Genomic DNA, 56,044 nt, shown 5'->3' on the forward strand with positions numbered 1-56,044 from the left:
GATTTGTGGTTTGGTGCAAAGGCTACTCTCCAAAGCGGAGCAGATGCACCGAACAGTAAAAAATCTGCTTTCTCCTAAATCGTTTTAATTTTATGGGTGCGATACTCTGTCCATATAGGCATATATCCCACTTTACTGTTCCATGCGGTTTGGTCTGGAACAGTGAAAACACCTACTGTTCCGTGAACCGGGTGCATGGTTTGGAGAAGCACGATTTGGTGAAATGGTTTCGTTCTGCGGTCAAGAACTTTGCTGTTTTCATTACCATTGATTTTCAATGCCCGAAAACAGCTCAATTCTGACCGCTGATTGTTCCTATAAAAAAGAAAAACGGGCAAAACACTGCGTACATACATACAGAAAATGAAAGACAGGAATCAGTCCTGCCATTCCTCCGGTACGTACGTACATGGCGAAACGTCGTAAAACCCGTTTATATTAGGTCGTGCCACAGCTTCCACGCCCATAAACCCCCATACCCGCCGTCCGGCAGAATTAGTGATGTTGTTGCAATGCTCCAAATTAAATTTCTTCGCATTGGCAACCATGGCATCGCTGAAGCTGCGGGCTTTCAGAGGGGCAAGGGAGTTTTCCTCGCACCACAGGCGATAGATAGCGTAGAAGTCCTTGGAACTGATGGAAGCATCCGCTTTGCGCCGGATATACCCCTCGGAATCCATGAAGTCAAAAATGTTGTTATTGTCACGCTTGACCGCTTCCCGGTTTGCACGGATGCGGTCACTCTCCGTAAACTTAAAGTTGTTGGCAGCGAGCCGCTGTAAGCCTTCAAACGCCCAAAGGAAAATCCCCTCGGCTTCGGCTTTCATTTTCTCTGCAAGGTCGGGATCATCGGCTCTGCCTACGGGTTTTTCCTTGGTAGTCAACACAAGCTGTCTGCGGTAAAACCCATCGCTGCGGTCATACAGGGCTTGCAGATCGCCGTTGCTGAATGCCAGTAATCGGCAGAACATCCAGCCCTGATAACTCTGTTTGTTCTTTCGCTCCAAATCCATTCTGCCTTGCGCTGTCACAATGGATTTTACATAGTTGGTCTGACGCAGAGCTTCCATGCACATATCATCATCCACACACAGCAGGATGTGTTCCAGATCAGCACGGGCGAAGCGGTCTTTAGAAATCTTACCGATACTGCCGTCTTTCATATTCGTACCGAATATAGCAGAAAGCACCGAACCGATTTGAGATTTGCCCTCGCCGCCGTTGCCCTTAATCACCATCATGCGCTGTCCCTTGTTGGAGGGAATCAGGCAATAGCCGATAAATTCCTGCAAGGTGGGGATGTCCTCCGGGTACAGCAGACCGTCCAGAAAGTTCAGCCACAGGGCAGGCGCAGAAGCATCTGGATTGTAGGAAACAGGCAAGCGGCTCTGTACGATTTCCTGTTTCCCCTCGATAAATCTTCCATCCAGCATAAGTGTTCCGTTGGCAACATGGAGGCGGTCAGGCTGGGGAGGAAGATCCTCAACCATTGCTTCCAGTTTCAGCAATTCCATGATGTTTTTGATCTTCTGCGGTACGCTGCTGATGGTGTAGCTTTTCAGCTTTTCGTAGACCTCTCCCCGCAGGACAATATCATCCGTTACCCGTCCATTGGGCGTAAAGAAAGCTCTGTTTGCAAAGATGATTCTGCGCTCTTGCAGAAATTCTTCACAAAACAGAGCTTCGTTGATGTTCTGCCCCTCAAACCAGACAGGCAAGTTCATATCAGGCATTTTCCGTTTCTTCGCCATGGTGCGCCACCTCCTTTTTCTTTCGTGCGGTGTACTCTTGCAGAAAAGCAATTTTGCCATCTTGCATCAGCTTGTCCACCAATGCCACCCGTTCTTCCAGATCACCCACGGTAAGCACATCTGCCATATATTCGATATGGCAGTGCATCTGGCAGGCTTCCACAAAACGGTCATCATAAGGCTCGTCCGGTGTTTTGGGTGCATACAGCACTTTCCAATTCTCCAACAGATGCAGATAATCCGTCAGCACACGGAAGCAAAGCATTTCATCCTCCCGGAACTGTCGGATATGGGGGCGCTTTGGCTTGACCATAGCTGCGGCAGTGGGTGGTTTCGGGTCAAGCCCGAAGTCCGCAGCCAACTTTTGTGCCGCTTGCAAACTCGTCAGATTGAACAGCCTTGCCACAAGGTCAATTACATCCCCCTTGGCTCCGCAGCCGAAGCAGAAGAAATAATCTTCATTCAGCTTCAGGCTCGGATGCCTGTCATTGTGGAACGGGCAGCAAGCCATGCCGTTGCGGTTGACTTTCAGCCCGTAGTGTTCGGCGGCTTGCTTTACGCTGATTGCCGCCTTGATGTTTTCATAGATTGTCATAGAAAAACCTCCGTTCATAATAGTCTGGAAAGCACGAAGCACCCGCCGTGATTGGCAGGTGCTTCGCCCTTTCTACTATGGTTATGACGGATTTGGAAAAAAGCAGGCTAAAAGCAGGACAACCCCGTTTCAAAAAACAGGACAACTTATCTGATGATGTAGATTCCTTCACATTTGCATGGTATAATTAGAAAAGTGAAAAAACAGGACAGGAGGGCAAGCATGAATCAAGAACTTATGACATTGGATTTTTGGCAGGATACGGTCATATATGAGGGAAAAACATTTCCTATCGGTACTCTTGCCTGTGATGCGCTGAATGTTCCTGCGGATACCATTTCTAAAATGAACGAGCAATGCGAGAAAATCAATCTTATGCTTGGGGCGATGAATGCGAAACAGGATGCTTCGGCACTCTTTCCTATGGTAAGGGAAGCTGCTCTGGCAATGCTGGATATTCTCAGTAAAACGCCGCCATTCTCCTATATGGATGTTCCAAAACACAGAGAACGGATAGAAAGGGTCTTTACTACGGATTGTGCGTTGAGCCATTTAGAGTGTGTCCAAAAAGCGAACAGCGGCACAATGCAGCTTGAAGACCTCGTAAAATATGAAGATGCAGTACTACTTGAACGTTATACTGCGGTTTTCGGGCATCTGGCATTCTCTCTCGGAGAATACCAAAAGGCAATGCTTGATTTTGCGGAAAAGTCGGATAGCAATGAAGCAGACCGCACCGCAGAGGGCTTTGCAAAGATGTTCGGCAGCTATTTCCCGCCGGAGTTCTCCATCACGGAGGGCAATGCCTGGATGTCTGTGTCCAATCAGTCTGTTCAGTATGTATCCACCATCCGTCCCGGTGAGGATGTGGCAAAACTGGTCAAGCGGATGCACTATGTTTCCTTTGTGGGGATGTTCCGGTCTGATCTCTTTGAGGGCTTATGTGTCGGTCATGCACCGAAGAAATGCAAAATCTGTGGCAAATGGTTTTTGACCACCAATGCAAGGCACACAAAATACTGCGGCGGTTATGCACCGGAGGACAAGCTGCACCGCACCTGTCGGCAAATCGGCAATCTGAAAGGCAGAGAACAGCGAGAGCTTGCAGACGATCATCCGGTTATCCAGATATACGAAAAGCGGCTGAATACCATAAACCGCTATATCAAGCGTGGCAAACTGGACGATGACGTAGCGGAGGTTATGAAGAAACTGGCGAAAGATAAGATGCTCCGGGCAAAAAGCAATGTCGCTTATGCCAAAGGAGCTTATGAGAAAGAAATGGAACAGGCTGCTTTGAAAAAAGAAGCCCTAAAGAGAATTTGAATTTGGAGGTATATCCATGGAAGGAATAAATGCAAACGATAAAATTTATAAAATGTCCTTTTCAAAGGTTTATCCACTTCTTGTTACAAAGTGTGAGAAAAAGGGACGAACAAGAGAGGAAGTAGATCAAGTTACTTGCTGGTTAACAGGGTATAGTAAAGATCAAGTGAATGATTTTCTGATACATGATGTTGCATATGGAGACTTCTTTTTGAATGCTCCCCAGCTTAATCCTAATCGAAAACTGATTACAGGGAAAATCTGCGGAGTTTGTGTAGAAGAAATCGAAGAACCGCTAATGCAGGAAATACGCTATCTGGACAAGCTGATTGACGAGTTAGCAAAAGGAAAACCGATGGAGAAAATATTGAGAAAGTAATAATTGATATTGAGGAGGTTTTAGTATGTGGACTTGTCCAAAATGCGGAAGGGAGTTTAAAAGGACAAATCAAAGTCACTATTGCGGCAAGGCTCCTGAAAGTGTAGATGAATATATTGAATTACAGATTCCAGAAGCGAGAGCGTATGTTGTGGAATTAAGAAATCTAATTCTTCGTTGTGTTCCAGCAGTTAAGGAACAGATTGCTTGGAGTATGCCAGTATATAAGAAAGACAAGTTCTCAATATCTTTTGCTGCCTGTAATAAACATATTAGCCTTTACGTAGATACAAATGTTTTAGAAATATTCAAGTCACAACTAAGTGCTTTTACAATAAGGAAAAATGCAGTCTATCTGCCCTATGAGAAAGAATTACCGATTAAAATAATTAAAAAAATTATAAAACAAAGCCTTGAAGAAATAACGTGAATTTCAGTTTTCTGGAGATTGATAAACGTTATTAAAGTGAAGGGAGGTGCGCTATGCTGAATGATTTTACATGGAATATGACCGGATACATACCGAAGCACCAAGTCAATCCGCACGGTGATGGTCTCATTCCCTATGTGGCAGAGCGCATCTTCCAACTGGAGCCGGAACCGCCAACGGTTAGCAATCCAAATGAACATATTCTGTCTGCATTGCAGGAAAAGAATTTGCTATATTTTTCGTTCTTCCTGCACCACTACGAACCACAGCTCAACAAGCGCATCAAAGGCTTTCTCGGTGTGGATGGCGGCGATCTGTACGACACAGATCGATTTATAGATATAAAGCTATCCTGTCGGGAGCAAATGCTCCAAAAGCTGATGGATTATGATCCTGCCAAGGGTGCGGAGTATGCTACATACATTTTCCCGTTCATACGGGATGCGATGCTCCGTTTCCGTATGGGCGAAGAAAAATGGTCGGTATCCTCTCTGACCAATTACAAAATGGTGCGGTCAATGGCTTGGCTCTACCATAACACCAAGGATGCGGTCAGTGAGTTTTCAAAGAAATACAACTGCGACCTTGCCCTTGCGGAAGAATATTTGAAAGTTGTCCGTGGCATCCGCAATCAGCAGCCATTCTATGTGACGGACGAGGACGGAGAAGAAACAGGCGAAGATGTTGCCCTTGATGATACTTGGAACTATGCCGATATTCTCTGGAATGGCATACAGGCAGAAAAGGTGCAGCGGGCATTTGAGAAGCTAAACTACCGGGAACAGACCTTGCTTGAAAAGCGGCTGGCGATCTGCATGACCTGCGGGCGTGTCGGCTCATGGAAAGGCCGCCCCACCTTTGAGGAACTGGCTGTGATGTTTGAGGGCAGCACAGCCAGCGGTGCAGAGCGAGCCTACCGTAGAGCAGTGGACAAGCTGACGGAGTTTTTGGTTGCCGAGGGTGCTATCCATGCTGTCCGGCTGAAACAGAAATCCAAAACTAAACGCAAAAAGAAAATCGCCACCGCAATCTATGAATATCAAGCAGACTGCGACGGCGAATGGGGCGAGATTTCATTGGATTTTGAGAATGGTACAGCGGAGATCATCCGGCTTGCCGATTGGGATACGATGAAAACAAACCGCTTTGCGAACAAGGCAATAGTCTATCTTCTGAACTGTGAGAATGAGAAGCTGCCAAAGGAAACGATTGTGGCAGCTGAACTATAGAAAGAAAAACCGCTGTATTTTCCACCCTACACGGGAAGAATAATTACAGCGGTTTTTATTCGAGGGATTTCAGACTATGTAGAATCAATATGTGATTATCTGTTACGCCTTGGCGATCAGTATGGGAAAGATCTTTTTATTTTCCGTATTGTCACCTCTTATTAGCAGAAAAATCTGCCGCTTCCGCTATCCACCGCATCAGTTCTACATCGATTTCATCCACATTTCCCACCATCACATGGTGCGTCCAGCGATTTGGATAGGGCTCCGTCGCTACGTCGATTCTTGGAGAATCTATCCGATAACCCAGTCCGAACGTAATTGTCATCCAGATTTCTGGCCGATTCTTTGCCTTGCGGCAGGGATTAAAGGACACAAAAGCGAATCCTCGTTTGTTAGCAAAGGTAATCTGGGTTTTTGCGACCTTAATTTTTACTTCCGGAATCTGTGTCAGAATCTGATCTTCCAGTCGTTCGTAAAGGGGAAGAGCATCCATATGCTCCCCAAAGAAGAAAAGAATATCACTGTTCATGGTTATTCTACCGTTTCTTTCTTGGGACGGAAGAAATCTACCGCAAATGTCAGGAAGTCTGTCATCAGCGGGATGTAGGTTGCAAGAAAGACACCGAAAGCCCCGGCTGCGACAGTCTTTTTGTGCTTGACCGGAACCAATACTCCCAACAGGATACCAATGGAGCAAAGGCAGAATTTAAGACCCGTAAGCATTTTCCAATCTCTCGATTGAATGTAGTGGTCTGCACATCTAAACAGTTGTTTCATCGTAAAAACCTCCTGTGTTTCTGAGATTATGACAGATATGAGAAGCTACAATACTATCTACAACATATTACATTTCTTTGCCTGCCCACCGATTCTTTGCAAGGAAAATTGATAGGAAAGTAATCACCCCTGAAATCAGCAGGAACATAAGGGAGATACCATCTTTAGCCACTGCATATACATCAAAGTATTTTAGAGGTGTTAAATAAAACAGAGCCGGAATACACAAATATTCTGCCACAAAATAAATACAGTAAAATACTATTAAAGCGCCAAAGCCAAAAAGCATAGCCTGTTTGTAGGATTTGCAGAGACTGGATACCCAAAAACCAATCGAGTATAATATGATTTCCGTCAGAAAAAGCCCAACAGTTGTCAACAGAGCCGCATTCTTTTGATCCAGTCCACCCAGAGGAGCGATTGCAGTATAGTAATTACATACACCGCTGACAGCTGCAAGAATAAATAAATTACATACGTTGGCGGCAGCTTTTCCTATAACAATCTGATTTCTGCCTAAAGGTTTTGTGAATAGGTATTCTGCTGTTCCTTGCGTTTTTTCTTTTGCAATGCTTGAAATGCCCAGATAAATCGCATAGGAATAAGCGAGGATTGCCACCCAAAAATAAATACAGCCATACCAACCCAATGCAGTGTTAAGATCTTCACTAACACCAAACATCACCATCAAAATTCTTGGAAAGTCGTTTAGCATTTCTACCAGAATCGGTAAGCTGTCTTTTAAGGAAAGATACTCTATGTACGCAAAGACACAAAGAAGAATGATTATTCCAAGCCATATCAACAGTATTTTCCTTGTAAGTTTCAGTTCCTTTTTTATCAATGATATCATGTTGTTCCCCCCCTATACTGCTAATTTAATGTCTTTCTTCATCAGAATCTTACGAGACAGGAAGAAAAATACAGTGAGTAGAAGCACATACCACAGAAAATAATCCCATTCATAAAAAGAGTTCTCATGAATGTGAGCTGGATGAAAAAACGAAAATGGAGAGAGGTAACTTATTATTCTGCTTCCAATCGTTCTTGAAAAAGCTGTAATACAGTATCCCATAAACACAGCCAAAGATGCTGTCAGCAAAGGAGAACGATTGTTAGGATGCCAGCATCCTAACAATACTCCCATCCCTCCAAAAATCAAAGTAACAAGTGGGAAGGAGCCAGCCAACAGAATAAATTCTAACATAGAGAAGCCAGATTCATACACAATCATTGCTATAAAAGACGCAAGGATATATGCAGCACTCGTAATGCATGTGCCGACAAGTAGACAAAGCACCTTTCCTTTATAAATTTGAATACGCCCGCAGGGTTTTGTGAACAGGTATTCTGCTGTGTTTTCGGTACATTCTTTTGTAAACAGGGATAAGGCAAAGTGCATCCCGAAAATTCCGCCTGCCAAAGCAAAAAACGCATTAAGAAATCCATACATTCCCAGAGGTTCCAAGAGCAGTGCGAGAGAGATGCCGACAGTTTCAAAGAATCCACCCTCTGCAAAGTTTTTAGGCAGAAGCTCTGGCGTTTCAATCATGCTGTAATAGACAGGTATCATAGAGAAAATACAAACGGCAAGGGAAAGACCCCAAATCAGAATATATTTTCGACTACGTTTCCACTCATAATGAAATACAGTCATAGTGTCACCTCTCATTCGTAATAATGAAGAAAGATCTCTTCTAAAGACGGTTCTTCAATCAGAATATCAACCAAAGGTAGTTTATGTAGTTTTTCCATGATGGTCATAACATTGCCATTAAACATAAAAGAAATGGAATTTTGATTCTGTTCCAGGTTGGCAATTCCTGGGATGTCGAAGAACTGCGCAGGGACAGGCTCCTCGGTGGAAAGCGAAATCTTTTTATACCCGTTTTCACGCAATTCCTTCATGGACTGTATAGCAATGAGACGACCTTCTCTCAGAATACATACACGATCACATAGCTTCTGCACTTCGCTCAACACATGAGAGGAAAACAGAATGGTTGTTCCACGGCTGTTTTCTTCTCGAAGAATTTCATAGAATGTCTGTTGGACGAGTGGATCAAGGCCGCTGGTAGGCTCATCCAGAATCAGAAGTTTTGGAGAAGGTAGTAAAGCGGACACGATGCCAACTTTCTTTTTGTTGCCTAAAGACAAATCTCCGATTTTTCTGGACAAATCCAGATTCAGTCTCTCAGCCAGTTCTTCTATTCTGTCATGGCAGTTAACACCATACAGATCTGCAGTATATTGTAACTGCTCTTTCACTTTCAAATTATTATAATAGCAATTCTCGCTGGGAAGATATCCCACGTTCTTTGCGATTTCTGCAGCATGCTGCGTACAATCAAGGCCGAAAATCGTAGCATTGCCGCTTGTGGGTTTGAGCAAGCCCATCAAAGTGCGAATTGTTGTTGTTTTACCAGCACCATTAGGACCGATAAAACCAAAGATTTCGCCCGGCAGAACGGAATATGTGAGATTTTCAATACCTCTGTGCTTTCCATAACTTTTTGTCAGTCCATCTAACATTATCACCGCTTGTTTCATAATAAATATTCCTCCTTGTAGAAATGATATTTTAACATTTTCAGAATATTCTCCATTTCGCACACGATTCTATCAAAATCTGACACACCTTCAATCTCGTCTACAATACCGTATCCAATATGCATCAATGTGCGGAACAGTAGTGGCGCATCTTCGGGATGCTTGAATTTGACCAGATCGGCATCACGGAGCATCAGATCATGCGAGTGTTTTTCACCTTCTTGCATTAAGTCCTTAATGTGCTCCGAAATTTCAATGGATGGCTCTTTTGCAACACTTATAATAAAAGCGGCGATATAGGGATTCTTTTTCAAATTATCTATCTTCATGATTATGGCTTGCTGTACACGATCAAAGAAATCTGCGTTTGCATATAACGCCTGTTCCTGATAAGCTGCTTTCATTTGTGTGCTGCTGTGTTCAACCAGATATTCATAGAGGTTTTGCTTTGTACCAAAATATTGAAAAAGGGATGCCTTAGAGATGCCCGCCATTTTTGCAATGTCGTTAATCGATGCTTTTTCGTATCCATGCTGAGAGAAGCAAGATAGTGCTGCATTTCTAATTAAGGTTTGCTTTTCGTCAGAAAGTGCTAAAAATTTTTCCATAATAACCTCCAACAAATAACCGATTCGGTTATTTTGCTATACTATATCACGAATAACCGATTCGGTCAATACAAATGTGCGTTTTTGTTCATAAAAATCGCCCGTGAGATATCTCCCACGGGCGGCAAAATAATCAGCTTTCTAAAGGCTTATATTCAGTTACAGTTTTCAAATAGGTTTCAGGATTGCCGTTCAAAATCAAGTCTGCATATCCAATCGGGTCAGTGTAAATCAGATAGTCAAGCTCTGACCGCTGATACATATTGTCAGCAACTTCATTCTCCACGGCGATGGTATCAATGGCAATCATGCTGCCATCAAAGAATTTCAGCTCCACACAAGCGGTATCCATGTTAAACTCACAAGAAATCAATCTATCCATAAGAAACCTCCATTTTACGGGATGTTAGATTATCCCAAAATATTTGAATGCTTCTCGGATTGCTTTCTCTTTTTCTGGCGGACACAGGGGCTGTCTGGAATCTTCGGATTTTGGCAGATTGTAGTTCTTGCCAACCTCAATCCCACATTTCCGCTTAATCTGTGAGATATACAGGTTAGACACCTTTAATCCGCTATGTTCCAGTACATAGTCCTTGATCTGCGTGTAGGTTGCCCCATCCTGAAATTCGGACATATCCATATCTTCCAAAGAGAACTCAACCCGAATCTTTTTCGAGTCGACCTCGCCCTTGGAAAGCAAGACAACCGTCTCCACGGGCGCAGTCTCCGGACTTCTGTATTATCCCGTTGTCCTGGCTCTGGGCGCGTCCTGGATAGACCCCATTTACCCCCTGCTGGTACACCTGCCCCTTTTCCTGTTGCTGGTATTTTATTACAAATACAGGTGGCTGCCTGCGCTGGTCTCGATCCTGACTGCCTATCTCTGCTGTCAGTTCAGCAACTGGGCCGGTATTCTGGCCTTTTCCATCTGCGAACTGGACTGGGTCTATTACCTGACCCGGATTCTCACCACCTGCACGGTCTTTTCCCTTCTGAGCCGCCATCTCTGTCAGACCACTGCCCTTCTGCTTTCCAAATCTGACCGGGATCTGTATATTCTCGGCGCCATGCCTCTGGTTTATTATCTCTTTGACTACGTCACCACGAAATTCTCCACTCTGCTGTATTCAGGCAGCAAGGTAGTCGTGGAATTTCTGGCCTTTTCCATGTGTCTGTCCTATGTAATCTTTCTTCTGGTATATTTCCAGGAATATGAACTGTAAAACCGGGCGGAGCAATACGGTCAGCTTACTGCCATGCAGTTGTCCTCTCTGCGTTCTGAAATTGAACAGGCCCGCATCAGCGAACGCCGCCTGCGGATCCTGCGCCATGACACGCGCCATCACCTCTCCGCCATCGAAAGCCTGATCCGGCAGCAGCATCCGGAAAAAGCCCTGGACTATATCCGGGAAATCAATCAGCATTACGATGACACCGTCCTTCACAGCTTCTGCAGTAACGAACTTCTCAATTCTGTGCTTTCCATTTACAGCGCCCGTTTCGCAGAACAGGATATCACCTTTGACGCGGAGATTGAAGCTCCGGAAAAGCTGCCCTGTTCGGAAATGACCTTCTGCGCCATTCTTTCCAACATTCTGGAAAATGCCATGCATGCCGTTCAGAAGCAATCCGGCCAAGACCGCCGTGTTTACCTGTCTATCTTTGAACGCTCCGGGCATCTGCTGATGTTGGAAAAAAATCCCACCGATACGCCTCCCGTCTTTTCCGACGGTATTCCGGTCACTGCACGGGAAGGGCATGGGGTTGGCGTGCAGAGCGTCATTTACTATGTAGAACAGGAACACGGCCAATACCAGTTTTACCTGGACGGCCGTGATTTCACTGTTCGTATTCTTTTATAGTACGCTTCCAGATATACAGCAGGATTCCATGGAAGGCTGTCATCGTAATAGAAGAAATCTGCAGACCTCTTACTACTAGCATATGTTCGATTTTTTCACTGTATCCTGTGTCAAATACCGCCTCCATCAAATCCGGTATCTTCGGTTTATCACTTGTGTTGCTCATTTTATCTTTGTCCTTTCTCTTTGATACATCTTTCCGTATTATCACATATTTTCTGAAATACCCGCTTACACAGGGCTGTTTCTTCTTTCGTAAGTCCCCGGAGCATATCATCCGCTCTATGTCAACCACAAAATAAATTTTTCACCTGAAATAAAACTTTTTAACGGTATAGAGCGTCCAATAAATTGGAAACATAAATAACGAACAGGAGGTTTTCTTATGAAAAAGAAATTAACTATGATGATACTTTTCACTGCCATTACCGCATCCCTGATCGCAGGCTGCGGAACCAAGGGATCCGGCAACGGTAATTCCGCTTCCCAGACCACCGGAAAGGAAGACGCGGAGAACGCTTCTGAATTTACCGGAACCCTGGACGAGGTAAAGGATTTCATGTTTGTCGTAACCGACGCTTCCGGCAGCTCCTACGCATTTACCTTCGAAAACGAAAAGCCGGAGGGCTTAGACAAGGTAAAGGTTGGAGATAAGGTCACCGTAACCTATACCGGAACCATCTCCGAGGTAGATCCCTTTATGGGCGAGGTGCTTTCCGTTACTGCAGCGGAATAAACGAAGAACATGGAAAAAGACCGTTTTAAGGACTGTTTGGTTCTTAAAACGGTCTTTTACATTTCTATGTGTCTTCTCTTGTAAAAACTAAAAAAGGTATAAAATTCTGCGGAAATATGTTATGCTGAACAGAGATTAAAAAGGGATTTATGTAAAGGAAGGGATTTATGTTAGAACAGTTTCGCAGGAAATATATCGGAGACAGAAATTTTTATAAAAACTACATCGCACTGGCGTTGCCGATGATCCTACAAAACGCAGTTACAAACCTGGTTAGTTTTCTTGACAATATTATGGTTGGACAGCTTGGTACAGAGCAGATGTCCGGAGTAGCCATTGTCAATCAGCTGATCTTTGTATATAATCTGGCCATATTTGGGGCTGTATCGGCAGCCAGCATTTTCGGCGCCCAGTATTTCGGAAAAGGAAATCACAAAGGACATATGTATTCTTTCCGTTTTAAGCTGTATGCGGCTTTGACGGTTACAGCACTTACCATTTTATTGTTTGTAACGAAGGGGGGAAACCTGATTTCTCTTTATCTCACAGATACTTCCGGAAGCGGCGCGACAGGTGTTGCATTGCAGTATGGATTAGAGTATCTGATCATTATGATAGCAGGCCTGATTCCCTTTGCTGTAAATCAGGCTTACGCGACCAATATCAAGGAGACCGGTCAGACCCTACTTCCTATGATCGCAAGCTTTGTAGCTGTCGGAAGTAATGCCATCCTGGACTATCTCCTGATTTTCGGTATCGGACCATTCCCGGTGCTTGGCGTACAGGGTGCAGCTCTGGCAACGGTTATTGCCCGTTACATAGAAGCCCTTATGATTATCATCTGGGCGCACAGACACAGAGAGAAAAACCAGTATCTCAAAGGAGCGTATACCGGCTTTGGTATTCCCGCAGACGAATTAAAGGCTATCATCATCAAAGGATTACCGCTTATGATGAATGAAGTTGTGTGGGCTGCAGGAATGACAGCCGTAATACAGTGCTACTCGCTCCGCGGCCTGGAAGTAGTTGCCGGACTTAACATTGCTACAACCATCACCAATCTGTTTAACATCATTTATCTCCAGCTTGGCGCCTGCATCAGCATTGTGGTTGGACAGTATCTGGGTGCCGGTAAACTGGAAGAAGCAAAGGATGCGGATAATAAAATGATTGTATTCAGTGTTTTTTGCTGTGTGATTGTAGCTGTATGTATGCTTTTTATCGGCAGATTTTTCCCACAGATCTACAATACCTCTGAGCAAATCCGCGCACTGGCAACCAAATTTATCGCAGTATCCGCAATCATCATGCCTTTCTGCTCCTTTAGCCATGCGTCCTATTTTACACTGCGCTCCGGCGGAAAAACAATGATTACCTTCCTGTTTGATTCTGTTTTCACCTGGATTATCATTGTTCCAATTGCCTTTTTACTGGCGCACTTTACAGGACTTGGTATCGTAAGTGTGTACTTCCTTGTTCAGGCAACCGAATTGATCAAAGTTGTCATCGGTTATTTTATGGTACGCAGTAATGTATGGCTGGTTCAGATGGTATAAAAAAGTGATTTTGTGAACAGGGTGGAAAAAGGGCGGCTTGCCGCCGCCCTCTACGTTAATATTCTGTACTCAACAAAAAATCTGCAATGTGCATACTCTTAATTCCCTGGTAATTGCCTCCGGCAAATTCATCGGTTCTCAAAACATACTTCGGATAGTTATCCCGAATTTCCAGCAGTCGTTCATATTCACGCTTTTCTGTTTTTTCGGATTTAATCTCCTGTGTGACCTGCACATATAACCGATCATTCTGCTTCTGCGCCACAAAATCGACTTCACCATCCGGCGTTTTCAAAATCTCCTTTCCGCGCAGGTCGTAACGGGAACAACGATGAAGAAGATATGCTTTTTCCAGCTTTTCCAGATAACTGTACACTGTCTCATTGTCGATTGAACGATGCTCTGATTTCAGATAATCAGAAATTAATTTTGCTGAGAATGAATTTCCCACATTCGCAAATGTGTATCGAACCACCCGTTCCATCTGGTCGATCTTACGAATCTGGTTTCTCTTTACGATATCTGAGAAAATTGTAGAATTATAGATATCCCGGACAATCGTATAAACCTCATCTTGTGAATACTCTCGCAGATGTGTTGCAGGAAAGCCGCCCAAGCGGATATAGTCTGCCAGCTCAGCATGGATATCCTTTATCTGTGTATACTGCTTTTTGAATTCCAGATATTCCCAAAAAGAAAGTGTATAGATACGGAAAGAAACATATCGTCCGGTCAGGTAAGTCGCTATTTCCTGAACTTCATCCAGGAAAAAATACGTTCTCCCATTCGGACTGAGCTTTTCCTTGACAGCTTTGAACATATCCTTCGCTGTCATATCCTCATACTCCATGGAATCAAAACGCATGCTCACAATCTGTTCAGACGGAATATTCTGTTCCTTTTCAATTCTTTACTCCGTTGTGTAATGGAAATATCAAAATGTGAACTGTTGGATCTTGAATCAGAACAAAGGTGTTATTCTTGTTAAAACACCTCGAACACTTCAAAAAAATGCAAACAATAGATTCAAATATACTAATCCGTTTATAGCACTTTATATTTTTCATTATAAAAGCATAGGGAGTCTGTAACAGACTCCCTATACTAAAAATAACTTAAATTCAAGTTTTTTCCGGGAACCGGAAAACGCGATGTTCGACATAATAAAGCTTACCGCTCTTCCTCATGAAATCTTTTGGGATCTCAAAAGTTCCTAAAAAACATGTTGGCTCAATTAACGTGCCTCGCTGATTGCTGCCTGTGCAGTATAGCATCAAGGGATGACTTTTCACCACACTTAGCAACGTTTGAGATTATACCATTTTGATTTTCGTTTTTCAATAGGTTCGGGAAAAATTGTTGTAATTCAGTCAAACCGATTACATCCCCGATATGTAGAGGAGGTTCATCCTCCTCGTCATCATTGAAGCTGATGACCGCATTACTTTTTCTACCCTCTGTTACCATATCTATTGTGGTAGTATCTTTCCCATCCAAGTTCATATACCAACGGAAATGATTTCTGCCATTAGGCACGATTTTAGAAACAAACTTACGAATGATGTGTCGGTCAATTTGCGGATTGGAAAAATCTATCATAGCATTAAGCGAAGATTGTATTTCATCCCAACATATATCAGGATTTTGTATTGCATCTTCAGTTGCAAGCATACGCTCATATTCTTCCGTGAGTTCTAAAAGAGCTTTTTCAACTTTCTCTTTTTGCTCCTTATATTCCTCTTTGCTAATTTCACCGTCTGTTCTCATTTCAAGCAGCGTGTTCTTCTTATTCTTATAACGCTCTATTTGAGCTACAATTCCGGTTAGATTGACCTTCTTAGGTTTCTCTACCTGATAACACTCTTTGATTAGTTCGCAGACTGTATCAACGGTTTCTTTTCGCTCTTGCTCCGTTCCCAAGGGTATCAATTCAACCACCAAGAACACCGCAACGACTTTCTCAAATATAACAAATAAGACCGTCTACTCATTTGAGCAGGCGGTCTTATATTTTAAGGTGCATTTCTTCTTGTTCCACACTTAGGACATACCGGATAGAGCTTTAATTCATTGTAATTGGAGAAAATCTCAAGTCAGACTGTTTAATGTGGACTAAGTTTCTTAGATCACTTTAAAAATCAATCATATCATAGACATCCGTTTTTAAATATGGATTTTTTATGATAAATTTTTGTTTGTTAACAGATAAAAGTAATGCCGTTTTAGTGGCCCCTCCTACAAGCGGTCCACTCAAATCTTCGCTAGAGTATGAAAAATTTTTTATATCTAACTCGGTTATATCGCTATTGTCACCAAAATTACCTATTATTCTATTAGATTCTATACTTATTTTGTGATTAAAACATTCAATCACTGAAGCAATATGAGAAAATGGTCTATTATGTGAATCTATCGAATCACCAATTTGACAACCTCCAGAACCATAATATTCAAATTTTCCTAATGCAATTAATAGCGCCGGGCACAAATACATAGAACCATGAATACACTTTCCTAAAAAGAAAGGAATGTTGGCATTACATATGGTACTTGCGTCAATAAACAAACGTTTGTTATATATTTTTGCAGTACCACCTAGTTCATTTATTATTGCGATAAAAACATATGTATCACTTACTATAGGTGGATTAACAATAACAGTCTTCATTTTGAGTGCAATAGTTAATGCTATTATTTGAACCATTGAATGTTTGTATCCATCCAAACTTAAGGAGGCATTAACTGGACTATTTTTGCTCACACTTATATTAATATTTTTATTTTCTCCTTTAAACAAAAAATCGGATAAACATTTATATTCCATAATAGATTCCTTGTAACTCTAATTGTTGATAGACAAAAAAACAGATCGCCTATGCATCACAAACAAAATACGGTTAATTTAGTGTTTTGTTTTGTAATTAATTTTGTCTCTGTCCGAGATAAGTGTTGGTATGCATAACTGACCTGTTTATTCATTTTCTATGAATGCCCTGGGTAAACGAAAAGGAACAAGGTATATTTCATCCTTGTTCCTATCGGTCAGTATGTGCTATTCAGTTCAACAAATTGGAATTTGTTGCTCCGTCAAACTGAAAGTTTCAAGCGTTATAGACTTCCCACAAATATCTCTGCATCAATCGTCAAAGTTTTTAGCTTTTTGAAATCAATCTCAGTTTTATCTACATGGAAGAGCAGTGGGGTCATGTCTGCAAAAATTTTAATATCCTCTAACGGCATTTCATATGATTCTGAAACTCTTTTTTGGTAAATAACAGAATACTGCTTCTTGAATAAGTTAATCACATTCTCATTGGAATACTCTTGATTTTTCAAATGTTCTTTTGCAATGTTTCTGAACTCCATCAGATGTTTATTCCCAGGAATAACCTTTACAATATAGCCGCTATCCGTCAGAACTCTATTGAACTCCAAATAATTAGCTGGTGTAAATATGTCCAGTATACAGTCTACTGAGTGGTCTCTAATTGGCATATTTTCCAAATCACCCACAAACCACTTTATAGACTTACTACCGTCTCTTTTTGAAGCAAGGGAAATGGCATCTTTTGAAATATCAAAAGCAACTATATCTGCTTGAAATAGTTCTTTGATTTTTCTAGAATAATATCCTTCACCACATCCGACATCAAGAATAGTTGTTATGTTTTCAAGCTTGCTCAATATATGTGTTATCTCCGTAAGAATATGTGAATAGTATCCCTTTTCTAAAATATCCATTCTGCTTTCAAAAGAAGTTCTGCTATAATGCTTAGATTGCTTTTGATTTAATGCAAAATTCACATATCCTAATTTAGAAATATCGAAACAATGCTTATTACTACACAGCAAACTATTGCCTACCATCTTTAACTTTCGTTTACATATTGGACAACGAAAAAGCTTTTCGCTGTCATTAAATCTAATAATTTTATTCATGACATCCTCCATTATTACATTCTTGCCCGAAAGCGAGTTATGTAATACGGATGTACCGCAACACAACTCGCGGTATTATCTTAATCTCATATATGCTGTCATCTTATCACCTCCTCAAATTCAAGTTTGTATAACTATTTTATTGCATTATAGCATACTTTGGTCTGCTTTTCCCACTCCAGAGAAAATTTCTTTGTCGATAATTATCCTACCTATAGGAATATTTTTATTCACCAATACTTATCTCGGACAGAGATTTAATTTTAGAAAATGTATTTTTGTGCTTGCTTTTAGGATTCTCTTTCTTGCTTTTTGAACGATTGTGAAAACCTAAATCCTTCCCCATTGAATTGTGTTGCTTATTCTTCTCGTTTGTGTTACTAACCAACTGACCGCAGGCAGCTTTGATGTTATTACCTCGTGATTCTCTCATTTTTACTTCTAAACCAGCCGCTTCAAGTCGCAATTTAAATGCAACTAATTGTTGTTTGTTTGGCCTGTTAATATTGCAATTTGCGGTATCATTATATTGCAAAAGATTTATCAAAACATTTTTCTCACGAAACCATCTTCCTAATTGACGTACATCAGTTGCTTTATCATTTAGACCAGGAATCAATAAATAAGCAATTGTTACTTTTCTGTTATGTCTTTCCGAATATGATAAAACAGATTCAACAATCTTATTTATGTCATAACCTTTCATGTGAGGTATAATTATATCTCTTGTTCTTTGATTTGTTGCATGAAGAGAGAGGGTGAGTTGTATCTTCAGATGTTCTTCTCTTATTTTTTTTAATTGTTCTAAAGGACCTACTGTCGAAATATTAATTCCATCTGTGGGGAAATTAAGCCCATTTCTATCTCTTAGTATATGAATTGACTTAATTACATTATCATAATTAAAAAATGGTTCACCCATTCCCATATATACAATTCTGTTGACTTTTTCCTTCAGTAATGTTACTTGTTGCACAATTTCGGAAGGAGTTAAATTTCTTATAAATCCATTACTTCCAGATGCACAAAAAATACAACCGACAGGACATCCTACCATTGTACTAACACATACAGTTACACCTGTTTTTCTCTTTATGCAAACAGTTTCAACGCAGTAACCATCCTTTAATTTGAAAGAGTATTTTCTTGTGTCACCGCCATTATAAATATCATTAATGCTCATTGTTTGATATTTCTTTTGGGGCTTTTCCTTATAAAGGGCATGCATAAGCGATCGAGCTTTTTTTTCTCCAACGCAATCACAAATTTCTTTATATGTATAACCGTATGGGTCCGAATTTATCATTTCTTCAGTGATAATTATTGTGTTTTTATTTTTCATATCATCAATACCTTTCGAGAAATATAATTACAAAATACGATAAACTACCATTATTATAATAACATTTCTAAAACAAAAAATCAATAATCTACATATCTATTTTACTTAAAATACTAAAAATACTCTAAAAATATATGTATCGAATTTTTATGTAAAATATTTGTCAGAAAGAAATTTAATAATGCTGTCTAAAACTTGTGTAGAAAGATAACTGAATTATTATTTTCTGTTTAAATCACATACTCTAAATTGTTGATTTTTTTAGGTGGTATCGAAAAAAACGACACCATCTTTTCTTTTTCGGGAAGGTTATTGACAAATAAACAAATGTTCTTTATAATAGTAAATTGGTAAATAATGTATTTGCCTTACAACTGAATACAAACTGAAACACATATTTTTTACTTATTGGCTGCATGCCAACACATATTATCTGACCGAAAAAGTATAGTCCGATACTCGGTTAGTAACATACGGGCAATCAGAGCTTAAAGTTTAAGCCGTTACATAGTTTCAGTGCAAACTGTGCGAGAGGATGAAATGTCCTCCCGCTATTTGTGCTGTCTATGTGACGGCTTTTTTTGTTGTGCAATTTAAACGAAAATAAAAAAGTTTCAAAAAAAGTCGTTTTTTCAGGCTTTCAAAATGCCTACCAAGTGAAGGGCGTTTTTGTGCAACGCTACAAACTTTCAACTTTTTGAAAAAAGTTTTGAAAAAACGTACAAAAATCGGTGTTTTAAAAGTCACCCCTTGAGGGATATTTTCTCTCGTGCATCTTGACAACTGAATGACCGTCCGAAAGTGATACGACTTTGCGATGATATGAGCGAGGCAACACCGCGGTGAGATTCCGGGGCAGGAACTATTTCGGGTGAAACGGCAAAAAAGAGGCTTTTGATATGTAGTTAATGAAATTACCATACCAACAAAATAAAACTCATTACAGACGAAATAATCATCAAAAATCAACCCAAAAAACTACAGTAAAAAAGGAGTGTGATAGTTATTCCTAGAATGACAAAAAGTAAAAAATCAGAATGGAGCCTGTTTCTGAATGAACGAAACAGAATCTGTTATAACGAGCTTTGCAGAAGATGCGTTAACAACTGCAAACAGAGTTTCAGGGCTGTGGTTATATCCTGCAACTATGTATCAAAAAGGAGCGTGAAAGATAGTGGATAATGAATCCTTCTTCAAAATGCCGAAGGTGTTGTTTACGGATGAATACAAGGATTTATCTGCAGAGGCAAAGTTGTTGTACGGCTTGATGCTCGACAGGATGCAGTTATCTGCAATAAACGGTTGGTGTGATAAAAACGGAGAGGTCTTTATCTTTTATACCATTGCCGAAACAAGTGAAATGCTCGGTTGCGGACATGACAAAGCAACACGATTACAGCGTGAGCTTGAAAAACACAATCTGCTCCGTCGTAAATATCAGGGTAAAGGCAAACCTGCAAAGCTGTATGTTTTAACTGTGCCAAAAATAAGCGCTGAGTCTCCTTAAAACTCGCAAGTAATAATACTGAGCAGAGTAAGACTGAAAGTTATATACCAACCGAGAAAAGAGAATATATCTTTAATTTAGTTAGTAGTAACTTTAAGCATATATGGCGTATAGGCTGAATGCGAAAAACTGATAAGACAAACGCATTTCTTCTTCGGCTCGTTAAATATTTATAAAAATCAGGAACATTTTTGTGATGCTCATTCCCATTGCTATTAGGGGCGATTTTGATAAAAAGAAACTGCCCTCACAAGGAGAGCAGGTCAAATATTCAGTTTAATTAATTGGGTTTTCTCGATTATTCTGTAAATTTATGTGTTCCCCACCAATCAGGGATTAAATCTTTTAATTTAACCGTTTTCTGATTGTCAAGGTCGAGCAGAATTTCAATTTCTCCACTATCTTTATCTAATTGCATCATATATTCCCGGCATGCACCGCATGGAGAACCAACTCTGCCATCGGGCATCACTGCAACTACCTTATCTATCTGACTTTCACCATTGGTAATCATATTAGCAATAGCATTTCTTTCTGCGCACATTCCGAGTGTCGAGGCAGTATCAATACAGACTCCAACATAAATATTTCCTTGTTTTGTAAGAATGGCTGCTACTACACCACCTGCATCTATAAATGGAGAAATCGTTCGGCTGTTTTGAACTTTAACCGCTGCATTATATAATTTGTTCCACATAATACCTACCTCGTCAAACTCTTATTTAATAAAACAATTATACCACAACCTCACCAAACAAATCAACCTGAATACATATCCTCGTACTTTAAGTTTCAGTACGAGGATTTTTTTTTGCAAAATTTTTAAGTAAAGGAAGTGAAAAAATGCTTTAGTAAACCAACCGAAAAAACAGCAAAAAAAGCGTGGCATAAGTCTTAGCAAGCACTGGATTTGTGCATACAAATCCCACTTGTTAGGGACTGCCCCTAAAACCCGAAAGACAGGAGGTGAAAAAAATGAAGCTGACAAAAACAATATTTTTATATCTTAATGAGAAAGAATTTTCAATGCTCACAAAGGATGCCGAAAGAGCAAATATGAGCATGTCACGGTATATCAGACATCAGATTGATAATGCAAAAATGAAGCCCACATTGGATATGGACTATGAGAAATATATCAATCTGCTTGAGCCCATATGTGACAAGCTGAGCATTGTCTCAAAAAGAGTGTGGCAAATAAAAATGCTTGATACAGTAATGCTTCGTGAGGTTCTTAAAAGCACAAATGAAATTATGCCCGAAATCATAAAAGCAAAGGAGGTGGCACAGTGCGTACAAGAGCGAGAAGAATCGCAGTTAGAGTAAGTGAAGAGCAGTATAACAAAATCAGCCGTTTGACAGAGCGTAGCTTTTTTACAAAGGAGCAGGTGCTGAGAGATATTATTCTCGGCTATCCGATTCAGGAAGACAGAAAGCCTGAATGTATGGAGTTTATTCTGAAGCTCCGTGGAATTGCAAGCACCTTAAACAATATTTTCAGAAACTACGGCTTATCAGATTTACCAATCGGCAAGGAGATGAAGCAGACAGCTGATGCGGTTGAGTGTACAGAGAATCTAATTGAAGATTGTATTTTTATCACAAGAATGAAAAGGAGAATTAAATGAATAAAGAAGAAAATTTTATTAATACCCTGTTTGAGAAAACAGAAGAATCAGAGGCAATAAAGCCTCAGACAACAGAAATCATAAAGATGCCTATGAGCAGTATTGTTCCCAATTTTAAGAATCCGTATAAATGCCGTGAGGAAGATATGAAGCCGTTGGAAGACAGTATCCGTGAGAACGGTATTATTCAGCCGCTTATGGTACGAAAGGACGATAAGGCGGATGTGTACGAAATCATATCGGGTCACAGAAGATACCTTGCAGCAACAAGGCTTAAGCTGACAGAGGTGCCGGTGGTAGTTTTAGATATCACAAAGGAAGAAGCAGACATTATCCTTGTTGACAGTAATCTGTACCGTGAGCATATTCTGCCCTCGGAAAAAGCCTTTGCATACAAGATGAAAATGGATGCTATTAAAAGGCAAGGTAAACGCACAGATTTAACTTCGGACCAAGTTGGACCGAAGTTGTCTGCAGATGAAATTTCTGATACAGACAGTGCTTCTCAGGTAAAAAGATATATCCGCCTTACCAACCTGATTCCAAGGCTTCTTGCTTTGGTAGATAGCGGTAAAATCGCACTTGGTCCTGCTGTTGAGCTTTCATATCTCAACCAAGGGCATCAGAACTTTTTAGCGGAGGCTATTGAGAAAGAGCTTGCTACACCGTCCCTTGCTCAGGCACAGAAATTGAAGAAGCTGGCACAAGAAGGAAAGCTTGATGTCGGTACAATTCTTAGTATGGTTAAACAGCCAAAACCTAATCAGGTTGTTACGGTTAAAATCCCCGAGGATAAAATCAGCAAATATATGAAATCTAATGCTACCGTAAAGGAAAAGGAAGATTTTCTTGCAAAGGCTGTTGAGTATTACGGAAAGCATCTTCAGAGACAGAAAGACAGAGGTGCGAGATAATGAAAAAGCTTAAAGATTTTTACGGTCTCGGTTGTGACAGTGAATATGTTATTGACGGTGTCTGTTACAAGGTTTCATCCAAGTTTGCACCCGTTAATATCTGTAAGCTAGAGAACACCATAAGCGACAAAGCACAAAAATATGTAGGCAGTGATTTTGCACATTTGACAAGTGCCGATGATAGAAATACAATGAATGCAGAATATATATGTTTGACTGCCGGGAAGGAGGATTAATGCAGTCTGAAGCAAACATCGGAATTACTGCTATCTACTGTCGATTGTCAAGAGATGACGGTACGGAGACAGAGAGTAATTCAATCGGCAACCAAAAGAAAATGCTGACACAAAAGGCAAAGGAATTAGGTCTAACAAATACCAAGTATTATGTTGATGACGGCTATACAGGTACGAACTTCAACAGACCTGCTTTTCAGGAGCTTCTTGATGATATTGAAATGGGATATATCTCCGTTGTTATTGTAAAAGACCTTTCCCGATTAGGACGAGATTATGTTTCGGTCGGTCATTATACGGATAACTATTTCCCTGAGCATAACATAAGATTTATTGCTGTTAATGATATGGTTGACAGTGATGAGGGTGAAAATGAAATCGCACCCTTCAAAAATGTTATGAATGAAATGTATGCGAGAGATATTTCAAGAAAAGTACGCTCTGCACACAGAATCAGAGGTAATATGGGAGAACCGCTTTCACAGCCACCCTACGGGTATATGAAGAGTCCTGAAAACAAGAAGAAATGGATAATTGATACCGAAGCTGCTGAGGTTGTGAGAGACATTTACAGAATGTGCCTTGACGGTATGGGTAACGAAGCTATCGCAAGAGAACTACAAAACAGACAAGTGCTTATTCCTATGGCATATTGGCAAAGTAAAGGTCTCAATCGTGGCGGTAAGAAAACACAACCAAACCCGTACAAATGGTGTAAAACTACTATTCAAAAGATATTAGCACAGCAAGAGTATTGCGGTGATGTTATCAACTTCAAGACCTATTCCAAAAACTTCAAGAACAAAACCCGTATTGATAACCCTGTAGAGAATTGGAAAATCTTCAAGGATGTTCACGAGCCAATTATTGACCGAGACACTTGGGAAATGGTACAGAAGCATACAGCAAGGACAAAACGCAGAGCACCTAAAAAAGAGAATGCAAGAAAGCATATCTTCAGCGGCCTTATCCGTTGTGCAGATTGCGGCAGTAATATGAGTTATCATACCAATACCGTCAACAAGGATATTCATTATTTCAGTTGCAGTAATTATGTAAAGGATACACGTGGTACCTGCCAGACTCGACACTATATCCGTGCAGATGCTCTTGAACAGATAGTAATCTATGAGCTGAAACGTCTTGCAATAATGCTTCAGATGGATGAGCCGTTACTTGTTGAAATCCTAGAAAAGAAATCGAACAAAGATTTTTATGACGAGAAGAAATTTCTTGAGGGTGAACTGCAAAAAGCAATAGTCCGTCAACAGACAGTTGCCAAGTTCAAAGCGGTCAAAGATACGTTGGATTTTAGAAGCATCTTCGGCTCTTGCGATAATATCGACCGGAGCGTTCTCGTCTTTGCTAAACTTGTCCCTCAACACACAGTAAAGTACGCCGTACTTTTTAGCCTGCTCGGTAAACTTCTTCAGATCTTTCTGCGGTACAGAAAAGACTTTGAGTTCCTTACCGGACTTGAGCATATTTGTCAGTCGTGCTTTGCCTTTGGTTTTCTTCAGGCTGCTTAACGGGTTGTGTTTCTGTGGGTTTCTTTTCAGGTTCGTCCTTTTCAGTCTGTGACTGAGCAGGCTTGGTTTCGCTTGTTTCCGGTGTTTTCTCAGGTTTTTCCGTTGGTTTACTCACCGAAGAAGAAGTAGGTTTTTTATCCTCTTTTTCTTGGCTTTCGGTAGGCTCTGTAACAACTTCATTTTTAGTCGATGAAGCGGTGCTTTCCGTTGTGGAAATGCTCGGTTCATCAGTTAAGTTCTCGTCTTGTTTTAGCTCCGAAAATTCACCAACCGAAGAAGAACTGATTTCGGTGTCCTTCGGTAGTTCGTTTGTATGCGAACATCCCACAAGCAACACCATTAACAGAACAAGCAGAATGGGTAAAATGTGCTTTCTCATAAACTCACGCTCCTTTACTTTTCTACCCACATTGTACGGAGATTTTCTTGCTCCGACAAAGGTGCGAATTTATGAGAGCAAACTTAAATCATAGCAACCACCTCCTTCAAGTGTAAATTGTGCCATTTCTTTATGAGAAAGACATATACTTTTGAGATAGTTTATTCAGGAAGATAGTATATATCTTTTTCGGTAAGTTAGCTTGTAATTAGGGGTTAGAGTGTGAGAAAGGGGAACAGGAAATTTGTACTCCTACTACCTTGTGTCACGCTCTGCACGTTTTCGCAAAAAGTTGTTGTAATGCTCCAATGCCTTACAAACAAAATCCTCCGTCTGATTTAGTGGAACACTCTTTGGAATGAGTTGTCGCACACGATCACCACGAAGGACTATCTTTTCACGCTGATTCGGTTTTTGTTCGGACATAATGGCTTGGATTGCTTCAGGTGTGAGTTTTCCTTCCTCGAACATCTTTCGCATACGGATTGTTTGGTCGTGGGAAGGGGTACAGTCGTTCAAGTCGATTTCATCAACGAGGTCACGCTGACAATCTTCATCAAGATACGAAATTTCTACGGCAGGTCGCATTTTCATTTTTCCCTCATCTACAAACTCAAGCAGTTCGGGGACAAGATAAGTCAGTCGAATGAAACGGCGAATTTGCTCACGACTTTCACCAACTTCACTTGCTAAAACTTCGTTTGAGCGTTGTCGGTCAAAATCTGACACCACCGGTGTCGCATTTTCTTTTTTCGGTCTGCCTGCCTTTCTGTTCATAGCTTCCAATCATCAGAAATAAAGTCCTGAATGTTTGGATATTTAGTTTTCAAGGAACGTGAAGAAGTGTTCCTAAACGGAGTCAGGAATTAACCCCTTCACTAATTCCCACTGAGAGAGGTCAAATGCACACCCTAATTCTGAAAAAAATTAAAAAAATTTTTGAAAACAAAAAAAGCCGCCTATTCCAAATTAGGAATAAGCGGCTATATGTACCGATTTACTTTATACAATTTTAACCTTAAATAACTTAGTACGTGCTTTCATCAACTTGCAAATAACTTCATCAATACCATCTGTGAACTTTCCCTGATGTGTCAGTTCATTCTTCTTAATCAAAAGGGAAGACAGGATTTCACTGCGTTCCTGATCAGTCAAATTGATATAATACTTTTGCTTTTTCAAACTGAACACCTCGCTTTCATACTTATTATATAATAGGTATGAAAAAGGGGCAAAGGTGCAAAATGGGCATAAAAAAAGCAGGCATACTACTTTTTACAGTAATATGCCTGCTAATTGTTTTAGATAAAGACTTCAACAGTTAAATCTTCCCACTGTTTTGCACGAAGATATTGGTCTGTTGATTTTCTGTACGCTTCTGCTTGGTCGAAATTAACCTTAAAACTGAAGTACAGATTAGTCCTCCCCATATTTGATAGCAGCCTGTGCTGCTGCCAGTCTTGCAATCGGTACACGGAACGGGGAGCAGGATACATAGTCCAGGCCAATCTTATGGCAGAACTCTACGGAAGACGGATCTCCGCCATGCTCGCCGCAGATACCTACATGCAGGTTCGGATTTACCGGCTTGCCAAGCTTGATAGCCAGCTCCATGAGCTTGCCTACGCCTGTCTGATCCAGCTTCGCGAACGGGTCGTTCTCCAGGATCTTCTTGTCGTAGTACGCGTTCAGGAACTTGCCTGCGTCGTCACGGGAGAAACCGTAGGTCATCTGGGTCAGGTCGTTGGTACCGAAGCAGAAGAAGTCCGCATCCTTTGCGATAGCGTCTGCGGTCAGGGCTGCTCTCGGGATCTCGATCATGGTACCAACCTCATACTTCAGGTCGATGCCTGCTGCCGCGATCTCAGCGTCTGCAGTCTCTACTACAACCTTCTTTACAAACTTCAGCTCTTTCTCCTCACATACCAGCGGGATCATGATTTCCGGTTTTACATTCCAGTCAGCGTGTGCCTTCTTTACATTGATAGCCGCGCGGATGACAGCTCTGGTCTGCATCTTCGCGATCTCCGGATAGGTAACAGCCAGACGGCAGCCTCTGTGGCCCATCATCGGGTTGAACTCATGCAGGGACGCAATGATGTTCTTGATGGTCTCTACAGACTTGCCCTGTGCCTCTGCCAGCTTCTCGATGTCAGCTTCCTCAGTCGGAACAAACTCATGAAGAGGCGGATCCAGGAAACGGATTGTAACCGGGCATCCCTCCAGAGCCTCGTACAGCTTCTCGAAGTCTCCCTGCTGATAGGGCAGGATCTTCTCCAGTGCTGCTTCTCTCTCTTCTGCGGTATCGGAGCAGATCATCTCACGGAATGCAGCGATTCTGTCTTCCTCGAAGAACATATGCTCGGTACGGCACAGACCGATACCCTCAGCACCCAGCTCGCGTGCTTTCTTCGCATCCGCCGGTGTATCCGCATTAGTACGAACCTTCAGGGTTCTGAACTTGTCAGCCCATGCCATAACGCGGCCGAACTCGCCTGCGATCTTTGCGTCCGCGGTCGGGATCTGTCCATCGTAGATATTGCCTGTAGTACCGTCGATGGAAATCCAGTCTCCCTCATGGTACTCCTTGCCAGCCAGTGTAAATTTCTTATTTGCCTCATCCATAGCGATATCGCCACAGCCAGATACACAGCAGGTTCCCATTCCACGGGCAACAACTGCCGCATGGGAGGTCATACCGCCACGAACAGTCAGGATACCCTGTGCAACCTTCATTCCTGTGATATCCTCCGGAGAGGTCTCCAGACGAACCAGAACAACCTTTTCGCCTCTCTCATCCCATTTCTCAGCATCCTCTGCGGTAAATACGATGCGTCCGCATGCTGCTCCCGGAGAAGCTCCCAGACCCTTGCCGGCCGGTGTAGCTGCCTTCAGCGCTGCAGCGTCGAACTGCGGATGAAGCAGGGTATCCAGGTTACGCGGGTCGATCATAGCTACAGCCTCTTCCTCTGTACGCATGCCCTCGTCTACCAGGTCGCAGGCAATCTTCAGAGCTGCCTGTGCGGTTCTCTTACCGTTACGTGTCTGCAGCATGTACAGCTTGCCATGCTCTACGGTAAACTCCATATCCTGCATATCTCTGTAATGATCCTCCAGGATCTTGCAAACCTTATTGAACTCCTCAAATGCCTCCGGGAACTTCTCGCCCATCTCGGAGATGTGCATCGGAGTACGGACGCCTGCTACTACGTCCTCGCCCTGTGCATTGGTCAGGAACTCACCGAACAGTCCCTTCTCACCGGTAGCCGGGTCACGTGTGAAGGCTACGCCGGTACCGCAATCGTCGCCCATGTTACCGAATGCCATGGACTGTACGTTAACGGCTGTTCCCCAGGAATAGGGGATATCGTTGTCACGACGGTATACGTTCGCACGGGGGTTGTCCCAGGAACGGAATACAGCCTTGATTGCTCCCATCAGCTGTTCCTTCGGATCATCCGGGAAGTCTGCGCCGATCTTCTCTTTATATTCTGCCTTGAACTGATTTGCCAGCTCCTTCAGGTCTTCTGCTGTCAGCTCTACGTCCTGCTTAACGCCCTTCTTCTCTTTCATGGCGTCAATCAGCTCTTCGAAGTACTTCTTTCCTACTTCCATTACAACGTCAGAGTACATCTGAATAAATCTCCGATAGCAGTCCCATGCCCAACGGGGATTGCCGGATTTCTCTGCGATTGCGTTTACTACGGTCTCATTCAGGCCCAGGTTCAGGATGGTGTCCATCATACCCGGCATGGATGCGCGAGCACCGGAACGAACAGATACCAGCAGCGGATTCTCAGCATCGCCGAATTTCTTTCCGGTGATCTCTTCCATCTTGCCGATGTACTCGTTGATCTGTCCCATAATCTCATCGTTGATTTCCTGTCCGTCCTCGTAGTACTGAGTGCAGGCCTCTGTTGTGATAGTAAAGCCCTGCGGTACCGGAAGTCCCAGACCTGTCATCTCTGCCAGATTCGCTCCCTTTCCACCCAGAAGATTACGCATCTGCGCATTACCTTCTTTGAATAAATAAACCCATTTTGCCATTGCCCTGTTTTCCTCCTATTATTCGTTTCTTTCCGCGCTGCTTATGCCGTTCTCTCCCTATGCATAAAAACAGCGCGGGATCTTGTGGTCAACGACCAAACCCTGCGCACATTTATAGTGTAACACACTTGTAATATTTGTCAAGCTTATTTCGTGGATTTATCATAAATTTTACCCGGATCGCGAATCTGTTTTTGTTTATTTTTTAACTATCTCACAGAAATCAACATATTTGAATTCGGCGGATTGTTCTTATCAGAAAAGGGAACACTCCCTCTATGGCTGAAAATAATGCGTATCAGACATAGAGGGAGTGTTCCCTTTTCGTCTATTATATGAAATTAGAATGTGAATTTATCCGCAAAGTACGCATCCAACTCGTCGATCTTCACACGTACCTGCTCCATGGTATCACGGTCACGAATGGTCACTGCGCCGTCCGTCTCAGACTCAAAGTCATAGGTTACGCAGAACGGAGTTCCGATCTCGTCCTGACGGCGGTAACGCTTACCGATATTACCTCTGTCGTCAAACTCACAGTTGTACTTCTTGCTAAGCTGCGCGAAAATCTTCTCCGCGCCCTCGTTCAGCTTCTTGGACAGGGGCAGCACGCCGATCTTCACCGGAGCCAGCGCCGGATGGAAATGAAGCACGGTACGCACGTCGCCGCCCTCCAGCTCCTCCTCGTCGTAAGCGGCGCACAGGAACGCCAGAACCACACGGTCTGCGCCCAGAGACGGCTCGATAACGTAGGGGATATACTTTTCCTTGGACTCGTCGTCAAAGTAAGACATATCCTGTCCGGATACATTCTGATGCTGGGTCAGGTCGTAGTCGGTACGGTCTGCGATACCCCACAGCTCGCCCCAGCCGAAGGGGAACAGGAACTCCAGGTCTGTGGTAGCCTTACTGTAGAAGCACAGCTCCTCCGGAGAATGGTCACGGGCACGCATCTCATCTTCCTTCATGCCCAGATCCTTCAGCCAGTCGATGCAGTACTGCTTCCAGTACGCGAACCACTCCAGGTCTGTTCCCGGCTTGCAGAAAAACTCCAGCTCCATCTGCTCGAACTCCCTGGTACGGAAGGTGAAGTTACCCGGTGTAATCTCGTTACGGAAGGACTTTCCGATCTGACCGATTCCGAAGGGAATCTTCTTTCTGGAGGTTCTCTGTACGTTCTTGAAGTTTACGAAGATACCCTGTGCAGTCTCCGGACGGAGATATACGGTATTCTTCGCGTCCTCGGTTACGCCCTGGAAGGTCTTGAACATCAGGTTGAACTGACGGATATCGGTGAAATCATGCTTTCCGCAGGAGGGGCAGCAGATATTGTGCTCGTCCACATAAGCCTTCATCTCCTCCGGGGACCATGCGTCTACAGAGCCCTCGATCTCGATGCCGTTCTCAGCCATGTAGTCCTCAATAAGCTTATCAGCGCGGAAACGCTCCTTACAGCTCTTGCAGTCCATCAGCGGGTCAGAGAAGCCGCCCAGATGTCCGGACGCTACCCAGGTCTGGGGATTCATCAGAATCGCGCAGTCCACACCTACATTGTAGGGATTCTCCTGTACAAACTTCTGCCACCAGGCACGTTTTACGTTGTTCTTAAGCTCTACGCCCAGATTGCCGTAATCCCAGGTGTTGGCCAGACCGCCATAAATCTCGGAACCCGGATATACAAAGCCTCTTGCCTTTGCCAGAGCTACAATTTTGTCCATTGTCTTTTCCATTTGCTTTTCTCCTCTTTGCTTATTTATAAATGATAAATGACAGCCCGCCGTCTGTGACCGCCGCCTGCTTTTTACCTGTTACACTTACATTGCCGCCTGCGGATACCGCCAGGATCTTGCCCGGCACCTCTACCTGCATGGCCTCGTCGGTCTCCAGAACCAGCACCTTTGCCTCGTCGGCGTCCTTAAGGGAAGCCCGATCAGTCTTCGCGCCGTCTGCGTCCAACAATTCTCCGGACAGCTCATAGCCCTCGGCCTCCGCTTCCGGAAGGGTTCCGGTGAACAGCGTATTTTCTGTATAGTCCTCGTAATACTCGCTTCCGTCAAAGACCAGCTGCAGGGTCGCAGTCCCGTCCTTTACTTCAAATTTCTTCATGGTGATGTGATCCGCCGCAAAGTTCTTATTATACTCTGCAAGCTCCGATTCAATCTCCTTCTGAAGCTCTTCGGAATCGTAAAAATCCTTGTCAAAGCTCTCCACAACCGTGTCGGTTATCTTCCCCTTTTTATCAATGGCCAGGGTACTCTCCTTCGGGACAGACCCACAGCCGGCCAGAGCAGATATCATACACGCCAGGAGCACAAAACAGACTGATTTTCTCATAATACTCCTCCCACTTTTTTCTGAGACGCCTGCACAGCCGCAGGTTCTCACGGAATCCCATATAGTATAGCGTCTTTTAGCCGATTTTTCAACCAGAAAATCACTTTACGCAGGCCTCCAGAATCTCCAGGGACTTAAAATGGCCTTCCATATACTTCACCCGGTACCGGTGCAGCACATGCTTAAGCTCCCCCAGCACCTGCTCCGACACCGTGAAGGTGTAGAGCTTCTCAATGGAGGAGGCCGCGATATACTGCAGGGTATACCGGGTGGATTCACAGACGTCAAGCTCCTCAAAGTCCGGCGGACACTCGCCGTTTACCACCAGGACCTTCAGCTCATATATGTAGCGGATCAGTTCATCCGGGATTGTCGGTTTACATAACGCCCGCAAGGACTGATACAGAAGCTTCAGCATCAGCAGCTCGTCATTGGCCTCTCTTGTATAGTATTCCGCCAGCTCGCAGAAATAGAACCCATAGCAGGCTCCCTCAAAATCGCCGCTGAGCTCGTAGAAATAATTGCTGACCCGGGCCTGCATGAGATTGTAGGAGGTCCGCCCCTCGTAGAGCTCAAATTCGCCGAACACGAAGGAATTGCAGACAGCCAGAAGGGGGCTGTTCTGCCTTCTGGCTCCGCGGGCAAAAGCGGTGATTTTTCCACGCTCCCGGGTCAGAAGAATGACGCGTCTGTCATAATCCCCCTGGGGATAGGCCGCCAGCACCAGGCCTGTCACTGTGATCTTCTGTCCCATGTTCCGCTTCCGCCCTCCGGCTTTCTCCTTTCTCCCGCCGGGCGTTTTCCGCCCGCTCCCGGGTAATCCCCTTGTAGCTCAGATAATCCTCCACCGCTCCAGTCAGCTCAAACCTTTCCCATGTCATGTGCTCCGCTCCTGTTCTTATGTCTGTACACGTCTTCTTTTCTTAGCGTATCCAGATTCCGGACAGGTATGCCCGCAAATAAATGGTAATGGAGCTTCTTTTACATTTCCAGATCCTTCTTATCGTAGCCGAAGTTTTTAATCAGAAAATCGCTGTCCCGCCAGTCCTTTTTCACCTTGACCCAGAGCTGCAGATTCACCTTCATCTCCAGCATTTCCTCGATCTCATAGCGGGCCGCGCTGCCGATCTTTTTAAGCATACTGCCCTGCTTGCCGATGATGATACCCTTGTGGGAATCCCGCTCGCAGATGATAGTGGCGTCGATATCCATAACCTTTCCGCCCGGCCGCTCCTTCATCTTGTCGATGGAGACCGCGATTCCGTGGGGAATTTCTTCGTTCAGACAGCGCAGGGCCTTCTCCCGGATCAGCTCCGCCACAATCTGACGCATGGGCTGGTCCGTCACCGTATCCTCGTCGTAAAACATGGGGCCGTAGGGCAGATATTTGAAAATCTGCTCGATCAGCGTCTCTGTATTATCGCCGCTTATGGCCGATACAGGTACAATTTCATCAAAATCATGAAGCTTCCGGTAGGTATCGATCACGGCCAGCAGCTCCTCCCGCTTCACCGTGTCGGTTTTATTGATAACCAGAATCACCGGCGTCTTTACCCGCTTTAACTGCTCCGCGATATGCTGCTCTCCTGCCCCCACGTAGGTGGTGGGCTCTACCAGCCACAGAATCACGTCCACCTCTTTTAAGGTACGCTCGGCTGCATTGACCATGTATTCGCCCAGCTTATTCTTGGCCTTATGGATACCCGGCGTATCCAGAAATACGATCTGTCCCTCGTCACAGGTATAGACCGTCTGAATCCGGTTTCTGGTGGTCTGGGGCTTATTGGAGGTGATGGCGATCTTCTGTCCGATCAGCCGGTTCATCAGGGTTGATTTTCCCACGTTGGGTCTGCCAATCAGCGTGGCAAACCCGGATTTGCACTTGTTGTTTTCCATGTATTTCTCCTCTAGTGGAACAGACTCTCGGTCACGTCAAACAGTGCCTTCTGTTCTTCCAGCTTTTCCTCATTTCCGATGACACAGATATGGTTCTGGGACAGCATAGCCTTGAGATACGGCGCCAGCGCCCGGATCTCCGCGATCCCGCAGCCAAGCACCTGATCCCGCTCCTTTTGCACCTGCTCCTCTGTCACACCGGTCAGAAAGGCGCTTAAGGAGCGCATTCCCTTTGCCCGGGCGTTCAGCGGCGTATCCATGGAGCTGATGGTTCCGATGATGTACTTGGTCATATCCCGCTCCGATACGTCGAAGTTCTCGGTGTAGTCCACGCTTTCCTCATAGATCTGATTGGTCTTCTCCAGGTTCGGATCCCGGTAGGATACCAGGTAGCCGCAGCCGGTGCGGGTGTAGTTGTTCATACAGCCGTAGGCGCCGCCCTTGACGCGGATATTGTTCCACAGGTAATCATAGCTCATAATGATCCGCAGTACCTTCAGGGCTCCCGTGTAAGGAAGTCCCGCTGCCCGGAAGCTGCCGGCCCGGGCCACATACTGAATCTGGGCGGAGGTCTTCAGTCCCTCGTTCTTATGCTCCGGAACCAGCGCCCATGCCTTGTGCTCCGCGCCCGTATCCGGATACAGGGAGGCTGAAAGCTTTTTCACCTCGTCCTCCAGTCCCTTCAGGCTCTCTGCCTCTCCGGTATAGCTTACCAGGAGATTCTCCGGGCAGAACAGAATCCGTCCAAGCTTCGCCAGATTCTCTGCCGCCGTCTCCCACCGGTCCTCAAACTGTCCGTCCAGCTCTTCGATGAAGCGATAGAAGTCCACGCCTCCGGTCATGTCGGAAAATGCGGCGCTGGATAAGAAGTAGGACATGGCACGCAGGGCCGCCATGGAGTGTCCCGAAGTCTGGAAGGCCATCTGCTGACGGGATCTGGTCTCCGACACGATTTCCCGAAGACGCTTCTTATCCTGAAGCTTCGAGGTCAGCAGCATTTCCTGTATCATGGAAAAGGCCACCGGAAGCTCCCCGTAGAGTGCCTTACTCTTTACCTCAAATACTGCCTGGTAATCCTTGGGATTCTTTACGCTGTCATAGCTTCCCACGCTGCAGCTGATACCGCCTGTATGCAGGTTCAGCTCGTTGGAAAACTCCCCGTAGGTATAATGCTCCGTATCCAGCTGGCCTAAGGCCGCCTTCAGAAGTCCCAGATAGGGAATCAGCTCCACGGGAATGCCGCCTGCCCGGAATACCAGATCCACGTAGCCGATGCCATTGGTAACCAGGTCATGGTACAGAACCTCCGTATCTCCGGCTTTTCGAAGCTCGTTCTGGAAGGGCTGGGCCTTTTTCTCAATGTCCTCCCGGGCAAGAAGCGGGATCTTCGCCAGATCCTCCTGGGGGGAGGGCTCGCTCTGGTACTCCTTCAGATGTCTGGTAAACGCCACGATCCGCTGCTTTTCTTCCGCGCTCAGGCTGTCCCGGTAGGCTGCCAGCTTTTTCGCCAGCTTCTCGTCCTGCTCGGCGGTCAGACCCTTCTTCGGCCGGATCAGCACCAGGGAGCCGTGGGGATTCTCCAGCAGATATTTCCGGATCAGTCCCTCAAAATAGCCTTTGCCCACCTGTTCCTTCAGGAACGCGAAATTATCCAGGGCTTCCAGATGCAGGAAGGCGCTATCGTCCTGATAGAGCCAGCTGTCGAAGGCCTGCAGGCCGTACATCAGTCCCGCGGGATAATTTCCAAAATCTGCCTCCCGGTAGCGGAACTCGAAATAGTTGATACCGGCACGCAGGGCTTTTTCGTCCAGTCCTTCCTCTGCCAGCTTCCTTAAGGTGCCTTCAATCACCTCTACAAACGCGTCCTTCTGGGCTTCGTTGGCGTTTTTCGCTATAATCGAGAAAATCGGCTGCTTCACGCCGTTGTCGTAGGAGCTCATGATATCCTGTCCGATCCCGGCGTCTAAAAGCGCCTGCTTTAAGGGCGCTCCGGCGGCTGTCAGCAGCATATACTCCAGCACCTGCATCGCCAGGTAAAGCTTTGCGTCCAGGGTGTCTCCCACGGACTTGTTGTATGACAGATAGGTATGATCTTCCTCGCTCTCCTCGGCGGAAATAGAGTACTCCTTCACGACCTCCCGCATGTTCGCAAAGGGCGCCTGGGTGCGGACCTCGGAGTCAATCTCCAGATAGTCGTAATGGCTCAGGTACTTCTCGTCCAACCACTGAAGCTTCTCTGCCATATCGCAGTTTCCGTACAGGAAAATATAGCTGTTGGAGGGGTGGTAATAGCGGCTGTGGAAATCCAGGAACTGCTCCCTGGTCAGATCCGGAATAAATTCCGGGTCTCCGCCGGACTCATTGGCATAGGTGGTATCCGGGTAAAGAGAATTCAGAATCTCCCGCTCCAGCACGCCCTCCGGGGAGGAAAAGGCGCCCTTCATCTCATTGTACACCACGCCGTTCAGGGTCAGCTCGCCATCCTCCTGCTCCATCTCATAGTGCCAGCCCTCCTGGCAGAAGATCTCTTCCCTGTCGTAGATGTTCGGATAGAATACCGCGTCCATGTATACATGAATCAGGTTCTGAAAATCCGTATCGTTGCAGCTTGCGATAGGATACACGGTCTTGTCCGGGTAGGTCATGGCGTTCAGGAAGGTATTTAAGGAACCCTTTGCCAGCTCCACGAAGGGATCCTTCACCGGGAATTCCCTGGATCCGCACAGCACCGAATGCTCCAGAATATGGGCTACGCCCGTATCGTCCGGCGCCGGGGTGCGAAAGCCGATATAGAATACCTTATTCTCGTCATCGTTGGATAAGAGGCAGACCTTCGCCCCTGTTTTCTTATGCTTCAGGTAATAGCCCACGGAATGAAGCTCTTCGATCTCACGCTTCTCCACAAGCTCATAGCTCTGTAATTCTTCTATGGTCATGTTTGTTCTCCTGTCTTTCTATTTGCCCCGCCGAAAGGCAGGCATTTGTTATTTAGTATATCACCTTTACACCTAATTTAAAAGTAGGGTTTGGGATAAAAAAACGCGGCACAGCCAAAACTGGCTATGCCGCGAAGCTTCTTTCTGAATTACAGGTTGGTCTCGAAGAAGGTCTTGATTGCGTCGAACGCTGCATCCTCATCCTCACCGTCTACGGTAACGGTAACCTCTACGCCCTGCTTAACGCCCATGGACATCACTGCCATGATTCTCTTAGCGTCTGCCTTCTTAGCGCCGCTGTCCAGAGTGATGGCACTCTTGAACTTTGCTGCTTCCTTTACCAGAAGTCCTGCCGGTCTTGCGTGAAGTCCCAGCTCATCCTGTACTACATACTTAAACTCTTTCATGATAGATTCTCCTTTTTTTTAAATTTATAGCTGTAAGCCGGACTGCCTCCGGCCGACTATCGTTCTCAGATTCCGCCTGCTTACTCTGTCTCGCGGATCTTCTTACGCAGCTCCAGGGTAAATACCGGAGATACGGACAGCTCGTCGATACCCATCTGGATAAAGCGGCGTGTCAGCTCCATATCTGCTCCCAGCTCTCCGCAGATACCGCACCATGCGCCGTGCGCGTGTGCGCACTCGATGGTTCTCTGAATCATGCGAAGCACTGCCTCATGATGGGGATCGTAGATATCGTCCAGAGACTGGTTCTGACGGTCAATTGCCAGGGTATACTGGGTCAGGTCGTTGGTTCCGATGCTGAAGAAGTCTACTTCCGGAGCCAGCATATCCGCAATCATAACGGCTGCCGGCGTCTCCACCATGATACCAAGCTCCACATCGCCGAAGGGAATATCTGCCTGACGCAGCTCTTCCTTTACTTCCTCTACAATCTCTTTGATTCTCTTTACCTCTGCTACAGAGATAATCATCGGGAACATGATGGAAGCGGTGCCGTATGCGCTTGCCCGGTAGATAGCGCGCAGCTGGGTCTTAAATACTTCTGTTCTGTGGAGACAGATACGGATGGCACGGAAGCCCATCGCCGGATTCTCTTCCTTCGGAATCTGGAAGTAATCCGCCTGCTTATCTGCTCCGATATCCAGTGTACGGATGATAACCTTCTTGCCGTTCATCTTGGAGATCACGTTCTTATATACCTGGAACTGCTCCTCCTCTGTCGGATAGGTATCGCGGCCCAGATACAAGAACTCGCTGCGGAACAGGCCGATACCCTCGGAGTCGTTCTCCAGTACAGAATCCACGTCCTCCTCGCTTCCGATATTGGAATACAGATGGATGTGCTTGCCGCTCTTGGTTACGGTCGGCAGGCCCTTCAGGCTCTGAAGCAGAAGCTTACGCTCCTCCTCACGCTTTTTCTTCTCTGCCATGACAGCTGCTGTCACTTCGTCCGGCTCGATGTAAATCTTGCCCGTGAAGCCGTCTACGATACCGTCCTTACCGGTCAGCTCCGGATCCAGATCGATATCTGCGGTAACGATACAGGGGATATTCATCATACGTGCCAGGATAGCGGTATGGGAGTTTGCGGATCCCTTCTGGGTAACCAGCGCCAGGATCTTGTCCTTCTCGAACTGTACGGTCTCACTGGGCGCCAGATCCTCTGCCATAATGATAACCGGCTCCGGCATAGCCTCTGCGCTTACCTGGGTACCGCTTAAGATAGCGATCAGACGGCTGGAGATATCGTTAACGTCTGCCGCGCGTCCGCGCATATAGTCGTCGTCCATGCTCAGGAACAGTGCCGCGCACTGCTCGCCTGTTACGAATACAGCGTACTCTGCATTAACCTTATCATTTTCAATCATACCTGTGATGCCTTCTACGAAATCCAGATCCTCCAGAAGCATCTGATGAGCCTCGAAAATCTCAGCCTCTGCCTCTCCTACGTCCTTCATCGTCTTCTCTTTCAGCATCTCAAGCTGCTCTTTTGCTTTTTCCTTGGCAGCCATGTAGCGGGCTACTTCCGCAGCCGGATCCTCAATGGTGATCTTCTCCACAACCTGTTTTGCTTTCTTATACACAAAAAGTTTTCCAATTGCTACGCCGGAAAATACACTTTTACCCTGACGAGTCTCCATGAAATAATTCCTCCCTGATTCTTCAATTTTCATACAGCACATTCCTATGGCACAAAAAGAAGCCAAATTCCACGTGAGATATCGGGTGTCTAATCTGCCCTTTATTTCACGAGAACCCGGTCTTCTTTTCCACCTGTTACCTGTATGCAATCTGTGCACTTTCTAACAACAAATATAACAGCTTGTGAATAAAAAGTCAATGCTGTTTATGAGCGTTTGGTCCCCTAATTGTTCAAAATTCCTGCCTGAAGCAATCTTGCTCGCACTGCGCTTCCCAGCAGCACCGCAATCACCATTTTCACCAGATCACCCGGAATGAACGGGATAACGCCGGCCCAAAGAGCCGCCTGGAACTCCATTCCTGCGGAATATGCCAGCCATGCGGTTCCAATCAGATACAGAACAATGGTGCCCAGAATCATTCCTACCGCCGCAAATGCGATATTTTTCCATTTATTTTCTACAAATAGGCCCACAAAAGCTCCGGCAATCAGTGCCAGGAAAATGTATCCAACCAGATAGCCTCCGGTAGGTCCGAACAGCTTCTCCGCTCCTCCGATATAACCTGCGAATACAGGAAGACCTACCAGACCCAGCAGCAGATAAATCAGCGTGCTTAAGGTACCAAGCTTTGCGCCCAGTACGGTTACAGCCAGATATACGGCCATGCTTCCCAGGGAAATGGGTACCGGGCTTACCGGGACAGCCAGGGAAATCGGACTCAGCACACAGATAACCGCCGCCATTACTGCTGTCAGGGTCAGTTGATAGGTTGTAAGTTTTTTTGTCGCTTTTTGGGATTCAGTATACATCTTTGGTCTCCTTTTCTGATTTCATCTTTTGCAGTATACCGAATCCCTTTTTAATTGTCAACCATTTTTCTTTATTTAGTTAACATTCCAATCTGGACAGAAATTCCGGATCCTCTGCTTCCTTTTTCTCAGCCAGCTCCTCCAGGGTCTGCATCTCCTGTTCCAGTTCTGCGATCCATCGTTTTTTGATCTGCTCATACTCCGGATCCTTAAGCAACCCTTTCTTTTTTTTGATTCGTCTCCGCATAATACCTCCTTTCGTCTTCTTTCGATGACCTTCCGGTTTTTTCCATTATAGCACAGTCGCTTCTTCTTTTCTATGTTTTTCATCGGTTTATCAGACTATCCCTTATTATATTTCCCGTTTACTAGTACGTATACCGGCTCCTTTTTCGTACACATATGGCATAATTTTTTTCATTATTTTCATTTTTTTGTTTCTGTGGTACACTTAACTGGGACGAAAGTCCGTATTTCGGAGGTTTTTATGAATAGACACGCATTTTTGATCATGGCGCATAACCATTTTGATTTTTTAAAGATTCTTTTAAAACGGCTGGACGATCCCCGCAACGATATCTACCTGCATATTGATCAGAAAGCGACTGATTTTTCCCAGGAGGAATTTTCAATCCTTCTGACTTCTTCCCGTCTCTTTTTTACAGATCGGATGGACGTCCACTGGGGCGGCTATAGTCAGACTGCCTGTGAGCTTATGCTTTTAAAGACGGCTGCGCCGGAGCATTATACTTATTATCACCTGCTCTCCGGCTCGGATCTGCCTCTGAAATCACCGGAGCAGATTCACACTTTCTTCGAAACCTATGCTGGAAAGGAATTTCTTGCCTTTGATCAGGATCTTCCCGTTCCTGCCTCTGTACTGGAGCGGGTTTCCCTCTGGCATTTTTTCCGTGAAAGCAGCTCGCCCCTGGCAGAACCTGCCGATCATATCCTCACACTGCTTCAGCGTTTTTTCCGGATCAACCGACTGAAGCGTTGTGATTTTCACATTCGAAAGGGTCCCAACTGGTTCAGTATCTCAGACAATTTTGCCCACTACGTGTTAGAACACGAGGACTGGATCCGGAAGCATTTCTCCCATTCTGTCTGCGCCGACGAACTGTTCCTGCAGACCCTGGCCGTCAATTCTCCCTTCCGCCCCTATATCTTTGACGAAGCGGGAACACACGGTTCCCTGGCCAATCTGCGCTATGTGGACTGGGAGCGTGGAACGGAAAACAGTCCCTATACCTTTCAGGAGGCGGATAAGGAGCTGTTGCTCGGACTGCCACATCTATTCGCACGGAAGTTTGACCGGGATATTTTCGCAGAATAAAAAATCCTTCGATTTGGAAATTATCACCAAATCGAAGGATTTTTTATTCTGCTATAAATCAGCTTACTTGTAATTTACAATCTTTCCGAAGTCCGGCTTCAGAGCTGCGCCGCCTACCAGGCCGCCGTCGATGTCTGCCTGTGCGAACAGCTCCGGTGCGGTAGCTGCGTTTACAGATCCGCCGTACTGGATACGGATAGCTGCTGCAGTTGCCTCATCGTAGATCTCTGCGATGCACGCACGGATGCCTGCGCAAACTTCCTGAGCCTGCTCCGTTGTAGCTGTCTTGCCGGTTCCGATAGCCCAGATCGGCTCGTAAGCGATTACCGCTTCCTTAGCCTGATCTGCGGTTACGCCCTGGAAACCAACCTTAACCTGCTGACGGATAAAGTCCATGGTTACGCCCTGCTCTCTCTGAGTCAGAGTCTCGCCGCAGCACATGATCGGTGTAAGACCATGCTCAAATGCCTTCAGCATCTTCTTATTTACAGTCTCGCTGGTCTCTGCGAAGTACTCGCGTCTCTCGGAATGTCCAAGGATGACGTACTTTACACCTGCGTCTGTCAGCATGTTCGGGGAAATCTCGCCTGTGTAAGCGCCCTTCTCCTCGAAGTACATGTTCTCAGCGCCAACCTGGATGTTGGAGCCCTTGGTAGCCTCTACTACCGGGATGATGTCGATAGCCGGTACGCAGAATACTACGTCTACGTCATCGTTTGCTACCAGCGGCTTTAAGGTGTTTACCAGTTCTACTGCCTCGCTGGGAGTCATGTTCATTTTCCAGTTACCAGCGATAATTTTCTTTCTTGCCATTGTTTTGTTCTCCTCTATCTTTTATATAAATAATAAAATCTTACAGGTCATTTGCTGCTGCTACGCCCGGAAGCTCTTTGCCTTCCAGGAACTCCAGGGAAGCGCCGCCGCCTGTGGAGATATGAGTCATCTTGTCACCGAAGCCCAGTGTGTTAACTGCTGCTGCGGAGTCGCCGCCGCCGATGATGGTGGTTGCGTCTGTCTCAGCCAGGGACTTCGCTACTGCGATGGTACCCTTTGCAAGGATCGGGTTCTCAAATACGCCCATCGGTCCGTTCCATACAACGGTCTTTGCGGACTTCACAGCCTCTGCGTACAGCTCTGCTGTCTTGGTTCCGATATCCAGACCCATCATGTCAGCCGGAATCTCGTTGGAGGGAACTACAGATACCTCGATCTCAGCGTCGATGGGGTTCGGGAACTCTTTCGCGATGGTGGTGTCAACCGGAAGAAGCAGCTTCTTGCCAAGCTTCTCAGCCTTCTCCATCATCTCCTTGCAGTAATCGATCTTCTCGTCGTCTACCAGAGAGGTTCCTACCTCGTAGCCCTTTGCCTTCAGGAAGGTGTAAGCCATTCCGCCGCCGATGATCAGAGTGTCGCACTTCTCAAGCAGGTTTGCAATAACATTCAGCTTGTCTGCAACCTTTGCGCCGCCCAGGATTGCTACGAAGGGACGCTCCGGATTGTTGACAGCGTTGCCAAGGAAGTTGATCTCCTTCTGCATCAGGTATCCTACTACAGAGGTCTTCACATACTGTGTTACGCCTACGTTGGAGCAGTGCGCGCGGTGTGCGGTTCCGAACGCGTCATTTACAAATACATCTGCCAGGGAAGCCAGCTCTTTGGAGAATGCCTCTCCATTCTTGGTCTCCTCTGCGCGATAACGGGTGTTCTCCAGAAGAACTACGTCGCCGTCCTGCATAGCCGCTACAGCTGCCTTTGCGTTCGGTCCTACAACCTCCGGATCAGCCGCGAACTTTACTTCCTGTCCCAGAAGCTCAGACAGTCTCTTTGCTACCGGTGCCAGAGACAGCTCCGGCTTCGGCTCTCCCTTCGGCTTGCCCAGATGGGAGCAGAGGATTACCTTTCCGCCGTCAGCGATCAGCTTCTTGATAGTCGGAAGTGCTGCTACCAGACGGTTCTCGTCTGTGATCTTGCCATCCTTCAACGGTACGTTGAAGTCGCATCTTACCAGGACGCGCTGTCCTTTTACATTGATGTCATCTACAGATTTCTTATTTAACATCTCAATCTCTCCTTATCGTTTTAATAAAAGAGGCCCGGTCCATAAAGACCGGACCTCTTAATAGGTCTTAATTCAATGGCCGCTCTCGCCACGCACCTCGATTTCGCTTCGCTTCATCTCGGTCGCCGGGCTGCGCCCTATGAAACCCGTAAAGCCCAGCCGCTTACGTGCAAGCACGATGCGTCTGCCCTTTCCGGCTTTCGCATGGCTTATGCTAATTCCGCAAAGTACTTGATTGTACGAACCATCTGAGATACGTAGGAGTTCTCGTTGTCATACCAAGAAACAACCTGTACCTGAGATGTGCCGTTGCCAAGGTTTACAACCATGGTCTGTGTAGCGTCGAACAGAGAACCAAATCTCATTCCAACGATATCAGAAGATACGATCTCGTCTGTGTTGTATCCGAAGGACTCTGTAGCCTGAGCCTTCATAGCTGCGTTGATACCATCAACAGTAGCCTCGCCCTTAACAACTGCGTTCAGGATAGTAGTAGAACCAGTCGGGGTCGGTACACGCTGTGCAGCGCCGATAAGCTTGCCGTTCAGCTCCGGAATAACAAGGCCGATTGCCTTAGCTGCTCCTGTGCTGTTCGGAACGATGTTGATTGCGCCTGCACGGCTTCTTCTCAGGTCACCCTTTCTCTGCGGTCCGTCAAGGATCATCTGGTCGCCTGTGTAAGCGTGGATGGTGCACATGATACCAGACTCAATCGGCATATAGTCGTTCAGAGCCTTAGCCATCGGTGCAAGGCAGTTTGTTGTACAGGAAGCTGCGGAAATTACAGTATCCTCTTTTGTCAGTGTCTCATGGTTTACATTGTAAACGATGGTCGGAAGGTCATTTCCAGCCGGAGCGGAGATAACTACCTTCTTAGCGCCTGCTGTGATATGAGCAGAAGCCTTCTCCTTGGAGGTGTAGAATCCTGTACACTCCAGAACTACGTCTACGCCGATCTCTCCCCACGGAAGCTCTGCTGCGTTAGCCTTTGCGTAGATTTTGATCTCCTTGCCATCAACGATGATGGAGTCTTCTGTTGCAGATACGGTATCTGCCAGAGCATACTTACCCTGAGAAGAATCATATTTTAACAGGTGAGCAAGCATCTTCGGGCTTGTCAGGTCGTTGATTGCTACAACCTCATATCCCTCTGCGCCAAACATCTGTCTGAATGCAAGTCTACCGATACGTCCGAAACCGTTAATCGCTACTTTTACTGCCATTTTAAATTTCCTCCTAAATATGAATTTAGATTTTCGTGGTTCTTATCCTGTTGCTGGAACAGGCCCAACCTGTCATTATTGTACCGAATCTGATACAAAAAAGCAAGTCCCAATTCCTGTTTTTCCCGGTGATTGTATAATTTTTGTCAGAACAGCGAATTTCACGCCGATCTTTTTCCTGTCATTGTATATTTTTTCACATTCATTTCCAGTATAATTAGATTTTATAGAATCTGTTTGCGAGGTACTGACTATGACTGCTGATTATCACTTACATTCCTATTTTTCCGGGGACAGCAAGACCCCCACGGAAGCCATGGTAAAGGAGGGCGTTGCCCGGGGTCTTTCCCTCTTGTGCCTGACGGAGCACCTGGATCTGGATTACCCCTATTCCGATACAAAATTTGACCTGGATACAGAAGCCTATTTTCGGGAGATGAAGCGCCTCCGGGAGGACTACCGGGAGCGTATTGAACTCCTCACCGGCGCGGAGCTGGGACTCCAGCCTCATCTGGGGGACGCATACCGGTCCTGGCTTTCGGACAAGTCCTTTGATTTTCTCATCGGCTCCACCCATCTGGTGGACCGGCTGGATCCCTATTATCCGGATTTCTGGGCCTCCTTCGATGCTTCTTCCGGCGTAGCCCGGTATCTGGATGTGACCCTTCAGAACATTCAAGCCTTCGATGATTTTGACGTATACGGTCACATCGACTATATCGTCCGCTATATTCCTCAGGGAGAACGCGTCTTTTCTTACAAGCGGCATGCGGAACAGGTGGACGCCATTCTCCGGCTTCTGATTGAGAAGGGCAAGGGCATCGAAATCAATACCGGCGGCTATAAGGCCGGACTCTCCGAACCGAATCCCTGCCATGACGTGCTGCGCCGCTACCAGGAGCTTGGCGGGGAAATCATCACCATGGGCTCCGACGCCCACACCACCGAGTATGTGGCTTACCGGTTTGCGGACGCCAGAGAGGTGCTCAGGGAATGCGGCTTCCGGTATTTTACGGTGTTCCGGGAGCGGAAGGCAGAGTTTGTTCCCTTATAAATATGTTCTGTTATACAAAAAGGCTGCTGCAAAATAGATGGTTTCTCTATTTTGCAACGGCCTCTTCTTCTCATTCTTTCCAGAGCATTTTCATCCACTAATCCTCTGGCAGCTCGTGCTCTGTAAGTTTGCTTTTCCACTTTCGATATCCTCAATTACGCGATCCAGATATCGCATATTTACCTCTGACTAAAAGGGCTCCGGCGTCCGCACGATGGTTCCGCCGCCCAGCACGTAATCCCCGTCGTAGAACACGACCGCCTGGCTCGGCGTCACGGCCCGGACCGGCTCCCGGAAGTCCACGCGGATCAGATCCGCTCCCTCCCGGCGGATAACGCAGGGAGAACCCTTATGGTTGTAACGAATCTTGGCCAGTACCTCTTTTCCTTCGGGGAAATCCGGCTCGGACATATAATTCAGGCGGTTCGCGTAAAGAGTCGTGGTAAATACGTCCTCCTGCTCGCCGATGACTACCTCGTTGGTCTCCGGGCGTATCTCCGTTACCACCACCCGGCGGCCCATGGCAAGGCCCAGACCTTTCCTCTGGCCGATGGTATAGTGGATGATGCCCTTGTGGCGGCCCAGAACGGTGCCGTCGGCGGTTACGAAATTGCCCTCCTTCGAGGGTTCTCCGGTGGTCCGCTCTATAAAGCCCGCGTAATCCTGATCCGGCACAAAACAGATCTCCTGGCTGTCCGGCTTATGGGCTACCCGGAAGCCCAGCTTCTCCGCCATTTCCCGAATCTCCTCCTTGGAATAAGCTCCCACTGGCATCAGTGTCCGGGAAAGCTGCTCCTGGGTCAGGTTATAGAGGGCGTAGGTCTGATCCTTCGCCGCCGTTACGGAATTGCGGATGGCGTAGCGGCCGTTCGGCAGCTGCTCCACCCTGGCGTAATGGCCGGTGGCAATATAGTCCGCGCCGATGTCCAGGCTGCGCTTTAAAAGCGCCTCCCATTTCACATAACGGTTGCAGGCGATACAGGGATTGGGCGTCCGGCCTGCCAGATACTCCGCCACAAAGTAATCCATGACAGCTTCCTTGAAATCTGTCTTAAAATTCATCACATAATAGGGAATATCCAGCTGAGCCGCCACTCTCCGGGCGTCGTCCACCGCGGACAGACCGCAGCAGCCGCCGTTTTCCTCCTGGACGAACTCGTCCTCGTCCTGCCAGATCTGCATGGTGGCTCCGATGACCTCGTAGCCCTGTTCCTTTAGAAGATAAGCTGCCACGGAGGAATCCACGCCGCCGGACATTCCTACTACTACCTTTTTCTTTGCCATAGCTTACGATTCCTTTTAGTAGTCCTCGCCCTCTTCTTCCTCGCCCTCATGGATATCAGACTTCGGCTTCTTCAGGCCTTCAATCTTGATACCGTGCTTCTCTGCGTAATCCCAGAGTGCCGCGTGAATGGCCTCCTCGGCAAGCAAAGAACAGTGGACCTTCACAGGGGGAAGTCCGTCCAGAGCTTCCATAACAGCCTTATTGGTTACTTCCAGAGCCTGCTGGATGGTCTTGCCCTTTACCAGCTCGGTTGCCATGCTGCTGGTAGCCACTGCGGCGCCGCAGCCGAAGGTCTTGAACTTACAATCCCGAATCACACCGTTGTCGTCGATGTCCAGGTACATCCGCATGATGTCGCCGCACTTTGCATTGCCGACGGTGCCTACGCCGCTGGCGTTCTCTATCTCTCCTACGTTACGGGGATGCTGAAAATGGTCCATTACTTTTTCGCTGTACATACTTTGTTTCTCCTCTATTATTTATTTTTCTTAACGAAGTCCTCATAAAGCGGTGACATGCTTCTCAGTCTGTCGATGATCCGCTTTAAGTTCTCTACTACGAAGTCCAGATCCTCTTTTGTAATCTCCTCGTTCAGGGTCAGACGCAGGGAACCGTGCGCGATCTCATGGGGCAGGCCGATGGCCATCAGTACATGGGACGGATCCAGGGAGCCTGAGGTACAGGCAGATCCGGAGGAACCGCAGATACCTTCCATGTCAAGCATGATAAGCAGGGACTCGCCCTCGATGAACTGGAAGCTGAAGTTGGCGTTGTTCGGAAGACGGGTGGTTCTGTGACCGTTCAGTCTGGTGTAGGGAATCTCCTTCAGAACCCGGTCAATCAGGTAATCACGCAGCTCGATCTCCTTGTCGGTACGCTCCTTCATGGTCGCTACCGCCCGCTCGGTGGCCTTGCCCAGTCCTACGATACCCGGTACGTTCTCGGTGCCGGCCCGGCGCTTCCGCTCCTGGGCTCCGCCATGGATAAAGGAACGAATCTTCACGCCTTTCCGGATATACAGGAAGCCGATACCCTTGGGTCCGTTCAGCTTGTGGCCGCTGGCGCTCAGCATATCGATATGGTACTCATCTACGTTAATCGGAACCTGACCGAAGGCCTGTACCGCGTCCGTATGGAACAGAATGCCATGCTCATGGGCAATCTCGCCAATCTCCTTAATCGGCTGGATCGTTCCGATCTCATTGTTGGCAAACATCACGGAAATCAGAATGGTCTCTGGACGGATAGCTTTCTTCAGCTCCTCGATCTTTACCACGCCGTTTTCATCTACCGGAAGGTAGGTAACCTCGTAGCCCTGCTTCTCCAGCCACTGGCAGGTATGCAGGATCGCGTGATGCTCGATCTTCGTGGTAATGATGTGGTTTCCCTTGCTTTTATACGCTTCCGCTGTGGCCTTCAGCGCCCAGTTATCGGACTCGCTGCCGCCTGCGGTAAAATAGATTTCCTCGGTCTGGGCTCCCAGGGCGCCTGCAATCTTCTCTCTCGCCTCTGTGATAGCTTTCTTGCTCTCTCCGCCCAGGCTGTATACGGTAGAGGGATTGCCGTAATGCTCTGTAAAATAGGGCAGCATAGCCTCTACAACCTCCGGCGCCGTCTTCGTGGTCGCCGCGTTATCCAGATAAATTAATTTCTTCATGATGATATCTCCTTCTTCGTTTAGATACAGCAGGAGGTATTCTCCTGCGTCCCGGCTTCATCCTTCATGCTTTTGCTCTCTCTGACAATCTGGTCCAGCTTCATCTCGTCTACCGTCCGGTTAATGCTGTCGTTAATCTTCTGCCAGACATATTTCGTCACGCAGAACTCCGATCCGTCACAGGAGCTTTCCTCTTCCAGTCCCGGGCAGTTTACAGCATCCAGGCTTCCCTCCAGCGCCCGCAGGATGTCTCCCACGGAAATCTCAGACGCCGCTTTGGCCAGCTTGTAGCCGCCGCCCGCGCCCCTTACGCTCGTCACCAGTCCGGCCTTGCGAAGCTTCGCAATCAGCTGCTCCAGATAGCTTTCCGATATATTCTGTCTGGCGGAAATACTGGCGATGGAAACCGTCTCATTTTCACTGTACAGGGCTAAATCAATCAACGCGCGAAGTCCATATCTTCCTTTTGTAGACAATTTCATGTTGTCACCTCGCATTAAATTCCGAGTGTTTTTGTCGGATTTCTTAATGATAATAACACTCGTCTGTAGTTCTGTCAAGAATATTTTCACCATATATTTATTATAATTGACGCCCGGGAGGCCACCGTGAAAAAAACGCTCCACCCCCTGGTAACCGGCACCCTGCTTCTGACCGGGGCAGGCCTGATTACCCGCCTTGCAGGCTTCTTCTATAAAATATTCTTAAGCCGCGCCATCGGTGCCGAGGGCATCGGTATCTATCAGATGATTTTTCCCATTTCCGGAGTCTGTTATGCGCTGACCACCTCCGGGGCAGAGATTGCCATCTCCCGCTTCGTCTCCCGGGAAAATGGGGCCGGACGGCGGCGAAGCGCCGGACAGGTGCTGATTCTGGGGCTTGGTCTGGCGCTGGGGCTTTCTGTCCCCACCGCCCTGCTTCTCTATACCCAGGCGCCCGTTCTGGCTCTCCGGCTTCTCCGGGAGGCACGCACCGTAAGGCTTCTGCAAATCATGGCTCTGAGCCTTCCCTTCGGCGCCTGCCATTCCTGCATCAGCGCCTATTATTACGGCTGCAAGCGGCCTGGCATCCCTGCGGCAGCCCAGCTTCTGGAGCAATTCTCCCGTGTAGGGGCCGTACTTCTTATCTGGCGCGTGGCCTGCGCCCAGGGACGTTCTCTTACGCCTCTGACCGCCGTGGCAGGCCTGACTCTTGGCGAGGTAGCCTCCATGCTGTTCTGCGTCTTTTCGGTCTCCGGGGAATATGGAAAACGGCCCGCGGCGGTTCCCGGCTCTCCTTCCCTGTTTTCCCTGGGCAGGCAGATGTTTTTCCTGGCCCTGCCGGTCACCGGCAACCGGCTCTGTATGAACCTGCTGGCCAGCGCCGAATCTATCCTGCTGCCCCTCTGTCTTCAGCAGTACGGCCTGTCCGCCGGTCAGGCCCTCAGCGTCTATGGAACTCTTTCCGGCATGGCCCTGTCCTTTATTCTCTTTCCCAGCGTGCTGACCGGTGCTCTCTCTGTCATGCTGCTGCCCTCTGTATCGGAGGCCCAGGCTGCCGGTGAGGACGCCCTGCTTCGCCGTACGATCCGAAAAACCATCTCCTTCTGCCTGCCCTTAGGGATCTTTTTTACGGTTTTCTTCCTGCTCACGGGCCGCTTTCTCGGCAGCTTTTTCTTCCGAAGCGATCTGGCCGGAGGCTTTATCCTCACACTGGCCTGGATTTGTCCCTTTCTTTACCTAAACCACACCCTCCACAGCATTCTGAACGGCCTGGGCCGCACCGGAACCGGATTTTTCAACAACCTGACCGGAATCCTGATCCGGATTTTCTTTGTTCTGGCCTTTGTGCCCAAGGTGGGCATCGAGGGTTATCTGTGGGGACTGCTGGCCAGTCAACTGGCCGTATGCGGAATGAATCTTACCGCCCTCCGGGAATACCTACAAAATCCATATAAAAATCTGCGTGACTTTTAGCAAATCTTGTATTATGATAAAAACAGTTCGTCAGGCAGCAGAGTGTAAAGACAGACATGGGCAAATTCCTTTGACCATGGCTGTGTTTGCACTCTGATATGGGCCAAGCGCCCAGACAGCCTCAGAACCGCTCACTTTCGTGAGAGGTTCTGAGGCTTGCCTGCCGAAGGTTCACCTATTACCAGCACAAACGAGGAGTTATGGAAAAATGTCATTCAATTTTAAGCAGAAGCTGCCTACCCCCCAGGAAATCCGCGAGCAATACCCGGTTCCTGCTCATGTAGCGCAGATAAAACAGGAAAAGGACGCGGAAATCCGCAAAATATTCACCGGCGAATCCGATAAATTTATCGCCATCATCGGTCCCTGCTCCGCAGATAATGAGGAGTCCGTCTGCGATTACGTGCGCCGTCTGGTCCGGGTTCAGGAAAAGATCAAGGACAAGGTTCTGATCATTCCCCGGATCTACACCAACAAACCCCGTACCACCGGCGACGGCTACAAGGGCATTATGCATCAGCCGGATCCGGAGAAAAAGCCGGACCCCCTGGCAGGTATTATCGCCCTGCGCCATATGCATATCCGCGCCATCGAGGAAACCGGCATGACCGCTGCCGATGAAATGCTGTACCCGGAGAATCTTCCCTATGTAGAGGACTTTCTTTCCTATATCGCCATCGGCGCCCGTTCGGTAGAGAACCAGCAGCACCGTCTGGTATCCAGCGGTATCAATATCCCTGTGGGTATGAAAAACCCCACCAGCGGCGATTTCTCCGTTATGCTGAATTCCGTCCACGCGGCCCAGAACGGCCATTCCTTTATCTATCACGGCTGGGACGTCCAGACAGACGGAAATGACCTGGCCCACGTGGTTCTGCGGGGCGCTGTCAATGAGCGCGGCGTATCCCTGCCCAACTACCATTACGAGAACCTGCGGAATCTATGCAACCTCTACGCCCAGAGAGAGCTGAAGAATCCGGCCTGCATCGTGGATGCCAACCACAACAACTCCAACAAGCAGTTCAAGGAGCAGATCCGTATCGTTAAAGAGGTACTGCACAGCCGTACCTGCGCCGACGATATCCGAAAGCTGGTAAAGGGCGTTATGATCGAGAGCTATATCGAGGAGGGCAACCAGGGTATCCACGATCACATCTACGGCAAGTCCATCACCGACGCCTGCCTGGGCTGGGAGGATTCAGAAAAGCTATTGTATGAGATCGCAGAGCGGTGCTGATTCAGCATGAATTTTTCTAGGAATCACGGCTTTCGTACTTTAATGTAACACGGTATTTCCTATAGAGCAAAAAAGAGATTCCCGGGAACCTTCTCGGAAATCTCTTTTTTTATCTGCTATTTTTATCTATTATCTTCTCCGCGTTCATCCTGCCCGGCTTATCCTCTCGGATGGGCCTTCGCGTAAATCTCCCGGGCCCGGGCCGCGTACATCATGGTCGTGGAGATATCCGAATGTCCCATCATCTCCTGTACCACATGCAGATCCGCGCCGTTCTCCACCAGATGTGCCGCAAAGGAATGGCGAAGGGTATGGGGCGTAATCTCCATCTCGATACCCGCCTGCTTCACATACTGCTTCAAGAGCTTCCAGAAGCCCTGCCGGCTCATGCTCTCGCCGGAACAGTTGGGAAACAGCATCTCACACTTCTTATCGCCCAACAGCTGGCCCCGCGCTTCCTTCAGATAGCGCTCCAGCGCCTTTTTGGCCTTGGATCCAAAGGGAATCATCCGCTCCTTGTTCCGATCCCGGCATACGATATAATCCAGCTTCCAGTTCACATCGCTCAGCTTCAGGGAAATCAGCTCGGTCACCCGGATTCCCGTGGCATAAAGCACCTCCAGCATGGCCGAATCCCGCAGTCCCTTGGCTGTCCGGTCTCCCGGCTGCTCCAGCAGACGCTCCATCTCTTCCACAGACATAATCTCCGGAAGCTTCTTTTCCACCTTCGGGGCCTTCAGCTTCTCCGCCGGATCAGAACTGATACTTCCTTCCTTCCACAGATACAGATAAAAGCCCTTCATGGACGCGATATTCCGGGATACCGTCGCCGCAGACATTCCATTTTTTTCCAAATCCAAAATATAGGAATTCAAAGCGGTCTCCGTAACCTCTCCGGCGTCCTCCACCTTCTGCTTCTGCAGAAAGTGCATCATTTTTATCAAATCTCTCTGATAAGAAAGCTCTGTATTCCTGGACGTCTTCTTCACATTATGTAAATAAGACATGAATCCTTTAATCTCTTGTTCCATCTATCTATATGCCCCTCAGCCTCTGCTCATACCCTGTCGCGCCCACCCTTCCGATGGGCTTGTAAACTACATTATAGTAAGAAATTCCCGGAAAAGCAATGATCTTTTTTTCGAAAAATGCTGTAAAATCAAGGGCTTTTCTGGTTTATCCACAACATCTGGTTTTTCCCTTTTCCCGTTCCACCAAATCTTGTAAAGATTCTGTAAAATATTTTTAAATATTTTTCAGGACCGTTTTCAAAAACAGGGGATTTACATAACTTTCCGCCCATGCGCCGAGAAAAAACAGCAGAATTCCTGCCGCCAAAATGGATATATAAGACCAAAGGCCTGCCCTGCCGCCGCTGTGCCGGGGACTTTTCCACTCCCGGTTTTCCCACATCTCACAGACCTTCCGAAGAAACCAGACAGCCGCCGGCACATAGATCAGGGCCTGAGGAAGAGACGCGGCCAGACAGACCAGGATTCCTGCAAATCCCAGCTTCATGGCTGCCGCCGTCCAGGTAACGCCCAGGGCCAGCCCCGTCCAGGCCAGGGCCAGAAGCGCAGCCATTCTTCCAAATATAGTAAAGCCTGTCAGCCACAGAAATGTTACCGCGCCCAGCCGGGACTTTAAGACGGCAAAAAGCAGTTCTCCGGAAGCGAACTCCACCTGCTGATATTTCGAAAAAAAATAGCGGCTGAGCAGGGTTGTCTCATGAACCACCGCCCGACCAAACACGACCATATACAACACGCCTGCGGCAAAGCCGGACAAAAAGATAGTCAGAAATCTTTTCCGGATATCCGAACGCTGTCTCCACATACCAAAAGCCTCCCATACACTCTAAGTATATGAGAGGCTTTCCGAGCATATGAAGGCCATTGCCCGGCGCTTCGAATAACCTTTACTTCATTCCCTCGCACTTGTCATAGCAGGCCTCGCAGGCCTTCAGAACCGCTCCGCGGAAGCCGGCATGCTCCAGGGCTGCCACGCCTGCTATGGTGGTTCCTCCCGGGGAGCAGACCTTATCCTTTAAAGCTCCCGGATGCTCGCCGGTCTCCAGCACCATCTTCGCCGCTCCGGCTACTGCCTGGGCCGCAAAGGTGTAGGCCTGGGCTCTGGGAAGACCAAACTGCACCGCGCCGTCTGCCAGCGCCTCAATAAACTGATAGACATACGCGGGAGAGCTTCCGCTGGCGCAGACCACCGCGCTCATCAGACGCTCCTCTACGTCCGCATACTGGCCGACTGCTCCAAAGATCCGGTGTACCATATCGATCTCTTCCGCACTGAACTCCTCCGCCTCGAAGGACAGACCTGTCATTCCCTCTCCGATCAGGGCCGGGGTGTTGGGCATGGCCCGTACAATCCGCCGATCCGAGCCAAGGGTTTCCTTCAGGCTCTGAATGGTGATACCCGGCGCCAGGGAGATTACTACATGATCCGGCGTCACCGCATAACGGATCTGCTTCAGCACCTGGGCGTAATACTGGGGCTTCACAGCCAGCACCACGTATTTACAGTTGTTGGCGCACTCCGCGTTGGACTCTGCGTATACCACCTGGGTTTCCGCATGCACCCGCAGCTTTGTCTCCGTGGTCTTTGCGGTAAAAATCAGCTTTTCCGCCGGAAACTCTTTCAGGACGCCTTTCAAAAGGGCGTAGCCCATATTACCCATTCCGATAAATCCTATCTCTGCCATCTGTATCTGCCTCCTTTTTCATCAACTTCTGTTCAAAATCTAACCGGAATCCGAGTGGAATCCATTTACAGCCCACTTGGAATCCGATCGAAAAAGGATGCCGCTTCGCGACATCCTTCGTCTTTTATTTCGCGTAATCTGTTACTCTGCTTTCGCGGATAACATTTACTTTGATCTGACCCGGATATTCCAACTCAGCTTCTATCTGCTTGGAAATATCTCTTGCCAGCAATACCATGCTGGCGTCATCTACCTGATCCGGAACTACCATTACACGAATCTCTCTACCTGCCTGAATAGCAAAAGACTTGTCTACGCCCTTAAATCCATTGGCGATATCCTCTAACTGTTTTAACCGGTTGGTGTACGTCTCCAGCGTCTCTCTGCGGGCACCCGGACGGGCTGCGGAAATCGTATCTGCCGCCTGTACCAGACATGCAATCAGAGACGTCGGTTCTGTATCCCCATGATGTGATTCAACCGCATTGATCACAATCGGTGACTCCTTGTACTTTCTGCACAGGTCGGCACCAATCTGAATATGAGATCCCTCTACCTCATGGTCAATGGATTTACCGATGTCATGAAGCAGTCCGGCACGCTTTGCCATCCGGACGTCCACGCCAACCTCTCCTGCCAGAAGGCCTGACAGATGAGCTACCTCGATAGAATGCTTCAGGGCATTCTGACCATAGCTGGTACGGAACTTCATTCTTCCAAGAAGCTTGACAAGCTCAGGGTGAATTCCATGGACACCCACTTCAAGAAGGGCTGCTTCGCCTTCCTCTCGAATCATGGTCTCTACCTCGCGCTGCGCCTTCTCTACCATCTCCTCGATACGGGCCGGGTGAATCCGTCCGTCTACGATGAGCTTCTCCAACGCAATTCTTGCCACTTCCCGGCGAATGGGATCAAAGCCTGACAGAATAACTGCCTCGGGAGTATCGTCGATAATCAGATCCACACCTGTCAGTGTCTCCAGAGTGCGGATATTCCGTCCCTCACGACCGATGATTCTTCCCTTCATCTCGTCGTTGGGAAGCTGTACTACGGAAATTGTCGTTTCTGCCACATGATCGGCAGCACACTTCTGAATCGCCGTTACCACATATTCCTTCGCCTTTTTGTCTGCTTCTTCTTTTGCTCTGCTCTCCAATTCCTTGACGAGCACAGCGGTCTCATGTTTTACTTCGTCTTCAACAGTCTTTAATAAATAATCTTTTGCTTGTTCGGAGGTAAGGCCAGAGATTCTTTCCAGTTCCTGTACTCTTTTTTCCTGAAGCTTGTTCAGCTCTGCACTCTGCTTTGCCAGCTTCTCTTCTTTGGCCGCATAGCTCTGCTCACGGCGTTCCAGGGCATCAGACTTCTTGTCAAGAGCTTCCTCTTTGGCAAGCACTCTGCGCTCATAACGCTGCAGCTCCGCTCTGCGTTCCTTTGTTTCTTTTTCCAGCTCGTTCTTTGTCTTCAGTGATTCTTCCTTCGCCTCCAGCAAAGCCTCTCGCTTGGATCGTTCCGCGACCTTCAGTGCATCGTCGATAATTTCTCTTGCTTTCTCTTCCGCATTGCCGACCTTTTTCTCGATCGTATTTTTGCGTACGTTAGCTGTCACAAGAGCCGTAACCGGAATACACACAATCGCAACGATTATCGGAACATAAAACGGCACAGGAGCACCTCCTTATTTAATTTTCATTGTACAAATATAACCCGTTTGACACGCTTATTTTTATAAGTTTTGCCGATTAGGAATAACATACAACTATTAAATTTTATACTTATTTTTACTTAATGTCAAGTAATAGTTAGACGTCTTCTGTCTCTTAATTCTTAATCCGATGGATTCTCCCGCAGCTCTGCCAGGATATCGGAACTGCGAAAGCCCCGCCGCAGCAGAAATTGATAAAACCGTCTCTTTTCCTCCGGAGCCGCATTGACCGGATCCATGTGCTTCTTCTCCATCCAACGGCGGATCTGCACCCGCTCATCCTGGGGCTCCGCTTCTTCCCGGGCTTCCTCCAGCACGGCTTTGGAGATTCCTTTTTTATACAGCAGCTCCTGCTCTATCTGACGGCTGCTCTTCACCCTGCCTCTGCTGTTCAGATAGTTGACTG

59 protein-coding genes and 2 pseudogenes (1 of these 61 only partly in view) are annotated in these 56,044 nt (G+C 46.7%); 18 read left to right on the forward strand and 43 right to left on the reverse strand.

The features are described 5' to 3' along the window. Positions 1–377: 377 nt before the first annotated feature. Complete coding sequence (locus ACTNCH_RS01265; protein WP_031473402.1) at positions 378–1,751, reverse strand: DNA primase family protein; 1,374 nt, start codon at positions 1,749–1,751, stop codon at positions 378–380. Continuing rightward, entirely contained in the window at positions 1,726–2,346 is a 621-nt protein-coding gene (locus tag ACTNCH_RS01270) for a CHC2 zinc finger domain-containing protein (protein WP_031473400.1), read from the reverse strand. Before ACTNCH_RS01270 ends, ACTNCH_RS01265 begins: the two co-directional genes overlap by 26 nt. Positions 2,347–2,568: 222 nt before the next feature. On the opposite strand from ACTNCH_RS01270, the gene ACTNCH_RS01275 reads away from it, so the two are divergent. The 4 genes from ACTNCH_RS01275 to ACTNCH_RS01290 are packed head-to-tail and all read left to right on the forward strand — an operon-like array spanning position 2,569 to position 5,710. Further along, on the forward strand, positions 2,569–3,672 hold the full coding sequence (locus ACTNCH_RS01275; RefSeq protein ID WP_031473398.1) for a DUF6076 domain-containing protein: 1,104 nt from the start codon (positions 2,569–2,571) through the stop codon (positions 3,670–3,672). Positions 3,673–3,688: 16 nt separating this feature from the next. After that, on the forward strand, positions 3,689–4,051 hold the full coding sequence (locus ACTNCH_RS01280; protein ID WP_031473396.1) for a DUF2200 domain-containing protein: 363 nt from the start codon (positions 3,689–3,691) through the stop codon (positions 4,049–4,051). Between the two features lie 25 nt (positions 4,052–4,076). Further along, positions 4,077–4,481 (forward strand): iron chaperone, encoded by a 405-nt coding sequence (locus tag ACTNCH_RS01285; RefSeq protein ID WP_441015497.1) that lies wholly within the window; start codon positions 4,077–4,079, stop codon positions 4,479–4,481. 53 nt (positions 4,482–4,534) lie between these two features. Beyond that, complete coding sequence (locus tag ACTNCH_RS01290; protein WP_031473392.1) at positions 4,535–5,710, forward strand: hypothetical protein; 1,176 nt, start codon at positions 4,535–4,537, stop codon at positions 5,708–5,710. Between the two features lie 151 nt (positions 5,711–5,861). On the opposite strand, the gene ACTNCH_RS01295 is transcribed toward ACTNCH_RS01290, so the two are convergent. The 8 genes and pseudogenes from ACTNCH_RS01295 to ACTNCH_RS01330 all read right to left on the reverse strand — a co-directional run. Next, positions 5,862–6,242 (reverse strand): DUF5655 domain-containing protein, encoded by a 381-nt coding sequence (locus ACTNCH_RS01295; RefSeq protein WP_031473390.1) that lies wholly within the window; start codon positions 6,240–6,242, stop codon positions 5,862–5,864. A gap of 2 nt (positions 6,243–6,244) precedes the next feature. Then, positions 6,245–6,490 carry a hypothetical protein gene (locus tag ACTNCH_RS01300; RefSeq protein ID WP_038288442.1) on the reverse strand — a complete coding sequence of 82 codons (246 nt, stop codon included), beginning with the start codon at positions 6,488–6,490 and terminating at the stop codon, positions 6,245–6,247. A 67-nt stretch (positions 6,491–6,557) separates the two neighbouring features. Next, the gene (locus tag ACTNCH_RS01305; protein WP_031473386.1) at positions 6,558–7,343 is read right to left on the reverse strand and encodes an ABC transporter permease; all 786 of its coding nucleotides are present in this window, start codon (positions 7,341–7,343) and stop codon (positions 6,558–6,560) included. 12 nt (positions 7,344–7,355) lie between these two features. Then, positions 7,356–8,147, reverse strand: coding sequence for an ABC transporter permease subunit (locus ACTNCH_RS01310; protein WP_031473384.1), 792 nt, complete (start codon positions 8,145–8,147; stop codon positions 7,356–7,358). Between the two features lie 11 nt (positions 8,148–8,158). Next, positions 8,159–9,040 (reverse strand): ABC transporter ATP-binding protein, encoded by an 882-nt coding sequence (locus ACTNCH_RS01315; protein ID WP_031473382.1) that lies wholly within the window; start codon positions 9,038–9,040, stop codon positions 8,159–8,161. Next, complete coding sequence (locus tag ACTNCH_RS01320; RefSeq protein WP_441015493.1) at positions 9,037–9,648, reverse strand: TetR/AcrR family transcriptional regulator; 612 nt, start codon at positions 9,646–9,648, stop codon at positions 9,037–9,039. The genes ACTNCH_RS01315 and ACTNCH_RS01320 overlap by 4 nt, the downstream gene beginning before the upstream one ends. A gap of 133 nt (positions 9,649–9,781) precedes the next feature. Beyond that, entirely contained in the window at positions 9,782–10,030 is a 249-nt protein-coding gene (locus tag ACTNCH_RS01325) for a DUF6061 family protein (RefSeq protein WP_031473378.1), read from the reverse strand. A 24-nt stretch (positions 10,031–10,054) separates the two neighbouring features. Then, positions 10,055–10,267, reverse strand: a pseudogene (locus tag ACTNCH_RS01330) (23S rRNA (uracil-5-)-methyltransferase RumA); the annotation flags it as partial. 73 nt (positions 10,268–10,340) lie between these two features. On the opposite strand from ACTNCH_RS01330, the gene ACTNCH_RS01335 reads away from it, so the two are divergent. After that, positions 10,341–10,874: a hypothetical protein gene (locus ACTNCH_RS01335; RefSeq protein ID WP_441015491.1), complete on the forward strand. Its 534-nt coding sequence runs from the start codon at positions 10,341–10,343 to the stop codon at positions 10,872–10,874. Between the two features lie 33 nt (positions 10,875–10,907). Next, entirely contained in the window at positions 10,908–11,513 is a 606-nt protein-coding gene (locus ACTNCH_RS01340; protein WP_441015489.1) for a sensor histidine kinase, read from the forward strand. Here ACTNCH_RS01340 and ACTNCH_RS01345 read toward each other — a convergent pair. Next, positions 11,491–11,679 carry a hypothetical protein gene (locus tag ACTNCH_RS01345; protein ID WP_441015487.1) on the reverse strand — a complete coding sequence of 63 codons (189 nt, stop codon included), beginning with the start codon at positions 11,677–11,679 and terminating at the stop codon, positions 11,491–11,493. The genes ACTNCH_RS01340 and ACTNCH_RS01345 overlap by 23 nt on opposite strands. Before the next feature lie 219 nt (positions 11,680–11,898). Between ACTNCH_RS01345 and ACTNCH_RS01350 the strand changes: the two genes are divergently transcribed. Together ACTNCH_RS01350 and ACTNCH_RS01355 are read left to right on the forward strand one after the other, a co-directional pair. Next, positions 11,899–12,249, forward strand: coding sequence for a hypothetical protein (locus ACTNCH_RS01350; RefSeq protein WP_441015485.1), 351 nt, complete (start codon positions 11,899–11,901; stop codon positions 12,247–12,249). Positions 12,250–12,416: 167 nt separating this feature from the next. Further along, complete coding sequence (locus ACTNCH_RS01355; protein ID WP_441015483.1) at positions 12,417–13,805, forward strand: MATE family efflux transporter; 1,389 nt, start codon at positions 12,417–12,419, stop codon at positions 13,803–13,805. A gap of 55 nt (positions 13,806–13,860) precedes the next feature. Here the strand turns inward: ACTNCH_RS01355 and ACTNCH_RS01360 are convergent, their stop codons facing one another. From ACTNCH_RS01360 to ACTNCH_RS01380, 5 genes are all read right to left on the reverse strand, one after another. Then, entirely contained in the window at positions 13,861–14,670 is an 810-nt protein-coding gene (locus ACTNCH_RS01360; RefSeq protein WP_441015481.1) for an ATP-binding protein, read from the reverse strand. A gap of 365 nt (positions 14,671–15,035) precedes the next feature. After that, entirely contained in the window at positions 15,036–15,743 is a 708-nt protein-coding gene (locus tag ACTNCH_RS01365) for a hypothetical protein (protein WP_441038288.1), read from the reverse strand. Positions 15,744–15,936: 193 nt separating this feature from the next. Next, positions 15,937–16,629, reverse strand: coding sequence for a hypothetical protein (locus tag ACTNCH_RS01370; RefSeq protein WP_441038290.1), 693 nt, complete (start codon positions 16,627–16,629; stop codon positions 15,937–15,939). A 284-nt stretch (positions 16,630–16,913) separates the two neighbouring features. Next, positions 16,914–17,744 carry a methyltransferase domain-containing protein gene (locus tag ACTNCH_RS01375; RefSeq protein WP_083655179.1) on the reverse strand — a complete coding sequence of 277 codons (831 nt, stop codon included), beginning with the start codon at positions 17,742–17,744 and terminating at the stop codon, positions 16,914–16,916. Between the two features lie 226 nt (positions 17,745–17,970). Beyond that, positions 17,971–19,086: a 23S rRNA (adenine(2503)-C(2))-methyltransferase RlmN gene (locus tag ACTNCH_RS01380; protein ID WP_209345890.1), complete on the reverse strand. Its 1,116-nt coding sequence runs from the start codon at positions 19,084–19,086 to the stop codon at positions 17,971–17,973. Positions 19,087–20,260: 1,174 nt separating this feature from the next. Here ACTNCH_RS01380 and ACTNCH_RS01385 point away from each other — a divergent pair. Further along, positions 20,261–20,593, forward strand: coding sequence for a replication initiator protein A (locus tag ACTNCH_RS01385; RefSeq protein WP_311736401.1), 333 nt, complete (start codon positions 20,261–20,263; stop codon positions 20,591–20,593). A 298-nt stretch (positions 20,594–20,891) separates the two neighbouring features. Here the strand turns inward: ACTNCH_RS01385 and ACTNCH_RS01390 are convergent, their stop codons facing one another. Further along, positions 20,892–21,290 (reverse strand): cytidine deaminase family protein, encoded by a 399-nt coding sequence (locus ACTNCH_RS01390; protein WP_441018998.1) that lies wholly within the window; start codon positions 21,288–21,290, stop codon positions 20,892–20,894. A gap of 278 nt (positions 21,291–21,568) precedes the next feature. On the opposite strand from ACTNCH_RS01390, the gene ACTNCH_RS01395 reads away from it, so the two are divergent. From ACTNCH_RS01395 to ACTNCH_RS01415, 5 genes and pseudogenes are all read left to right on the forward strand, one after another. Beyond that, a complete protein-coding gene (locus ACTNCH_RS01395) occupies positions 21,569–21,919 on the forward strand; it encodes a plasmid mobilization protein (protein WP_441038293.1) in 351 nt (116 codons plus the stop codon). Continuing rightward, positions 21,883–22,221: a plasmid mobilization protein gene (locus ACTNCH_RS01400; RefSeq protein ID WP_441038295.1), complete on the forward strand. Its 339-nt coding sequence runs from the start codon at positions 21,883–21,885 to the stop codon at positions 22,219–22,221. The genes ACTNCH_RS01395 and ACTNCH_RS01400 overlap by 37 nt, the downstream gene beginning before the upstream one ends. After that, positions 22,218–23,135, forward strand: a complete 918-nt coding sequence (locus ACTNCH_RS01405; protein ID WP_441038297.1) for a ParB/RepB/Spo0J family partition protein — start codon at positions 22,218–22,220, stop codon at positions 23,133–23,135. Before ACTNCH_RS01400 ends, ACTNCH_RS01405 begins: the two co-directional genes overlap by 4 nt. After that, positions 23,135–23,371 carry a hypothetical protein gene (locus ACTNCH_RS01410; RefSeq protein ID WP_441038299.1) on the forward strand — a complete coding sequence of 79 codons (237 nt, stop codon included), beginning with the start codon at positions 23,135–23,137 and terminating at the stop codon, positions 23,369–23,371. The genes ACTNCH_RS01405 and ACTNCH_RS01410 overlap by 1 nt, the downstream gene beginning before the upstream one ends. Beyond that, positions 23,371–24,492, forward strand: a pseudogene (locus tag ACTNCH_RS01415) (recombinase family protein); the annotation flags it as partial. The gene ACTNCH_RS01410 and the pseudogene ACTNCH_RS01415, both read left to right, overlap by 1 nt. Positions 24,493–24,558: 66 nt before the next feature. Here the strand turns inward: ACTNCH_RS01415 and ACTNCH_RS01420 are convergent. From ACTNCH_RS01420 to ACTNCH_RS01485, 14 genes are all read right to left on the reverse strand, one after another. Then, positions 24,559–24,855: a PcfB family protein gene (locus tag ACTNCH_RS01420; RefSeq protein WP_441038314.1), complete on the reverse strand. Its 297-nt coding sequence runs from the start codon at positions 24,853–24,855 to the stop codon at positions 24,559–24,561. Continuing rightward, positions 24,839–25,279, reverse strand: coding sequence for a hypothetical protein (locus ACTNCH_RS01425; RefSeq protein ID WP_441038301.1), 441 nt, complete (start codon positions 25,277–25,279; stop codon positions 24,839–24,841). The genes ACTNCH_RS01420 and ACTNCH_RS01425 overlap by 17 nt, the downstream gene beginning before the upstream one ends. Before the next feature lie 255 nt (positions 25,280–25,534). Beyond that, complete coding sequence (locus ACTNCH_RS01430) at positions 25,535–26,056, reverse strand: hypothetical protein (protein ID WP_441038303.1); 522 nt, start codon at positions 26,054–26,056, stop codon at positions 25,535–25,537. Between the two features lie 639 nt (positions 26,057–26,695). Continuing rightward, a complete protein-coding gene (gene ppdK, locus ACTNCH_RS01435) occupies positions 26,696–29,326 on the reverse strand; it encodes a pyruvate, phosphate dikinase (protein WP_441038304.1) in 2,631 nt (876 codons plus the stop codon). A gap of 341 nt (positions 29,327–29,667) precedes the next feature. Next, positions 29,668–31,056 carry a glycine--tRNA ligase gene (locus tag ACTNCH_RS01440; protein WP_441015451.1) on the reverse strand — a complete coding sequence of 463 codons (1,389 nt, stop codon included), beginning with the start codon at positions 31,054–31,056 and terminating at the stop codon, positions 29,668–29,670. A 19-nt stretch (positions 31,057–31,075) separates the two neighbouring features. After that, positions 31,076–31,660 (reverse strand): hypothetical protein, encoded by a 585-nt coding sequence (locus ACTNCH_RS01445; protein ID WP_441015449.1) that lies wholly within the window; start codon positions 31,658–31,660, stop codon positions 31,076–31,078. A gap of 100 nt (positions 31,661–31,760) precedes the next feature. Next, on the reverse strand, positions 31,761–32,414 hold the full coding sequence (gene recO, locus ACTNCH_RS01450) for a DNA repair protein RecO (protein ID WP_441015447.1): 654 nt from the start codon (positions 32,412–32,414) through the stop codon (positions 31,761–31,763). Then, positions 32,353–32,541, reverse strand: coding sequence for a hypothetical protein (locus tag ACTNCH_RS01455; RefSeq protein WP_441015445.1), 189 nt, complete (start codon positions 32,539–32,541; stop codon positions 32,353–32,355). Before ACTNCH_RS01455 ends, recO begins: the two co-directional genes overlap by 62 nt. A gap of 100 nt (positions 32,542–32,641) precedes the next feature. Continuing rightward, on the reverse strand, positions 32,642–33,556 hold the full coding sequence (gene era, locus ACTNCH_RS01460) for a GTPase Era (RefSeq protein ID WP_441015443.1): 915 nt from the start codon (positions 33,554–33,556) through the stop codon (positions 32,642–32,644). Between the two features lie 11 nt (positions 33,557–33,567). Then, entirely contained in the window at positions 33,568–36,492 is a 2,925-nt protein-coding gene (locus ACTNCH_RS01465; RefSeq protein ID WP_441015441.1) for an insulinase family protein, read from the reverse strand. 149 nt (positions 36,493–36,641) lie between these two features. After that, on the reverse strand, positions 36,642–36,899 hold the full coding sequence (locus ACTNCH_RS01470; protein ID WP_441015439.1) for an HPr family phosphocarrier protein: 258 nt from the start codon (positions 36,897–36,899) through the stop codon (positions 36,642–36,644). A gap of 80 nt (positions 36,900–36,979) precedes the next feature. After that, positions 36,980–38,599 (reverse strand): phosphoenolpyruvate--protein phosphotransferase, encoded by a 1,620-nt coding sequence (ptsP, locus tag ACTNCH_RS01475; RefSeq protein WP_441015437.1) that lies wholly within the window; start codon positions 38,597–38,599, stop codon positions 36,980–36,982. 224 nt (positions 38,600–38,823) lie between these two features. Beyond that, on the reverse strand, positions 38,824–39,411 hold the full coding sequence (locus ACTNCH_RS01480) for a biotin transporter BioY (RefSeq protein WP_441015435.1): 588 nt from the start codon (positions 39,409–39,411) through the stop codon (positions 38,824–38,826). A gap of 79 nt (positions 39,412–39,490) precedes the next feature. Then, positions 39,491–39,658, reverse strand: a complete 168-nt coding sequence (locus ACTNCH_RS01485; protein ID WP_441015433.1) for a hypothetical protein — start codon at positions 39,656–39,658, stop codon at positions 39,491–39,493. 240 nt (positions 39,659–39,898) lie between these two features. Here ACTNCH_RS01485 and ACTNCH_RS01490 point away from each other — a divergent pair, with 240 nt between their 5' ends. Beyond that, on the forward strand, positions 39,899–40,747 hold the full coding sequence (locus ACTNCH_RS01490; protein WP_441015431.1) for a beta-1,6-N-acetylglucosaminyltransferase: 849 nt from the start codon (positions 39,899–39,901) through the stop codon (positions 40,745–40,747). A gap of 63 nt (positions 40,748–40,810) precedes the next feature. Here ACTNCH_RS01490 and tpiA read toward each other — a convergent pair whose 3' ends face one another. The 3 genes from tpiA to gap all read right to left on the reverse strand — a co-directional run bounded on the left by tpiA (position 40,811) and on the right by gap (position 44,029). Continuing rightward, entirely contained in the window at positions 40,811–41,560 is a 750-nt protein-coding gene (gene tpiA, locus ACTNCH_RS01495; RefSeq protein ID WP_158363370.1) for a triose-phosphate isomerase, read from the reverse strand. 40 nt (positions 41,561–41,600) lie between these two features. Next, entirely contained in the window at positions 41,601–42,806 is a 1,206-nt protein-coding gene (locus ACTNCH_RS01500) for a phosphoglycerate kinase (RefSeq protein WP_441015428.1), read from the reverse strand. Between the two features lie 209 nt (positions 42,807–43,015). Then, positions 43,016–44,029: a type I glyceraldehyde-3-phosphate dehydrogenase gene (gap, locus tag ACTNCH_RS01505; RefSeq protein ID WP_441015426.1), complete on the reverse strand. Its 1,014-nt coding sequence runs from the start codon at positions 44,027–44,029 to the stop codon at positions 43,016–43,018. 253 nt (positions 44,030–44,282) lie between these two features. Here gap and ACTNCH_RS01510 point away from each other — a divergent pair, with 253 nt between their 5' ends. Further along, on the forward strand, positions 44,283–45,083 hold the full coding sequence (locus tag ACTNCH_RS01510) for a histidinol-phosphatase HisJ family protein (RefSeq protein WP_441015424.1): 801 nt from the start codon (positions 44,283–44,285) through the stop codon (positions 45,081–45,083). Positions 45,084–45,272: 189 nt separating this feature from the next. Here the strand turns inward: ACTNCH_RS01510 and mnmA are convergent, their stop codons facing one another. From mnmA to ACTNCH_RS01530, 4 genes are read right to left on the reverse strand one after another with little or no spacing between them, the layout of a single operon-like run. Then, positions 45,273–46,367 (reverse strand): tRNA 2-thiouridine(34) synthase MnmA, encoded by a 1,095-nt coding sequence (gene mnmA / locus ACTNCH_RS01515; protein WP_441015422.1) that lies wholly within the window; start codon positions 46,365–46,367, stop codon positions 45,273–45,275. A 15-nt stretch (positions 46,368–46,382) separates the two neighbouring features. Then, the gene (nifU, locus tag ACTNCH_RS01520) at positions 46,383–46,826 is read right to left on the reverse strand and encodes a Fe-S cluster assembly scaffold protein NifU (RefSeq protein WP_441015420.1); all 444 of its coding nucleotides are present in this window, start codon (positions 46,824–46,826) and stop codon (positions 46,383–46,385) included. 17 nt (positions 46,827–46,843) lie between these two features. After that, a complete protein-coding gene (nifS, locus tag ACTNCH_RS01525) occupies positions 46,844–48,025 on the reverse strand; it encodes a cysteine desulfurase NifS (RefSeq protein WP_441015418.1) in 1,182 nt (393 codons plus the stop codon). Positions 48,026–48,045: 20 nt separating this feature from the next. After that, positions 48,046–48,507 carry an RrF2 family transcriptional regulator gene (locus ACTNCH_RS01530; RefSeq protein ID WP_441015416.1) on the reverse strand — a complete coding sequence of 154 codons (462 nt, stop codon included), beginning with the start codon at positions 48,505–48,507 and terminating at the stop codon, positions 48,046–48,048. A gap of 126 nt (positions 48,508–48,633) precedes the next feature. On the opposite strand from ACTNCH_RS01530, the gene ACTNCH_RS01535 reads away from it, so the two are divergent. Continuing rightward, the gene (locus ACTNCH_RS01535; protein ID WP_441015414.1) at positions 48,634–49,980 is read left to right on the forward strand and encodes an MATE family efflux transporter; all 1,347 of its coding nucleotides are present in this window, start codon (positions 48,634–48,636) and stop codon (positions 49,978–49,980) included. A gap of 208 nt (positions 49,981–50,188) precedes the next feature. Beyond that, positions 50,189–51,217, forward strand: a complete 1,029-nt coding sequence (locus tag ACTNCH_RS01540) for a 3-deoxy-7-phosphoheptulonate synthase (protein WP_441015412.1) — start codon at positions 50,189–50,191, stop codon at positions 51,215–51,217. Between the two features lie 158 nt (positions 51,218–51,375). Here the strand turns inward: ACTNCH_RS01540 and xerD are convergent, their stop codons facing one another. The 5 genes from xerD to ACTNCH_RS01565 all read right to left on the reverse strand — a co-directional run. Beyond that, the gene (gene xerD / locus ACTNCH_RS01545; protein ID WP_441015410.1) at positions 51,376–52,248 is read right to left on the reverse strand and encodes a site-specific tyrosine recombinase XerD; all 873 of its coding nucleotides are present in this window, start codon (positions 52,246–52,248) and stop codon (positions 51,376–51,378) included. Positions 52,249–52,462: 214 nt separating this feature from the next. Next, positions 52,463–53,053, reverse strand: coding sequence for a stage II sporulation protein M (locus ACTNCH_RS01550; RefSeq protein WP_441015408.1), 591 nt, complete (start codon positions 53,051–53,053; stop codon positions 52,463–52,465). 82 nt (positions 53,054–53,135) lie between these two features. Beyond that, complete coding sequence (gene proC / locus ACTNCH_RS01555; protein ID WP_441015406.1) at positions 53,136–53,933, reverse strand: pyrroline-5-carboxylate reductase; 798 nt, start codon at positions 53,931–53,933, stop codon at positions 53,136–53,138. A gap of 124 nt (positions 53,934–54,057) precedes the next feature. Then, positions 54,058–55,599: a ribonuclease Y gene (rny, locus tag ACTNCH_RS01560; protein ID WP_441015404.1), complete on the reverse strand. Its 1,542-nt coding sequence runs from the start codon at positions 55,597–55,599 to the stop codon at positions 54,058–54,060. Positions 55,600–55,760: 161 nt separating this feature from the next. Continuing rightward, positions 55,761–56,044, reverse strand: the 3' portion of a protein-coding gene (locus ACTNCH_RS01565; RefSeq protein ID WP_441015402.1) for a regulatory protein RecX. The gene runs 196 nt beyond the window's last position; only the last 284 of its 480 coding nucleotides appear in the window; its start codon lies off the right edge, out of view; its stop codon occupies positions 55,761–55,763.

Origin of the sequence: Candidatus Merdisoma sp. HCP28S3_D10 (assembly GCF_052065835.1) — a bacterium.
Classification (GTDB): domain Bacteria; phylum Bacillota; class Clostridia; order Lachnospirales; family Lachnospiraceae; genus Laedolimicola.

Excerpts from the sequence above, each read along its gene's own strand:
- ACTNCH_RS01265 (WP_031473402.1), bottom strand. The coding sequence starts at position 1,751 with ATGGCGAAGAAACGGAAAATGCCTGATATGAACTTGCCTGTCTGGTTT.
- ACTNCH_RS01270 (WP_031473400.1), bottom strand. The coding sequence starts at position 2,346 with ATGACAATCTATGAAAACATCAAGGCGGCAATCAGCGTAAAGCAAGCC.
- ACTNCH_RS01275 (WP_031473398.1), top strand. The coding sequence starts at position 2,569 with ATGAATCAAGAACTTATGACATTGGATTTTTGGCAGGATACGGTCATA.
- ACTNCH_RS01280 (WP_031473396.1), top strand. The coding sequence starts at position 3,689 with ATGGAAGGAATAAATGCAAACGATAAAATTTATAAAATGTCCTTTTCA.
- ACTNCH_RS01285 (WP_441015497.1), top strand. The coding sequence starts at position 4,077 with ATGTGGACTTGTCCAAAATGCGGAAGGGAGTTTAAAAGGACAAATCAA.
- ACTNCH_RS01290 (WP_031473392.1), top strand. The coding sequence starts at position 4,535 with ATGCTGAATGATTTTACATGGAATATGACCGGATACATACCGAAGCAC.
- ACTNCH_RS01295 (WP_031473390.1), bottom strand. The coding sequence starts at position 6,242 with ATGAACAGTGATATTCTTTTCTTCTTTGGGGAGCATATGGATGCTCTT.
- ACTNCH_RS01300 (WP_038288442.1), bottom strand. The coding sequence starts at position 6,490 with ATGAAACAACTGTTTAGATGTGCAGACCACTACATTCAATCGAGAGAT.
- ACTNCH_RS01305 (WP_031473386.1), bottom strand. The coding sequence starts at position 7,343 with ATGATATCATTGATAAAAAAGGAACTGAAACTTACAAGGAAAATACTG.
- ACTNCH_RS01310 (WP_031473384.1), bottom strand. The coding sequence starts at position 8,147 with ATGACTGTATTTCATTATGAGTGGAAACGTAGTCGAAAATATATTCTG.
- ACTNCH_RS01315 (WP_031473382.1), bottom strand. The coding sequence starts at position 9,040 with ATGAAACAAGCGGTGATAATGTTAGATGGACTGACAAAAAGTTATGGA.
- ACTNCH_RS01320 (WP_441015493.1), bottom strand. The coding sequence starts at position 9,648 with ATGGAAAAATTTTTAGCACTTTCTGACGAAAAGCAAACCTTAATTAGA.
- ACTNCH_RS01325 (WP_031473378.1), bottom strand. The coding sequence starts at position 10,030 with ATGGATAGATTGATTTCTTGTGAGTTTAACATGGATACCGCTTGTGTG.
- ACTNCH_RS01340 (WP_441015489.1), top strand. The coding sequence starts at position 10,908 with ATGCAGTTGTCCTCTCTGCGTTCTGAAATTGAACAGGCCCGCATCAGC.
- ACTNCH_RS01345 (WP_441015487.1), bottom strand. The coding sequence starts at position 11,679 with ATGAGCAACACAAGTGATAAACCGAAGATACCGGATTTGATGGAGGCG.
- ACTNCH_RS01350 (WP_441015485.1), top strand. The coding sequence starts at position 11,899 with ATGAAAAAGAAATTAACTATGATGATACTTTTCACTGCCATTACCGCA.
- ACTNCH_RS01355 (WP_441015483.1), top strand. The coding sequence starts at position 12,417 with ATGTTAGAACAGTTTCGCAGGAAATATATCGGAGACAGAAATTTTTAT.
- ACTNCH_RS01360 (WP_441015481.1), bottom strand. The coding sequence starts at position 14,670 with ATGCGTTTTGATTCCATGGAGTATGAGGATATGACAGCGAAGGATATG.
- ACTNCH_RS01370 (WP_441038290.1), bottom strand. The coding sequence starts at position 16,629 with ATGGAATATAAATGTTTATCCGATTTTTTGTTTAAAGGAGAAAATAAA.
- ACTNCH_RS01375 (WP_083655179.1), bottom strand. The coding sequence starts at position 17,744 with ATGAATAAAATTATTAGATTTAATGACAGCGAAAAGCTTTTTCGTTGT.
- ACTNCH_RS01380 (WP_209345890.1), bottom strand. The coding sequence starts at position 19,086 with ATGAAAAATAAAAACACAATAATTATCACTGAAGAAATGATAAATTCG.
- ACTNCH_RS01390 (WP_441018998.1), bottom strand. The coding sequence starts at position 21,290 with ATGTGGAACAAATTATATAATGCAGCGGTTAAAGTTCAAAACAGCCGA.
- ACTNCH_RS01395 (WP_441038293.1), top strand. The coding sequence starts at position 21,569 with ATGAAGCTGACAAAAACAATATTTTTATATCTTAATGAGAAAGAATTT.
- ACTNCH_RS01405 (WP_441038297.1), top strand. The coding sequence starts at position 22,218 with ATGAATAAAGAAGAAAATTTTATTAATACCCTGTTTGAGAAAACAGAA.
- ACTNCH_RS01410 (WP_441038299.1), top strand. The coding sequence starts at position 23,135 with ATGAAAAAGCTTAAAGATTTTTACGGTCTCGGTTGTGACAGTGAATAT.
- ACTNCH_RS01420 (WP_441038314.1), bottom strand. The coding sequence starts at position 24,855 with ATGCTCAAGTCCGGTAAGGAACTCAAAGTCTTTTCTGTACCGCAGAAA.
- ACTNCH_RS01425 (WP_441038301.1), bottom strand. The coding sequence starts at position 25,279 with ATGAGAAAGCACATTTTACCCATTCTGCTTGTTCTGTTAATGGTGTTG.
- ACTNCH_RS01430 (WP_441038303.1), bottom strand. The coding sequence starts at position 26,056 with ATGAACAGAAAGGCAGGCAGACCGAAAAAAGAAAATGCGACACCGGTG.
- ppdK (WP_441038304.1), bottom strand. The coding sequence starts at position 29,326 with ATGGCAAAATGGGTTTATTTATTCAAAGAAGGTAATGCGCAGATGCGT.
- ACTNCH_RS01440 (WP_441015451.1), bottom strand. The coding sequence starts at position 31,056 with ATGGAAAAGACAATGGACAAAATTGTAGCTCTGGCAAAGGCAAGAGGC.
- ACTNCH_RS01445 (WP_441015449.1), bottom strand. The coding sequence starts at position 31,660 with ATGAGAAAATCAGTCTGTTTTGTGCTCCTGGCGTGTATGATATCTGCT.
- recO (WP_441015447.1), bottom strand. The coding sequence starts at position 32,414 with ATGGGACAGAAGATCACAGTGACAGGCCTGGTGCTGGCGGCCTATCCC.
- ACTNCH_RS01455 (WP_441015445.1), bottom strand. The coding sequence starts at position 32,541 with ATGACATGGGAAAGGTTTGAGCTGACTGGAGCGGTGGAGGATTATCTG.
- era (WP_441015443.1), bottom strand. The coding sequence starts at position 33,556 with ATGGAAAACAACAAGTGCAAATCCGGGTTTGCCACGCTGATTGGCAGA.
- ACTNCH_RS01465 (WP_441015441.1), bottom strand. The coding sequence starts at position 36,492 with ATGACCATAGAAGAATTACAGAGCTATGAGCTTGTGGAGAAGCGTGAG.
- ACTNCH_RS01470 (WP_441015439.1), bottom strand. The coding sequence starts at position 36,899 with ATGAAAGAGTTTAAGTATGTAGTACAGGATGAGCTGGGACTTCACGCA.
- ptsP (WP_441015437.1), bottom strand. The coding sequence starts at position 38,599 with ATGGAGACTCGTCAGGGTAAAAGTGTATTTTCCGGCGTAGCAATTGGA.
- ACTNCH_RS01480 (WP_441015435.1), bottom strand. The coding sequence starts at position 39,411 with ATGTATACTGAATCCCAAAAAGCGACAAAAAAACTTACAACCTATCAA.
- ACTNCH_RS01485 (WP_441015433.1), bottom strand. The coding sequence starts at position 39,658 with ATGCGGAGACGAATCAAAAAAAAGAAAGGGTTGCTTAAGGATCCGGAG.
- ACTNCH_RS01490 (WP_441015431.1), top strand. The coding sequence starts at position 39,899 with ATGAATAGACACGCATTTTTGATCATGGCGCATAACCATTTTGATTTT.
- tpiA (WP_158363370.1), bottom strand. The coding sequence starts at position 41,560 with ATGGCAAGAAAGAAAATTATCGCTGGTAACTGGAAAATGAACATGACT.
- ACTNCH_RS01500 (WP_441015428.1), bottom strand. The coding sequence starts at position 42,806 with ATGTTAAATAAGAAATCTGTAGATGACATCAATGTAAAAGGACAGCGC.
- gap (WP_441015426.1), bottom strand. The coding sequence starts at position 44,029 with ATGGCAGTAAAAGTAGCGATTAACGGTTTCGGACGTATCGGTAGACTT.
- ACTNCH_RS01510 (WP_441015424.1), top strand. The coding sequence starts at position 44,283 with ATGACTGCTGATTATCACTTACATTCCTATTTTTCCGGGGACAGCAAG.
- mnmA (WP_441015422.1), bottom strand. The coding sequence starts at position 46,367 with ATGGCAAAGAAAAAGGTAGTAGTAGGAATGTCCGGCGGCGTGGATTCC.
- nifU (WP_441015420.1), bottom strand. The coding sequence starts at position 46,826 with ATGTACAGCGAAAAAGTAATGGACCATTTTCAGCATCCCCGTAACGTA.
- nifS (WP_441015418.1), bottom strand. The coding sequence starts at position 48,025 with ATGAAGAAATTAATTTATCTGGATAACGCGGCGACCACGAAGACGGCG.
- ACTNCH_RS01530 (WP_441015416.1), bottom strand. The coding sequence starts at position 48,507 with ATGAAATTGTCTACAAAAGGAAGATATGGACTTCGCGCGTTGATTGAT.
- ACTNCH_RS01540 (WP_441015412.1), top strand. The coding sequence starts at position 50,189 with ATGTCATTCAATTTTAAGCAGAAGCTGCCTACCCCCCAGGAAATCCGC.
- xerD (WP_441015410.1), bottom strand. The coding sequence starts at position 52,248 with ATGGAACAAGAGATTAAAGGATTCATGTCTTATTTACATAATGTGAAG.
- ACTNCH_RS01550 (WP_441015408.1), bottom strand. The coding sequence starts at position 53,053 with ATGTGGAGACAGCGTTCGGATATCCGGAAAAGATTTCTGACTATCTTT.
- proC (WP_441015406.1), bottom strand. The coding sequence starts at position 53,933 with ATGGCAGAGATAGGATTTATCGGAATGGGTAATATGGGCTACGCCCTT.